Genomic DNA, 57671 nt, shown 5'->3' with positions numbered 1-57671 from the left:
ATTGAAATGGGATGACTTGCCAGCCGCCTTGAGCGACGCTGACCTTCAGGCCATGGGCGTGGACGCACAAGCTGTTGCTGCGGCGCCTGCTGCAGAAGCAGCACCTGCCCAAGCGGTCAATGCTTCGGGCGAAGCTGTGTTCAATTCAGCCGCCTTTGGCTCGACTTTGCCGCCCTGGTCGGCAGCCCATGCGTACACCAACTTGTATGGTCCTAAAACGCCCACACAAGCCACGGTGGTGGGTAACTTCAAAGTGAACGAAGCCGGTACGTCTAATGAAACTCATCACATCGTGATCGATTTCGGTAGCATGCCGTTCCCAGTTTTAGAAGGCCAGTCTGTGGCCATCGTGCCGCCTGGTGTGGATGCTTCTGGCAAGCCGCACCATGCACGCCAATACTCCATTGCCAGCCCGCGCAATGGTGAGCGCGCTGGTTACAACAATTTGTCTTTGACGGTGAAGCGCGTGGTGGAAGACCACGACGGCAAGCCCGTCCAAGGCGTGTGCTCCAACTATTTGTGCGATGTGAAAGTGGGCGACACGATTCAAGTGATTGGCCCGTTTGGCAGCAGCTTCTTGATGCCCAACCACCCCAAATCCAACATCGTGATGATTTGTACGGGCACGGGCAGTGCGCCCATGCGCGGCATGACCGAGTGGCGCCGTCGTTTGCGTCAAACTGGCAAGTTTGAGGGTGGCAAACTCATGTTGTTCTTCGGGGCTCGCACTCAAGAAGAGCTGCCTTATTTTGGTCCGCTGCAAAAGTTGCCCAAAGATTTCATCGACATCAACTTTGCTTTCTCACGCACGCCAGGCCAGCCCAAGCGCTATGTGCAAGATGCCATGCGCGAGCGCGCCGCCGATTTGGTGGCCTTGCTCCAAGATCCCAACACGTACTTTTATGTGTGTGGTTTGAAGAGCATGGAAGAGGGCGTGGTTTTGGCTTTGCACGACGTGGCCACCCATGCAGGACTCAACTGGGACCAGTTGGGCGCCACGCTCAAAAAAGAAGGCCGTTTGCACCTAGAAACTTATTGAGTTTCTGACCCAGACTTCTGAGACTTCACTGAATTTCAGAAGTTTCACGCCGTCTGAAAGGCGGACAAGCGCCAATGACTTTGAATCATTGGTACTATCCGCCCATGAGTTCCAGACCCTCCATTGATGTAGCCGTCGTCATGCGCCGTGAGCGCGTGCAGGGTGACATGGCCAAATGGCAGACTTGGCGCTGGGTTTTGGACGATGTCACGCCCCAAGAAGAAGGCTTTGGTTCCAGTCCCAAATGTTTGCGCGATGGCGATGACGGCGCGCTTTGGCTGTTCCCCAATTTCAACGTTGAGTTGTATCCAGACGATGCCGAAGGCTACTTGCTGAACGTGACCTCGCCCGATCCATGTTTCTTCGTGATGTGGCGCATGGAAGAAGAACCCGCAATCAGCACAGAGTTGGTGGCCAAGCCCGAACGCGTTTCTTTGAGCTACCACGATGCAGGTCGCTGGCTAGACGCCCAAGAAACCATTGAGCAAGTGCCGGCTTCCCCCGACATCGTGGAATGGGTTCGAGAGTTTGCCAAGCAGCACTACACCCCTGAGGTGAAGCGTCGGCAACGGCCCCAAAGTTTTCAAGCTCTTACAGATCGTTTTGGCCAACCCGCTAAAGTGACCACCAGCGATCGCTCTGGCCGAAAGGTGGACGGCACATGAGCGAGAACGAAGGTGGATTTTTCAGCCGATGGTCGCAGCGCAAGCAGGCTGTGAAGTTGGGCTTGGCTGAAGAAGAAAAGCCACAGCCAAAAAATCCAGAGCCTGTTCAGTCCAAGGCGGCACCGCTGGCTACCGCCCAACAAGATGCCGCTGACAACAAGGCGGAGCCTGTGAAGTTGCCTACCTTGGCCGATGTCGAACAACTCACACCACAATCCGATTTTTCTTCTTTCATGTCTCAAGGCGTCACGCCTGAAGTTCGCAATGCGGCCATGAAAAAACTCTTTACCGACCCTCACTACAACGTGATGGACGGCCTGGACATTTACATTGGCGACTACAACACGCCCGACCCCATGCCTGCAGGCATGTTGGCCAAAATGGTGGGTGCTCAATTCTTGGGTTTGGTCAAAGCCCCCGAAGATGTGGCACAGTCCAACCCACTTGAAAGCCAAATTCAACATTTACCAGAGACAAGCTTGACTGCACAAGCAGACAAGTTAGACAAATCAGAGCCCCTAGAAAATAACTCGGCACAACATGACCACACTCATTTGCGATTGCAACCAAACCATGCCCCTGCAGACCCAGAAGCTGGGCCAGGCGCTGGGTGAATCGCTGACACTGCACAGCACCCTTTGCCGCAGAGAAGCGGGCGCATTTCAAAAGGCCATTCAATCGGGCCAGGAAGTGGTGGTGGCTTGCACCCAAGAGAAAAAGCTTTTCTCTGAATTGGCATCTCAAACGGAAGGCGCTACTTCACCCATCAAATTTGTGAACATTCGGGAGGCTGGCGGATGGAGCAGCGAGGCGCAAAACGCTTCTCCCAAACTGGCGGCCTTGTTGGCCGCTGCACATTTGCCCGAACCCGATCCCGTGCCTGTCGTGCCCTTCAAGAGTGAAGGTCGTTTGCTCATCATTGGCCCGCTCGATCAAGCTGAAAAAGCAGCCGCCATGGTGGCCGATGTTTTGCAAGTGACTATTTTTGCGCAAGGTGCTGGCGAAGCCGGTGGTTCACAAGAGCGTCAATTTCCAATTGTTGCTGGGCAGTTGCAAAGTTTGAGTGGATGGTTGGGTGCATTTGATGTGTCTTGGACAGACAGCAATCCGATCAACTTGGATTTGTGCACCCGCTGCAATGCCTGCGTGCAAGCCTGCCCCGAAAACGCCATTGGTTTGGATTACCAAATTGACATGAACTTGTGCAATGCCAGCCGCGCTTGCGTCAAGGTGTGTCAATCGGCAGGGGCCATTGATTTCAACCGTGTACCCTCTGAAACCTCAGAAAAATTCGACCTGATCTTAGACCTTCGTCAAGCGGGAGCGACTGGCCCGCAGTTTTTGCAACACGCACCTCCACAAGGCTATTTCAAATGGGATGGCCGCGATCTGGCGACACTCATCAAATTGCGCGACATGGTGGGTGAGTTTGAAAAGCCCAAATTTTTTGCCTACAAACAAAAGCTGTGTGCGCACAGCCGCAACGAAACGGTGGGCTGCAATGCCTGCGTTGACATTTGCTCTGCAGAAGCCATTTCAAGCGACAAGTCGCGTCAACAAATCAAGGTGAATCCCAATTTGTGCGTGGGTTGCGGCGCGTGTACCACCGTGTGTCCTACGGGTGCTTTGACCTATGCCTACCCCAAGGCCCAAGAACAAGGCTCGAAAATCAAAACGCTGCTGTCTACCTACCATGCTGCGGGTGGCAAAGACGCTGTACTGATGTTGCACAGCCAAGAGTCCGGACTCAAAGTGGTGGAAGAGCTGGGCCGTGCAACGCAACTCAAATTGGCCAAGGGTATGCCTGCCAATGTGATTCCCATGTCCTTGTGGCACACCGCCAGTTTGGGTTTGGAAGTTTGGCTAACGGCCGTGGCCTATGGTGCGCACCAGGTCTTGGTGCTCTGCACAAACGAAGAAGCACCTCAATACTTGGAAGGGCTTGAGGCGCAAATGGCCGTGGCCCAGAGTTTGTTGGCGGGCCTAGGCTACGAAGGCGTTCATTTTCAAATTGTGCGTGCCAAAAACGGCATGGATTTAGACGCTAGTTTGCAAGCCAATGCCGCCGCAAAAGCACAAGCCAAATGGAAGAAGCAAGTGCCGGCCGTGTATGCCAAGTACGCAGTGGCGCCCGAAAAGCGCAGCACCCTGGAGCTAGCACTTGACCATTTGAGTGAGCATGCGCCCTCTGTTTTACAAGCCGACAACAGTGTCATTGCGTTGCCTGCTGCATCACCTTTGGGCGCTTTGAAAGTCAATGCAGACAAATGCACTTTGTGCCTCAGTTGTGTGAGCGCATGCCCTGCCAGCGCACTCCAAGACAACCCTGATTTGCCGCAACTTCGTTTTATTGAGAAGAACTGCGTGCAGTGCGGCTTGTGTGCCACTACATGCCCAGAAGACGCCATTGAGTTGATTCCCCGATTCTTGCGGACGCCTGAGCGCAAGCAAGCTCAGGTACTGAATCAATCTCAGCCTTATGGCTGTGTGAAATGTGGCAAACCTTTTGGCACCTTGAAAGCCATTGAAGCCATGTTGGGCAAATTAGCAGGCCACAGCATGTTCCAAGGTGCCGCTTTAGAGCGTCTCAAAATGTGTGGTGATTGCCGCGTCATTGACATTTATTCCAATTCGGATGAGGCCAAGATTGCCAACATCCCTCCTAAATCTTGAAGAAATCCAAATGACTTCTAACCTGTCATCGTCCTCAGCCCTAGATGAAGAAACGGCACGCGCTGAAATTTATGGTTTGTTGGCGCTGCTGTTTTACCAAGTTCCCAGTTCTGAGCTTTTGGCTCAACTGAGGGTTGCGGTGACCGATGCGCCAGTCGAAGGTAGTTTCTTGGAAGAACCATGGCGTCAACTGGTCGAGGCATCTAGAGTGTCAACTGATGATGACATTGCCGCGGAATTCAACCACTTGTTTGGGGGTGTTGGAAAGCCTGAGGTTTACCTTTACGCCTCGCATTACATGAGTGGATTTTTGAACGACAAGCCCGTGGCCAGGCTGCGTGAAGACTTGACGGCATTGGGCTTGGAACGCGACGACAGCATGTCAGAGACAGAAGATCACTTTGCGTGTTTGTGCGAAGTGATGCGCTATTTGATAGCGGGCGACGATGTGACTGTCTCCAATTTGACGCATCAAAGAGAGTTCTTTGCCAAGCACATTCAGCCATGGGCTCAAGAAATGACCGAGGTCATTGCCAAGCACCCACGAGCCAAATTCTTTGGGCAATTGGCAGAATTTACCCAAGCATTTTTGAACATTGAAACGCAAGGTTTTGATTTGCTGACCTAAAGCAAGCTTCTGTCAAGAAAGCGTACCCGTCTAAGGGTTTCCCCATTGTGCGAGTTTGACAAGCTGATACGATCGCGCACGTATGCAAAGTATTTCCTAAGCATCTTCAGAGGAAACATTGATGAGTACTCAAAATCCAAAAGTTTCACGTCGCACTTTGTTCGCAGGTGCAGGCACAGTTGGCGCCGTTGCGGTGGCCACCAGCATGTTGCCCCAAGTGCAAGATTTAGCGCCACAAGCTAGCAAAAAAGCCAAGCCCGAGCGCGGCGGTGGCTACGAGCTCTCCGAGCACGTCAAGCGTTACTACAAGACCACCCTGGTCTAAGTCCTTTCTCAAACACTCACCTCTTCTGGAGAGTTTCATGTTGTTGACCAAAAAGAATTCAGGCGCCACAAGCGCTTCATCGCCCTTCGTGCACAGCTTGCGCCGCGGCCTCACACAGGCATTGCCCACCTTAGACCGTCGCACCTTCTTGCGCCGTTCTGGTTTGGGTGTGGGTGTTGGCTTGGCCGCATCGCAACTCAGCCTTGTGAAAAAAGCACAAGCTGCTAACACTGCTGGCATTGTGGGCGCTGGCAAAGTTGAAGTGAAGCGCACCATTTGCACACACTGCTCTGTGGGCTGTGCTGTCGATGCGGTTGTTGAAAACGGCGTTTGGGTTCGACAAGAGCCTGTGTTTGATTCCCCAATCAACTTAGGCGCCCATTGCGCCAAGGGTGCGGCATTGCGCGAACATGGCCACGGCGAGTATCGCCTGCGCTACCCCATGAAACTGGTCAACGGCAAATACGAGCGCATCAGCTGGGACGTGGCCCTGAAAGAAATCAGCGAACGCATGATGGAGTTGCGCAAAGCCAGCGGCCCCGACAGCGTTTACTTCATTGGTTCTTCCAAGCACAACAACGAGCAAGCGTACTTGATGCGCAAGTTTGTCAGCTTCTGGGGCACCAACAACACCGACCACCAGGCGCGTATTTGCCACTCCACTACCGTTGCCGGTGTGGCCAATACATGGGGCTACGGCGCCATGACCAATTCGTACAACGACATGCAAAACAGCAAGTGCGCCATGTACATTGGTTCCAACGCTGCCGAAGCGCACCCCGTCAGCATGTTGCACATGCTGCATGCCAAAGAAAACGGCTGCAAGATGATCGTGGTCGATCCACGCTTTACACGCACGGCAGCCAAAGCCGACGAATACGTCCGCATTCGCTCTGGTACCGACATTCCATTCTTGTTCGGCATCCTGTACCACATCTTCAAAAATGGATGGGAAGACAAAAAGTACATCAACGATCGTGTGTATGGCATGGAGGCTGTCAAGGCCGAAATCATGGCCAAGTGGACACCCGACAAGGTGGAAGAGGCTTGCGGCGTCAAAGAAGAGCAAGTTTTCAAAGTGGCCAAGATGCTGCACGAAAACAACCCCAGCACCATTGTGTGGTGCATGGGCCAAACCCAGCACACCATTGGCAATGCCATTGTTCGTGCCTCTTGCATCTTGCAATTGGCGCTTGGTAACGTTGGCAAGTCTGGCGGCGGCACCAACATTTTCCGCGGCCACGACAACGTGCAAGGCGCCACCGACGTAGGTCCTAACCCCGATTCATTGCCAGGCTACTATGGCTTGGCTGAAGGCTCTTGGAAGCACTTTGCCAAAGCTTGGGACGTCGACTTTGAGTGGATCAAAGGTCGTTATGCCAGCCCCGCCATGATGGGCAAGAACGGCATCACCGTGTCGCGCTGGATTGATGGCGTACTCGAGAAGAACGAACTGATTGACCAAGACAGCAACCTGCGCGGTGTGTTCTATTGGGGCCATGCGCCTAACTCACAAACACGCGGTTTGGAAATGAAGCGCGCCATGGACAAGCTCGACTTGTTGGTGGTGGTCGATCCTTATCCTTCTGCCACAGCCGCCATGGCCGCTATGCCTGGCAAGCCAGAAGACCAGAACCCCAACCGTGCGGTTTACTTGTTGCCAGCTGCCACGCAGTTTGAAACCAGTGGCTCTTGCACCGCGTCCAATCGCTCCTTGCAGTGGCGCGAGAAGGTCATTGAACCCTTGTGGGAAAGCCGCTCCGATCACATGATCATGTACCAATTGGCCGACAAATTGGGCTTTGGCAAAGAGCTGGTCAAGAACTACAAAATGCAAAAAGTCAAAGGCATGGACGAACCCGTGCCAGAAGACATCTTGCGCGAAATCAACAAGTGCGTCTGGACCATTGGCTACACCGGACAAAGCCCAGAGCGCCTCAAAGCCCACATGCGCAACATGCATGTGTTCGATGTCAAAACGCTTAAGTCAAAAGGCGGTAAAGACAAAGAAACAGGTTACGACTTTGGTGACGATTACTTCGGTTTGCCATGGCCATGCTACGGCACGCCCGAACTCAAACACCCAGGTTCACCCAATTTGTACGACACCTCCAAGCACGTCATGGAAGGCGGCGGAAACTTCCGCGCCAACTTTGGTGTGGAGCGCGAAGGTAAGTCTTTGTTGGCTGAAGATGGTTCGCACTCCAAAGGTGCCGACATCACCACTGGCTACCCTGAACTCGATCACGTCTTGCTCAAGAAATTGGGCTGGTGGGGCGAGCTCACAGAGGCCGAAGCCAAAGCAGCCGAAGGCAAAAACTGGAAGACCGATTCTTCTGGTGGCATGATGCGCGTGTTCATGAAGAACCACGGTTGCCATCCCTTCGGCAATGCCAAGGCTCGTGCAGTGGTTTGGAACTTCCCCGATCCTATTCCTCAGCACCGCGAGCCACTGTATGGCACCCGTCCAGACATGATGGCCAAGTACCCCACGCACGACGACAAGAAAGCCTTCTGGCGTCTGCCCACGTTGTACAAAACCATTCAAGACAAGAACATTGCCGACAAGGTGCATGAGAAGTTCCCGCTCATCATGACATCGGGTCGTTTGGTCGAGTACGAAGGTGGTGGTGAAGAAACCCGTTCCAACCCATGGCTGGCCGAATTGCAACAAGAGATGTTTGTCGAAATCAATCCGCAAACAGCTTCTAAGCGCGGCATTCGCAATGGCGATCGGGCTTGGGTCAAGTCACCCACGGGTGCTCGCTTGAATGTGCAAGCCTTGGTCACCGAGCGCGTGGCGCCCGATACCGTGTTCTTGCCATTCCACTTCTCAGGTCGTTGGCAAGGTGCCGACATGTTGGCGCATTACCCCAATGGCGCAGCACCTATTGTGCGGGGTGAAGCTGTCAACACAGCCACCACTTACGGCTACGACAGCGTCACCATGATGCAAGAAACCAAAACAACCGTTTGCGATGTGGAGAAGGCGTAAAGCCTTTGCCACACACAGGAGTAAAACATGGCAAGAATGAAATTTATCTGTGATGCAGAGCGCTGCATTGAATGCAATGGTTGTGTCACGGCTTGTAAAAACGAACACGAAGTACCTTGGGGCGTCAACCGTCGCCGCGTGGTCACTTTGAATGACGGCGTGCCCGGCGAAAAATCCATTTCTGTGGCGTGTATGCACTGCTCAGATGCGCCTTGCATGGCAGTCTGCCCCGTCAACTGTTTCTATCGCACCGAAGAGGGTGTGGTGTTGCATGACAAAGACGTTTGCATTGGTTGCGGCTACTGCTCCTATGCATGCCCCTTTGGCGCACCTCAGTTCCCAAGCGCAGGCACCTTCGGTGTTCGCGGCAAGATGGACAAGTGCACCTTCTGCGCAGGTGGCCCCGAAGCCAACGGCAGCCAAGCCGAATTTGAAAAATATGGTCGCAACCGTTTGGCCGAAGGCAAGTTGCCTGCGTGCGCTGAAATGTGTTCCACCAAAGCCTTGCTCGCTGGCGATGGCGACGTGGTGGCCGACATCTTCCGCAACCGCGTGGTTCAACGCGGCAAAGGTGCAGAAGTTTGGGGTTGGGGTACTGCCTATGGCAGCAAAGCCGATGCGAAAGGTGCCAAGTCGTGAACAGCATCAAACGATTGACAGGCGTGGCCATCGCTGTGCTTTTGACGGCAGGCCTCACTGCTTGTGTCGACAAAGCCCAAGAATTGGCAGGCCAGCCTAAAGTGGACGCAGCGCCCTACACCGGCACTGGCGTGAAGGCATTTACCGAGTCTGACTGGAAAGCTGGCGACAAAAACAGCTGGGCCCAGCAACTTAAAACGCGCGCTCAATATGGGCAAAACGATCACACGCGATCCAACTGAACGTGGGAGAGCAAGCATGAACCGATCTTCGGTAACTAATTACATCCAGTCGGGCCTGCTGGCGGCTGGCTTGATGTTGGGTGGGGCCTTGAGTGTGTCCGCTCAAACACCAAGCGCAGCATCTGCGGCAGCACCAGCATCGGCGGCGGCACCTGCAGCTGCCGACAGTGGCAAGACAGGTGCACTTGGCGTTCAAAGCGCCAATATTTTTTCCATTGCACCCGACGCCAACACCGATCCCAAGTACGCAGATCAAAACAACGGCGATCGCAGCAAGGTTCAGCCTGGCAACAATGCGCCCATGTGGCGACAAGTCGGCGCAGGTGTAACGGGCTACAGCAGCCTTCCCGCGTCAGAGGCGCCTGAAGCTGGCAATCTCATTCAGCCTTTTGTTCAGTACCCAGGTTCTAAGCTCACCACAGCGGGCGAGGCATGGCGTCAAGTGCGCAACAACTGGATCATTCCTTACGGTGGTTCCTTGTTGCTCATCGTGGCATTGGCCATTGCCTTGTTCTACTACGGCAAAGGAACCATGAAGTTGCACGGTACCGAGACTGGCCGCAAGATTGAGCGATTCACTCCGCTAGAGCGTGCAGCCCACTGGACTAACGCCATTGCTTTTGTGTTGCTGGCTGTGTCTGGCGTGGTCATTGCCTTTGGAAAGTATTTCATCCTGCCCGTCATCGGTACAGCCTTGTTTGGTTGGTTGACCTATGCCTTGAAAAACATCCACAACTTTGCAGGCCCCTTGTTTGCGGTTTCCCTGATCATTGTGTTTGTCACTTTCTTGAAGGACAACTTCCCTAGCAAAGAAGACATCACTTGGTTGCTCAAGGGTGGCGGTATGTTCTCAGGTCATGAAGTGCCATCGCACCGCTTCAATGCTGGTGAGAAAGTCGTTTTCTGGTTTGGCGTTTTGGGTCTGGGTGTCATCGTGGTGGGCTCTGGCTTGGTATTGGACAAACTCATTCCAGGTCTCATTTATGAGCGCAGCACCATGCAAATTGCCAACATGATCCATGGTGTCGCCACGGTTCTCATGATGGCCATGTTCATGGGACACATCTACATGGGCACCATTGGCATGCAAGGCGCTTACAGCGCCATGCGCGAAGGCTATGTCGATGAAACTTGGGCCAAAGAACACCACGAACTTTGGTACAACGACATCAAAGCAGGCAAGATTCCTGCACAAAGATCTCCTGAAGCAGTTGCCCAAGGTGGTACCGTTTCCACATCGGCATCTGCCTAAAGTTTGAGGATACAAACCATGAAAAAAACTTTCATCAGCTTGGCCACCTTGGTACTGGCTTCCTTGTTCAGCGTTTCCGCCATGGCCAAGTTGCCAGCCCTCAGTGATGAGGCCAAAGCCAAGGCTGCTGAAGCGGCTGCCAAAACAGCTCACGGCAACAAAGTGGCTGACTTTCAATTGTGCAAGTCACGCGAAAAAGTAGCTGCCCACTATTACAAGACAGCCAAGTCAAGCGGCAAGCAAACCACACCCCCTGTGGCTACGCCGCCCTGTGCAGATCCGGGTCCCTTTGTGGCTGCACCGCCTGCTGCTGTAGCCTCGGCACCCGCCGCGGGTGCTAAACCAGCTGCGCCTGCTGCTGCACCCGCAGCCCCCGCCAAAAAATCCTAAGTTTTCCCTGATTTCTTCAGGCCAAAAGTCCCTCGCTGAATAAGCGTGGGACTTTTTGCGTTAGGCTCTCGTTTGCTTTATCCAAATCACCATGTCTTCTACTTCTTCTCTCAAACCCAGACTGACGAATGCGCGCGCTGAACTGACGCGACAAATTTCGGTGGTCAATGAATTTGGAGAACGCTCGCAAATCCACATTCCTGCGGAGCGAGCACTCACGGTGTATTTGGACAAGAAAGAATTGGTCACCCTCATGACCTTGGGGGCCAGCCCTGAATACTTGGTACTGGGTTTTTTGCTCAACCAGCGACTCATTCAATCGGTTGAAGAAATTGAATCCATCACAGTCGATTGGACTTTGGGCGAGGGCGAATTGGGCCAGCCAGGTGTAGCTGCCATCAAAACCCGCGAAGGCCTGAGTCAAGCCGGTCCTAAAACGGCTGCGCGCGTGGTCACCACCGGTTGTGGGCAAGGCAGTGTGTTTGGCGATTTGGTCAACGACATCGATCGCATTCAGTTGCCTGCAGATGCGCATATATCACAGGCCACTTTGTATGAGTTGGTCAATGCCATCCGCATTCAAGAAACAACCTACAAGTCCTCGGGCTCAGTCCATGGGTGTGCGTTGTTCCAAGGTGCCAACATGTTGATGTTTGTCGAAGATGTGGGTCGTCACAATGCCGTCGACACCATTGCGGGTTGGATGGCCATGAACGATGTCAGCGGTCAGGACAAAGTTTTTTACACCACAGGCCGTCTCACCAGCGAGATGGTCATCAAGTCGGCACAAATGGGCGTGCCGATTGCTGTGTCTCGCAGTGGCATTACCCAAATGGGTTTGGAGGTGGCCGAGCGCGTGCAGCTGTGTGCCATAGGCCGCGCCACCAACAAACGCTTCCTGTGCTTCAGCGCACTCCACAGAGTGAAGTGGCAGCCTGAGTTGGCTGAAGTTCATCACAAGCCTGCTTTGCATGACGCCTAAACTTGCAGGTTTAAATCCCATGACCTGGCAACGTGCAGTGCAATTGGGCTGGCGCAACCTTTGGCGTGACCTAAGGTCGGGTGAGCTCAATCTTTTGGTGGTCTCGGTGGTACTGGCGGTGGCTGCGCTCTCGGCCGTCGGGTTTTTTTCTGATCGGTTGCAAGCGGGTTTGTGGCGAGACGCACGCCAACTGATTGGCGGCGACGCGGTGGTGGTGAGTGACAAACCCACTGCAGAAAACTTTCTACAAAAAGCCAAAGAACTTGGACTTAAAACAAACGCTACGCTGAGCTTTCCCAGCATGGCCCGAGCGGACGACGCGCAAGGCGGAGAGACCAAACTGGTGGCACTCAAAGCGGTGTCTGAAGGTTATCCTCTCAGAGGCCAGTTGACCTTGTTAGGTGGTTCAAGTCCAGATACCTCCAACACAAAAACTTCGCAGGTGACGCGACAAGTTCCATCTGCTGGCCAGGCATGGGTTGATCCTGCCTTGTTAGATGTCTTGAACCTCAAGTTAGGCGACACATTGTGGCTGGGAGACAAGGCATTTCAAATCGGTGCCTTGATTGACAGAGAGCCAGACCGCGGCGCGGGCTTCATGAATTTCGCGCCTAGAGTCATGATCAATCAATCTGACATGCAAGCCACTGGCTTGATTCAACCTGCCAGCCGTCTTTCCTATCGCATGGCCGTTGCGGGTGATGCATCGCAGCGCAATGTACAAAACTTCATCACATGGGCCAGAGAAGAAGTAGCTAAGCCCGAAGTGCGCGGTGTTCAAGTGGAGTCGATGGAGAGTGGCCGTCCTGAAATGCGCCAAACTCTTGACCGTGCCGAAAAGTTCCTCAATTTGGTGGCCTTGTTGGCGGCGCTTTTGTGTGCTGTGGCTGTGGCGCTTGCGGCTAGAACTTTTGCAGCCAAGCATCTAGACGCTTGCGCGCTACTGCGTGTGTTGGGACAAAGCCAAAAAACATTGTCAATTGCGTATGCCTTTGAATTTATTACTGCGGGTTTGGTCGCCAGTTTGCTGGGCGTCATGGTGGGCTACGGCATTCACCACGCCTTTGTCTTTTTGTTGGCTGGGTTGGTTGATGCACAGTTGCCCGCCGCATCGGCTGCGCCCGCATTGCTGGGCATGGGCATGGGCTTGACCTTGTTGTTGGCGTTTGGATTGCCACCCGTTTTGCAGTTGGCCCAAGTGCCTGCGCTGCGTGTCATCCGCCGTGACATGGGCGGTTTGCAACCCGCCTCAGTGGGCGTTTTGCTTGCAGGTTTGTTAGGTTTTGCAGGCGCCTTGATGTGGGCCAGTCGCGATGTCAAATTGGGCTTGATGACGGTGGGTGGATTTGCCTTGGCCACACTCATGTTTGCTGGTGCCACTTGGTTGGCTTTGAAATTGTTGCGCAGGTGGGTGCCCAGCGATACAACACCGCGGTGGTTGTTGCTGGCCACTCGCCAAGTCATGGCCAGGCCGGTTTATGCCGTGGTGCAGGTCAGTGCTTTATCGGTTGGCTTGTTGGCGCTGGTGCTCTTGGTTTTGCTGCGTACTGACCTCATCAACAGCTGGCGTAAGGCCACGCCCGTCAATGCGCCCGATCGGTTTGTGATCAATGTTCAGCCCGATCAAACCGAGGCGTTTCAAAAGTCGCTTCAGCAAACGGGCGTTCAAAACTACGATTGGTACCCCATGATTCGGGGCCGTTTGGTGGCCATCAATGGCAAGACCGTCAGCCCGCAAGATTATTCAGAAGAACGTGCCAAGCGACTGGTCGATCGTGAATTTAACTTGTCTTCTAGGGCGGCCAAACCAGAGCACAACGCCGTAGTTCAAGGAACTTGGCAAGACAACGAAAAAGATGCGGTGAGTGTGGAGGTAGGCATTGCCCAAACCTTGGGTCTCAAAATGGGCGACCGCCTGCAATTTGACATTGGCGGCGTCTTGTCGGAGGGGCGCATCACTTCTCTGCGCAAAGTAGATTGGGGCTCGATGCGAGCCAACTTCTTTGTTATTTACCCTGTCGACAATTTGCCCAATGTGCCATTGAGTTACATGGCCGCCTTCAAAACGCCCGATGTGCCAGCGTTTGAGCGCAACTTGCTGCAACAGTTTCCCAACATCACTAGCGTCGACTTGCGCGCTTCCATCACGCAGATTCAAAAAGTTTTAGACCAAGTGATTCGAGCGGTAGAGTTTTTGTTTGCATTTACCTTGATGGCCGGTTTGTTGGTGCTCATGGCCGCTGTCACCTCAACCCGTGAAGAACGCAAACGCGAATTTGCCATCATGCGGGCTTTGGGTGCGACGGGTCGATTGCTGAGCCAAGTGCAAACCGCCGAGCTCATGGGTGTGGGTCTGTTGGCAGGATTTTTGGCCAGCTTGGTGGCCGAGCTGGTGGGCTGGGGCTTGGCCCGCTTTGTGTTTGAGTTTGAGTGGACGGCATCGCTGTGGGTGCCCGCAGCTGGCGCACTGACGGGTGCTGTGCTGGCGTGGCTAGCGGGCTGGTGGGGCTTGGCTGAAGTGCTCCGGCAACCTGTGTCGCAAACACTGCGTCAAGCTTCGGAATAATCAAGCGCCATGGCGTGGGTTTAGGACGGTGTGAGCAACACCACCAAAGCACCCGCGCCGCCCTCTGCGGGCTTAGCCTGAACAAAGGCCATGACTTGGTTCTTTTGCACCAGCCAGCTGTGAACTTTAGATTTGAGCACCGGCGTTTTGCCAGGCGAGCCCAAGCCTTTGCCATGCACCACACGAACACACCGAATGCCGTATTTGTGCGCCTCGCGAATGAAGGCGGTGAGTGCGAGTCTGGCTTCGTCGCTGCGCAGGCCATGCAAATCAATTTCTCTTTGAATGGCCCAATCGCCCTTGCGCAATTTGCGAGTCACTTCCGGGCCCACACTGGGCCTTCTAAAGCTGAGAGCATCGTCGGTATCTAGCAAGGTGCTGACATCAAATTCATCGCTTAGGGAATCTTGAACGACCTTGGCTTCATCTTTTTGCAACTGCGTGGCCACAGGGGCGCGAGGCACCTTGGGAATGTCTGCTTTGTTGCTGCTTGGTAGAACAGCCACTTGCCCCACGGCCCTGATAAACAGATTCTTTTCAGCTTCAATTCTTTTCAGTTCAGCCGCGCGCGCAGCCGCTTCAGCAGCTGCTTTGGCCTGCGCCTCGGCAATTTGCTTTTGAACGTGTTTGAGATCTTGAAGCGATTGAAATTTCACCCGCCAATGTTGCCACAAGGTCTGTGCAAAAAAGAGCTGGCTTACAAAACACCCTGTTCGGCCATGGAAAAGGCTTGTCCCGGCCCCACGATGACGTGGTCTAAGACCCGAACATCGACCATGTTCAAAGCCGTTTTCAGGCTTTGGGTGAGGTGCAAATCGGCAGGACTGGGGTGAACTGAACCACTGGGGTGGTTGTGGGCCAACACCACGGCCGCGCTGTGGTGGTGAAGCGCTCGGAGAACCACCTCGCGGGGGTAGACGCTGGTTTGGCTCAAGGTGCCTCTGAACAAGGTTTCCATACAGACCAAGCGGTGCTGTGAATCTAGAAACAGCATGGCAAATACCTCATGGGATTTGTGCGCCAAATGCAGTTGCAAGTAAAGCTGAACGCTGGCGGCGCTTTGCATCACTTCTCGGGTGCTGAGTCGCTGGGCCATGGCCCGTTTGGCCAATTCCATGACGGCTAACAACTCGGACTGTTTGGCGGGCCCTAAACCCTTGATGGCGCGCTGATTGGCGGGCGGCGTGAGCAGCAAGTTGGCCAGTCCGCCGCTGGCAAGCAGCATGTCTTGCGCCAATTGCAGCACATTGCGCCCAGCAATACCCGTTCTGAGGAGCAGGGCCAGAAGTTCTGTATCGCTTAAAGCGCTTGGGCCTCGGGTGAGTATTTTTTCGCGCGGGCGGGTGTCTGGGGGTAATTCTTGGAGATTCATGGGTTTTCTGACGAGATAAATGCCCCAGATGGCTGCTTTTTGGGGCGAAAGCCACAGAAGCTTTTTACAATGGCGCATTCGACTGATGGAGTCTGAACCCAATACCCTGCGCATGGGCTTGATTGGACTTTCATTGGCCTTCTTTGAATTGCGCCAGATGCGCGTTCAAAGTCCATTTTTCAAACTGAAGTTTTATGACCACTGTTCAAGCGGGCTCTTTTTTAACCTTGCACTACCGATTGGCTGGCCCTCAAGGCACGCTGATCAACACCTTTGAAGACAAGCCCGCCACCTTGTCTTTGGGCTCGGGTGAGTTGTCGCCCGGCATGGAAGAAGCTTTGATGGGTTTGGAAGAGGGCGTGCGCACCACCTTTGAATTGGCGCCTGGCGTGGCATTTGGAGAGCGCAACCCTGATATGCAGCAATGGGTGGCGCGCAAGCTGTTGGCGCAGTTGGGTGCTTCACAAGAGCACTATGTGCCAGGCGATGTGGTTCAGTTTCCAACGCCAGATGGTCATGGCACCTACGCTGGTGCGGTGATGCAAGTGGCTGAAGATGGCGCGGTGTTGTTTGACTTCAATCATCCGCTGGCAGGCCACCCTGTGACGTTTGAAGTGCATGTGATTGGTATTTTGTAAATCCTTTTTTGGCAAACAAAGGCAATTGATCAAGGCAATTGATCAAGGCAATTTAAAAAGGCAACTTTAAAAGGCAACTTATGGGCGTACAAGAAATTCTGTTGGCTGAACCTCGCGGTTTTTGCGCAGGCGTAGATCGTGCGATCGACATCGTGGAAGCGGCCATTGCCAAATTTGGCCGGCCCATCTATGTGCGACATGAGATTGTGCACAACACCTATGTAGTAAACGACCTTAAAACCAAGGGTGCCATCTTCATAGAAGAACTGAGCGATGTACCGCCCGGCGCCACTTTGGTGTTCAGTGCACACGGTGTGAGCAAAGCCGTTCAAGCCGAGGCAGAGGCACGTGGTTTCAATATTTTTGATGCCACCTGCCCCCTGGTCACCAAGGTCCATGTGGAAGTGGCCAAGCTTCACAAAGAGGGTTACGAGTTCATCATGATTGGCCACAAGGGTCACCCTGAAGTAGAAGGCACCATGGGTCAATTGCCCGATGGCATTCACCTGGTGGAAGACGTCCATGATGTGGTCAAGGTTCAACCTAAACAAACAGACCTGTTAGCGGTTGTGACTCAAACCACTTTGAGCGTGGACGATGCTGCAGAAATTTTGTTGGCGGTGAAGCAACGCTTTCCAAAAGTGCGCGAACCCAAGCAACAAGACATTTGCTACGCCACCCAAAACCGTCAAGATGCTGTCAAGCTCATGGCCCCCGAAGTGGATGTGTTGGTGGTGGTGGGTAGCCCCACCAGTTCCAACAGCAACCGACTGCGCGAATTGGGTTCGCGCATGGGCGCTGACAGTTACATGATTGACAGCGCCGACGAACTTCGAAATGAATGGTTTGAAGGAAAGCACCGTGTCGGTTTGACTGCGGGAGCCTCAGCCCCCGAAGTGCTGGTGCAAGATGTCATTGCGCGTCTTCGCGCATTGGGCGCCACCTCCATTCGCAAGTTGGACGGTGTGACCGAGACCATCAAATTTCCCTTGCCCAAGGGCCTAAAATTAAACGATGGCCAATGAGTTTTTGGCCACTTAAATCTTTTTCAAAATGTTAGACATCCTTTTGCTTCGTAAAGACCTAGATGCCGCCGTAGCGCGTTTAGAAACCCGTAAAAATCCCCAAGCGTTTTTGAATGTAGAAAAGTTTCGTGCTTTGGAAACAGAGCGCAAAACTTTGCAAACACGCACTGAAGAATTGCAAAGCCAACGCAACAATTTGTCCAAGCAAATTGGCATGCTGAAGTCCAAAGGCGAAAGCACAGACCAAGTGATGGCCGATGTGGCCAGCATCAAAACTGAACTGGATGCTTCTGCAATCCGTTTGGAAGCACTGCAAGCCGAACTCCAAGACATGTTGTTGGCTGTTCCCAACTTGCCCCACGAAAGTGTGCCTGTAGGTGCTGACGAACATGGCAACGTTGAAGTTCGCAAGTGGAGTGTCGACGGCAAAGGCCCCAAGAGCTTCGACTTTGAAGTCCGTGACCACGTGGATATTGGCGAAAAACTCGGCCTCGACTTTGATACCGGCATTAAGTTGTCGGGCTCACGCTTTACTTTCATGCGCGGCCAAATTGCCCGCATGCATCGTGCGCTGGCGCAGTTCATGTTGGACACGCAAACACAACAACACGGCTACACAGAGTGCTACACCCCTTACGTGGTGAATGCAGAAACTCTGCGCGGCACCGGCCAGTTGCCTAAGTTTGAAGGCGATTTATTTGCGGCCAAAAAAGGCGGTCAAGACGGCGAAGATGCGGCTGACAACCAGGCGCTGTATTTGATTCCCACCTCAGAAGTGACATTGACCAACGTGGTGCGCGATGAAATTTTGGCAGAGTCCGATTTGCCCATGAAGCTCACAGCGCACACACCGTGCTTCCGATCAGAAGCGGGCAGTGCAGGGCGTGATACACGCGGCTTGATTCGTCAGCACCAGTTCGACAAAGTCGAGATGGTGCAAATTGTTCATCCAGAAAAAAGCTACGAAGCGCTGGAAGAAATGACCGGCCATGCAGAAGCCATCTTGCAAAAGCTCGGCTTGCCTTACCGCGTCATGTTGCTGTGCTCTGGCGACATGGGTTTTGGTGTAACCAAAACTTATGACTTGGAAGTGTGGGTGCCAGCGCAAGGCACCTATCGCGAAATCAGTTCTTGCTCTAACTGCGAAGCATTTCAAGCGCGTCGTTTGCAAGCGCGCTTTAAAAATGCGCAAGGTAAGAACGAGTTGGTGCACACCTTGAATGGCTCTGGTTTGGCAGTGGGCCGTGCGCTGGTGGCGGTGCTTGAGAATTATCAGAATGCAGATGGTTCTGTGACAGTCCCTGAAGTGTTGCGGCCTTATATGAGCGGCGTAACAGAGCTGCGTGCTTAAAGGCTACTGATAGAATTTGCGGCAGTGACCAGCCGCAATGTGGAACGCAGGAGAAGTGGCAGAGTGGTCGAATGTACCTGACTCGAAATCAGCCAACTTCGTTCTCTATAGCGCATAAACACTAGCTTTTATCGGTTTTGTGCAGCTACACACGGACTACACAATTATCAGTTTTGGGAGTATCATTTTTCAATGATGCCTCAAATGTGTAGTCCAAATGACTGATAACAAACTCCCCCAATCTGTAACGATTCTTGAAGACAAAGTGCATGTCTTCATGCGTAGTGGTTCGCCTTTTTGGTGGTGTGGATTTCACTTCAAGGGCAAGTACATACGAGCATCAACAAAGCAGAAGCACCTTGAAGCTGCAAAAGCATTCGCTAAGGATTGGTACTTCAGCAAACAGACAGAGATTGCAAGTGGCGAGATTTCGTCTCCAAAGCATGAGTTTGGGAAGTTAGCAGACGAAGCACTTGCTAACTATAAAAGTATGTTTGTGGACAGAGGACAGCGTAGTCTGAAGACATACGAGGGCATTGAAGGCATCTTGAACTCTAGAGTCAAAGACTATTTCAAGAAAGTAGCTGTTCAGAACATCGACAACACAGCTTGGCACAAGTACAAAGAAGACATGGTCGCTACGTACCCAAGCATCAAGCGTGGCACTTTGCATCAGTACAAGAACGCTATCAGAATGGTCTTGAACTATGCGTTCAGACAAGGCATCTTGAAGCAGTTGCCACAGTTCAAAGATGAATACGACACAAAGAAGAACAACTCAACTAGAGCGTGGTTTACTGCACACGAGTACTCAAAGTTACATCGAACAATTGCTGCACATGCTGAGTATTTGAGTACAAGAGACAAGCTGCTGCATCAACATGCACTTGAACTCTACGACTATGTGATTTTTGGAACAAATACAGGAATGCGTGTTGGAGAGATGAATGCATGTCGTTTCTGCGATGTAAAAATCGTCAAAGAAAAGACAACTGACAAGCGAATCTTAGTCATCTCGAACATCAAAGGTAAACGAGGAATTGGGAACTGTCAGAGTTTTTATGGTGCTGTTGCTGCTTACGAGCGCATCTTGAAGCGTAGAGGAATGACTCACGCAAAAGCAAAAGACTCAACTGAGAAGTTGTTCTTGGTTCATCACAGAACAATGTTCAACAAGATTCTTGAGAAAACGAAGCTGAAGCACACGAAGACAACACCATCTACAAAGCGTGACTTTGTGTCGTTGCGTTCTACTTACATTTGTTTCAGACTGTTGAGAGGTGCACCAATCTACGAAATTGCGAACAACTGTCGAACATCAGTAGCGATGATTCAAGAGCATTACGCAAAGCAGCTTGGAGGGCAGTTAATGAGAAACATCAACAGACTTGGTTACGAAGATTGGGAAAGTGAACCTAATAAGTAACCAAAAAGAATTATGGCGGAGAGAGAGGGATTCGAACCCTCGGTAGGGGAAAACCCTACGCCTGATTTCGAGTCAGGTACATTCGACCACTCTGCCATCTCTCCACAAAAATGATTCTACTCGCAAACGCTTGTAGAGCGTTGTCGACAGACCTTCGCAGTGCAAGTGTGCATTGAGTGTGAAGGAAAAAATAAATAGTATGAAGCTGCAATTTCACTGCACACGCAACTTCACAGCACTTATATTGTCAGAATCAATAAACGTTTTGATTGTGATGAATAGGGGCGATGCATGGCAACTAAACAAGAACTTCGCAAGCGATTAGATGAACTCGCAAGTGAAGCAGACAAGCAGACACGATTGCACGATTCAGCAACACGAATGCTGTATCGAGGATTGGCAGAGCTATATGTGTGGTGGAAAGAAGCAAACGCATACGAAGGCTTTTTAGATGAACTCTATGACGAGTTCAACATCAGAACAAGAAATCAAGGCGAAGAAAACTTTGTTCGAGTCATCAGACTCATGTGGCGAATTGATTGGAGTGGAAGACGTTCACCTTCACTTCAAAAATGGAGTCAAGCACTGAGAAAAGTGCATCACGAAGTTGAAACAAACAAAAACAAATACAAAGCCAATACGATTGAAAACATCATCTTGTTTATTCAAGCAAGTGGTGGTGTCAATGGATTGATTGGCATCACTCAAGACTTGGCAAGTAAACAAGACATTGAAGTAGGTGCTAAGAGCAAAAGCAAAGCAAAACAGACACGAGAGCAAGAGAATGCATTGCTTCTAAATGCAAAGCATTTGGAACTCGCTGAAAAATACTTTGCAAACGATGCAAAACCAATCATCAGATTGGACTTGGGTGACCAACCAATCGTTACAAATGACAAAAGCTATGCACTTGCACTTGTGCGAAGAACAGCAGAATCAAAATATCAAATTCTCAGCATTACAGAGAACGATACGCTGATTACAGAAGCGATGATTAAGACGTACAAGCGTCAACAAGACTCAGCGCCTAAGACGCTTAGATTGATTTCAGAAGTGATACAGACGCAAGCCTTACCAATTGCATTTGAAAAACACAGACAAAGTCTTGCACCAAAGTCAAAAGTTCTCAACGAACAGAAGAAACCAATGAAGCAAATCAAACGATTGCTTTATAGGGCAAAAACTAAAGACTTCTTGCTCAGTGAAAACAGAACTGATTGCTCAGTCGTCACGATTGCAAAACCATTCGACTTTCCATTCAAAACTCAATCAGATACGTTCTTGAATGCAAACGACAGAACTTTCGTAGAGCAGCAGATTGTTCAAGCAAAAAATCTTTCATTCTTCGACATCGCTAGTGGGAAAGAAATTCTTGAAAACGAAGACGATGAAGTCAAAGCAACACACTTCATCATGTCAAAGTACAAGATTGATGGATATGTACGAAATCTATACTTTTATAGCTTGGACACATTAGCTGAGCAGAGTAAACAACAAGCAGACTTCAATCCAACTGCATCAGAACCTCTATGGGAAGCTGAAGTAGATGCAGCTTGGATCGCTTCATTTAATGCAAACTTTCTAAATCATTGGTTGCGAACATTTGGAGCAAGTGTTAACCAAAGAAGAAATCAGCTTTTAAGAGTTGACTTAACAAAATCATCTCTTGTGATTCATTACGATGGTGTTGGTGCTCATTTCGACAAGCAGTCGAAGGGATTGTTAGACCCAAGCGTTAAGAAGTCGAAAAAGAATTTGAAACTTACATTCTTATCAAAAGACTTGATACCAACTTTGAATGCATTAACTGAACAATCAATTGTTGGGCGAGTGAAGCTAATTGCAAACGAAGATGCACTTGGCTTCATTTATAAAACAGAGATTGCACAGTACTACATTGCAGTGCCAACAAGCAACTCAACAGGCAGACGAAAGAATGCTGCATTCGTTGGATACGGAGTTCCAAGTGGAAGATAAAGAAAACATTGAAAAACGTCTAAGGTCGATGACGAGCTACCTTCATGAAAAAACAGAATTGTTTACAGATTTGCAGTGGATGGAATTCATTCGCAGAAAAAAAACGTACGTTTCATCTAGTCATGCAATAAGGCAAATCAATGGTGATTTGAGTGAAATGAAAAAAACAGAAAAAGAGGCTAGTGAGTTAGTTGAAAAGAACTTAAAGAAAATTGGCATTTTTTTACTTGTTGCAATTGTTGGAAATTCAATTTTTAGTTTTTGGGAGCAGCAGACAACGATGAGTCTCATCATCATCTCAATGATGTATGTGATGTTCGTAGGGCTGATGAGAAAGATTGACCATCAAAGTTACTGCTTAAAAGAGTTGTCGATGAAAGCAGAGGAGAAGCAATACTCATTAATGAATCACGCTAATGGCATTGGGCATGTGAGATATCAACGTGAGTACGAGGAAATGCTGTTGAAGCAATGGACTGAAGATGCGTATGAAGAGGACTATGCAGAGTTGCTTGATAAAGCGCACGAATGTTCGATTGACATTGCTGTATTAAATTCAATGAATAGTCGTGAGTACTATGAAAAGGAAAATCAATGAGCATTGATTTATCTCCACGATGGGACGAGTTTGCAGTCTATTTGCCTGCAATTCAAGAGTGGTACTCGAAGAACGTTCATGCAAGTAAGAAGCTAGAGAAGTCAAGACCATTTCCAAATGGACTCAAGTTATCAGACCTTGATTACATGAATCCAAAGAGCAAACTGTGGCACTACAAGTATGGGTTGTACTCTGCAGGACAGTTCAAAAAACACGACACAAAAGAATGCTCTGTTTCGTTGAGAGACAGAACGCTAGATGCAAATGGGGAAAGTAAAACAATCATTCTTGGTGATAGTGGAGGTTTCCAAATAGGCATGGGGTCATTTAGTGGCACTGAGCACTTAAAGAAAATTAAAGATGCAAATGAAATGTGCGAAGCATGGAGGCAGTGTGGAGATGTACGTGACAACGTTGTAGATTGGCTTTGTGCAACGAGTGACTATGCGATGACGATTGACATGCCACTGTGGGTGCTTGTTTCTAAAACGTCTAAAAGTCCATTCAAGATTTGTAGCAGAGAGCAGTTGACTCAACTTACTATTGAGAATCTTGAACATATCAAGCAGAACAAACATGGCAAAACTAAGTGGCTTAACGTAATACAAGGCACTAATGAAGAGGATACAGAGTATTGGTGGAGTCGTGTTAAGAAGTACAAGTTCGATGGATGGGCACTTGCAGGTTCAGTAGGTTGGCGAGGTGGTCTTGACTCTGTTATGTACAACGTCTTGCGAATGCGAGACGATGGTGCATTTGAAGATGGACAAGATTGGATGCACGTACTTGGTGTTTCTCAGCCTACATGGGCTGTAATGTTGACAGCGATTCAGTTGAGTCTTAGAGAAAAATGCAACCCTAAACTTCGCATCAGCTATGACAGTGCAAGTCCATTTCAGACTGTAGGAATGGCGAGAAAACTGATTCGTTATCCCAAATTCACAAAAGATTTGAAGTCATGGGTGATGACAAGTCAGCCAAGTCCATTAAGTTCAAGTTATGCAGATGGTGGAAAGCAATTTCACTTTCCATTTCAGTCACCACTTGGCGACATGATGAACTTAGAGCACTTGAATGTTAAAAGTGGATTGTTTGAAAATAAACCAACAGACATATTTTCTGATTTGCTTTTGATGAATCACACTCTTTACGTTTACGTAAGAGCGTTTCTTGAAGCAAACGAAATGGTCTTCATGCGTCCATCAGAGGCAAGTTTATATACGCCACCTGAAATCATGGATGCTGTTGAAATAATTCACGACTTAATTACATCTGATAGTTGGATGGCTAAGTACAAGAAGCACAAAGACTACTTGAACAGAATCTCTAAAAAAATCAAGAAAGAATCAGAAGCTCCTTCAGCAGCAGTTGAAGATGAAGTTCGTTGAAGAAAAAAATGGGACGTTCACAAGAGCATAACGAGTTAGATCCATATGTAAAGTATGGCGTCTTTAGGAAAGCCTTTTCAAATGTCAACATGTTCAAGAGTCAAGGGAACTATCTAGCTGCACATATGCTGATATTTTCAATTCTTGAAGATAGAGTTACAGCAGCTTATGTGACTTGCTATCGTGCATTGAATGATAAGAATCCACCACAGTTTGAAGACCTAAAAAAGATTGCATTCAGAAACATGGTTGGCAATCTTCTTGCGATGGGAGTTTTTGATGAAACAATTGCAGAGAAAATCAATTCTGTAGCTATGAAAAGAAATCAATTAACACATGAAATGATGTGGCGATTAGATTGCTTCAAAGAGGAGAATGTTGACGAGGTTCGAGCACTCATCAACGAAGTTAACAAAATGAGTAGACGTTTCGCAAAGAACCATGAAAAAACTGATTCAGTTTAGCGATGGACAGAGAAGAAATAAATGACACATAAATTCACACATCCAACTCTTGAGAAGCTCTACATACAGTCACTTACTGAATCTGAACTGTTAGTTTATTTTGATGAAAAAAGTAAAGAAACATCGAAGTTTTTATCTTGGAGGTTGGCGTTTGAGTTAGATGAAGAAGTCTTCTCAACGCTGTTCTCTCGAAAAAGTGAAATTGTTGATGTTGCTCTTTCTAAGATTGCAAATCGCACACAGACAAAACATTTGTTTGAGCGTTACAAGAAGCTAGTCAACGTTAACGGAGTTGATAGTTTTTCTTTGCCACTTACGATTGCAATCGCACTTCTTGGCAATCCCAATACTTTTTGTTGGTCACACTCGCAGTCTGAAGAGTTCTATTTGATGCGCCAATGGCTTTATCACGAAGCAGAATTGGATGTTCTCGATGCAGTGATAAAAAATTTGAACGCTCCACAAGAGATGTTTAAGTCAATTCTTCGAAGAGATGAATTGTTAACTCAAATAAGTGAAGAACGTTACCTAGCTATTCTCCACAGAGTTCTTATTTCATCAAAGATTGGTAAGTCTGCTGAGGATAATTTCGACTATGACATGTCACAACATGACTTGATTCAACTTGCTTGGGAAAGCCTCTTGAAAGTTAGTCAAAGCAAACAATCAGCTTTCTATGTGAGGGATGCAATTCAGAATATCGCACCATTCGAAGTAAGTTGGACATTTGCAAAAGAACGTGGTCTTGATGAGGATCAATCATGGTCAGCAAAATCACAGGAATGCTATCTTGAAGAGTTCCTAAAGAATTGGACTCCTAAAGAAGAGGCTAGTGAGGACAACAAATACTTTCAAGATGACTGCTATCAAATCAGAGTTTCTTTGATAGAGAGAATACCTAACTACTTAATGAAGAGCCATAAGAAAAAGATTTTTTCTCTTAAAGATGTTGCTTATAGAGTTGGTTTTTATAAATCCATCGAGTCGTACGCAGTAACAATTGATGAGCTTGAGTACTACTTGAAGACTGATGGAAGAGTTTTTTTGGCAGCAGTCTTAGATAACGATTCATTCTTCTTACGAGCATCAGCACAAAAACTTCTTTGGTTACAGCAACAGATTAATGACTTTGTTGAAGAAGAGGACCTAGAAGTATGGGAGACACTAACATCAATATTTCTTAGACGTTTTGAAGCGCTTGGGAAAAGTAACTCACATCTGTACTTTGATGGTAGCGTCTACGACATACAAGTTCAAGTTGAAAGAAAAGCCAAAGCGAGTGAGAAAACTGAAGACGAGCTTCGACTCACTACATCGTTTGAACATCTTCAGAAGATTAAAGGAGATATTTCTGAGATGAGTGATGCACTCAGCGATTCGACTCATAAAAAACTCGTAAAGAAGTATGCTGAGATGTTCGAAATACTTTCGAAAAGAATTGGAGAAAGTGATTCGAAGAGAGCTAATGATGAGCAAGTAATCTTTTCAAAGATTGAAGATGTGAATTCTCAAATGAAGAAGTACTTCCTAATCATGTGTGTTGTAGTCGTTGCTGCGAGTATGATTTTTTAAGAATTCTCAAGAAAGTAACTCAACAGCGTTTCTCATGCTCTTAGGAGAGACCTCGTAATAGAGCATGGTCGTCTGCAACTGACGATGACCCAAAATCTTCTGAATGATTTTTGGGTTCACTGACTGTTCACAAAGTTGCGTAGCTCCCCAACGCCTTCCACTGTGGCTCGAGGCTCCATTTATTTGGCAGTCAGAAAAAAGTTTTGTGAACCATTGGCATAAAGTATTTGGGGAGAAACCTCGCTGAGTGTTCTTCTGCGAGCCAAACAGTGCTTTGCTTGTGTCAGTCAAGTTCAGCACTTTCAAGTCCTTGTCTTTAAGTCCAAATCTGACACTCAGATAGCTCTTGATTTCGTCTTGCAGTTTCGTTGGGAAGTAGACAGTGCGACCTCGTGAACCTTTCGTCTGAAATGGTTTCAGATAGACCTCTTCTTTGATTGAGCCATCTTCAGCGAGTACATCTTTGATTGTGAGACTTGCAATCTCACCAACTCTCATGCATCCAAAGAAACTGCAATAGACGATTGCTTTGTTTCGTGCGTGATGTTTCTTCTTTGCGATGTGCAGAAGAATTTTGCGAAATTCAGAGGGGGTGAGAATCTTTGCTTGTGACATGTTGTTCCTTACTAATCTAACTATTTATGAGCTAGACGTTATTCCCAAACATTTGGTTCAGCAACCGAACTCCAATTCCCATGCCTTTTCGTTGGGAATCAACAAGCTGTTTTGGTTATCTTTACTTATCTGTATTTCGTTTGATTTTTTTGCTCACGAGCGATTTGAGACACGCACAAGTCCACTGTAACTCTGAGTCATCTCAGTCAGAAGAATCGCTTGTAGTTGGATTTGAAGCGTCTGTGAGTGCGTGTGAGTCGTCACAGAAATCTGTTGCTATAAAAATATAGTAACAAAGACAATCATAAAGTTTCACCTTTCGTGCGTGACTCGTTAAATCCAAGCTAGAACGCTCCCACGCAGCTCTGCCGTATATGGTCCGTATACGAATGAAATAGCTCGTGTGTGGCGTCTTGTATTGAGTCCTATCTATGGTTGCTGAAATACACAACAACACGATTTCGCCATTCCTACCATTTCACTCTGCAAGATGAATGAGTGTCTACCTCGTACAACGGAAATCTTGAACGAGGCTAGGAATGATTTGGAGATGGGTTCAAAGTTGAGTACATGAACTCAACACAAAACCTTCAATCTGAACTCAGTCAATTCATTGGAACTGAAAAGTACTATCGCATCACTCAGCGTCACTTGCTAACTGATGGAACTAAGTATCTTGCTGAACAAGCAAAGTGTTTTTGGTTTTTTGATGCGATTGCGTCACATCTGCCCAAGTACTTCAACGACTACTTCTGCGTAGCTCGTCTTACAGTCCAAGACTCAAGTGCTGAACTTGTGATTGATGATGGAAATGACAATGTGTACGCTCGTCAGAAGATTGAGTACACAGACTTTCCATTAAGTGAAATCAAGCTGTACTGTCAGTTTGATGGTGAGTATTGGGTCATCATGCTCACTAGCGAGTACTGAATTTACTTTGCCCTTGTTCTTTTACCCAAAACGACAACTGCAAGAACACACAAAGCAAATCCAATGTTCATAGCTGTGATTTGCTCGTCTAGTAAGAAGTACGCTCCAACAAGCGTCAAAAAGGGTTGAAGTAGCTGAACTTGACCAACCCTTGCAACGCCCCCAAGTGCGATTCCTCTGTACCAAAAGAAGAATGCAATGTACATAGAAATCAAGCCAACATAGACGAATGAAATGATTGCTGATGTAGACACAGCACTGATTTCAAAATCTATGTACTGATAAGTCAAGAAGATGTTTATGGGTAGTGTCAGAACAAGTGCCCAACTTATCACATCAACAGAACTCATTTCCTCACTGAGTTTTCCCCCTTCGCTGTAACCAATTGATGCACTAGCGATTGCAACGAACAAAAGCCAATCTTCACTAGCAAGACCACCACTTCCATTTAGTGATGCATAAGTGATGACTAGCAAACTGCCCATCACTGCTGTTATCCAAAACGCTAGTGATGGACGCTCGTTAAAGCGTAGTGCTCCAACAACTGCTGTTGCTAGTGGAAGCACACCAAGAACAATTCCTCCATGCGCTGATGGAAGCGTTTTCATAGCGAGAGATACAAATAGTGGAAATCCATAAACAACGCCAAGTGCCATTACGCTCAAGCGTATTAACTGACTTTTTGTGGGAAGTTTTGGCTTTGTGAATGCAAACAGCAGTAGCGCACAAATTCCACCAAGTGATGACCTACCAAATGTCACGAAGTATGGACTTAATTCTGCAACAGCAATTCGTGTGAATGGGAGTGTCAGACTGAACATCAAGACTCCAATGAAGCCAAGTAACATTCCTTTTGTCTCGTTAGTCTGCATTTAGTCTCCAATTCGTTCTTGATTTTGACTGTTTACCTAGATTGTATCAATCATTCCTTTGTCTTCAACAGCTCTTTGTTTGTTTTGGTGTTCTAAAAGAAAAAGACAAAGGAATACTAATAAAGAGTCTACAGACTCTTTCTGACCCAATCTAAGCGAGATTCACCCAAGAATAGACTGAGACGAAGTAGGCACAAGAACACTTTCCCAATCAATCACTTCTTTTTTGGGAAACATGCATCGTTTCGTGTTGTAACCAAGCCATCCTTCATCTCTAAACAGCTTGACCTCATTGTGGTATCCACAGAATCGTGTCTGTAGCCAACAATCCAAAATTTTGGTTGCTGCCACTTCCATTCTGTTGTCGTCAACTCCAATCGTGCAGTGAAAGTGTGGAATCTTTCCTTCTTCAATTCCTTCCAAACAAGGAATTAAAAGTAATCTTTCACCAAAACGCTCTGCTGACTTACCAAAAAGACTTCTACTCAAAAGACGCCCAAAGTACTTCATTTCTTTCTTGTACATCTTTAACAAATATGGATTGTTTAACTTCATTTCCATTTTGTTTTTTTCCAAAAATGATTGAATTTTGGTTGGATCAAATGTCAGTGTTACTGCATGTGTTGCTAAGTCCTTGTGAGTCAACATCCATTGATAGTGTTGTTCTTTGTACTTGGCAACATTTGTCCAAAAATCACTGTTAATTTGGTCGCTTAGAGTAGTCATAAGACTATTTATGCCTAACCAAATAATTCCATAAAAAAACCAAATACTAGATGTTGTAAATGGATAGGAATAAATGGTAAATGGGCGAAAAATCACTCTGTCTTTAACAATACATGGAGTGATTTATGTCTTCAATCTTGTCTTCCTTGAAGTTGACTTCTGCAAAGCGTCAACAAGTGTCCAACCCAATTGAGTTTCGTCGTCAAAAGTTGAGCAACAAACTGAAAGAGCAAGTAGCTCTTGCGATTGCGCTGAAAAATGGTGTGACATACACAGCAAAGCGTCTGCGTACTGTCACTGACTCAGATGGAATTCGTCAGACTGTAGAAGTGTCTAAACGAGTCAAGCCACTTTGGTTCACACAGAACAATAAAGTGTTTGTGCAAGTGAAGTACGGTTCTAAAGTTGTTCCACTCACAGCGAAGGGTGACAAGAACTCAGTTGAAGTGTCTAACGCTGATGAACTGATTCAAGTTTTAGAGAAGCTAGACCAAGCTGTTCTTGGTGGCGAACTTGATACAGCCATTGAAATTGCTAGTGAGTCTGTACGAGCAAGATTCACTAAGTAAAAAAGAGCGTCTTAGACGCTCTTTTTTCTGATTTGATTTCTTCATAAATACATATATGAGACTTCACGAATTTACATCACCCCTCAAGACTTTCATAGCGAAAGTCAAGCTGAAGAATGGCTCAACTGTCACAGCTTCAGAGCGCACAGATTCACTCAATTCTGCGAGGATGCTCTTTCAACACAAGTTTGGTGACAAGAATGTGTTCTCAGTCACTCAAGTCAGTGACAGTGTGATTGACGAGGGAACCAAAACGCTCAGTTCGCAAGAACTTCAAGTCAAATCACTTGCTGACCAAGAAGCCAAGCTGAAACAACAGAAGAAACAGCTTGTCGCTAGACAAGCATTGACCAAAGCACAAGCGAAGATGCGAGACGCAAGCGCACCTTTATCAGTTCAAAGCTAGACATCTATTTGTGCCCATAGCGTTTCTGAAGTGCTTTGACATGCTCAACATCAGTCATTTCACTGATTTCCAAACGAGCTGTCTCAATGCGCCCAACTGAGAACTGAACTCTGTTCAGTGACAATAGTTCTTCAGTACAGCTATTCAAGTAATCAATCAGCATTGGTAAAGTGAAGACATTACTTGGCATGTCTGTTTTGAACTCAGCATCACCACTGAAAACAACAACTGACTTGATAGCTTCTTGAGGCAAGAAGTCTAAGAGTTCTCTGACTGCAACAACATGACGATGGTTTTGATAAATTGGGTTCTGAAATTTGAACTTTGCTTTGAATAAAACTTGTGTCCAAGTCTCATGCTTGGGATTCGCAAATATCCATCCCTTGTAGTTCTTAGTCTCAATCACGAATACGCCATAGCTTGAAACCAAGATATGGTCTATCTGTGTCGTGCTCTTGCCATGCTTCAGCGTAATGTGATTTAGAAGGTGATAGTTGGGTGAATGGAAGTGCTTCTTTATCGCTTTTCTCACGAGCAATTCGCCACGATTTTGTGATGAATAGACTCTGTGTGCGCTGTAGCCTAAAGTAAAGCCAATTGATAGCGAAAGTAATGTGAGGTAGATTGGATTCACGATTCTTGTTCGTTAGCTGTTTCTTGACTGCTCATTGCTTGCTTACGTTTCGCCCATGCACTTACGAGCATGTAAGTGCAAGCAATAAATGGAATTAAGTGTCCAATTGATGCGATGTAATGATTTGGGAACATCCAATATGCAACGCCTTGCAAAGTCATTAGTGCACCAAGCCCAATGAACGCAATGGACACAAAACCAAAGTACTTTGTCTTTGGAATTAACAAACCAACAGCACATAGAAATCCAACAACTACGCCTAAGAACAAGTTCTCCATCATTGGGATTCCAATTGAGTCACTCTCCATTGGATAAATCTCTTTTTCTAAGTTGTCAAACAAGACTCTAGAAAGTACTTCATTGCAAATCAGCCATGCAACTACAAGTAGAAGTAGCTGATAGCGATGTTTGATTGGCTTGAAATTAGAAAGCCAAGATGAAATTGACATGATTCTGCTAGTGATTAATTTGATGACTGTTGAGTAAGTCTAAGCGTCATTTCTCTAACTATATTTTTATAGTTAGCAACATAGATTGTGTAGCCCAACCCCAATGCTCAAGTGAGTTAAAATTCGATGGAATTCTTTAACAACGACTGACACCGAATTGATGCTAAGTTGGCGATGGGATTGATTCCTAAGTACAAGGAAAAAGTTTAATAAACTGCACATTGACTACACAAAAAAGACCATGTCTCTCGCGAGCCAATGTTCATGCAGTCTGCAACGCTTCTCCCTGTACTCGAAATCAGGCGTGGTGGCAACATCACCGTGGGTTCGAATCCCACCTTCTCCGCCAGTACAAAGACCTCAAACCTGCTCAGCAGGCCTTGAGGCAGCCTCAGGCCCCGCACCATGCGGGGCTTTTTGCTTTGGGCTCCTGACTGTAGCCTGCACCATTGGCCCGGGAAAGGCGTCTCAAACTCCGTTTGTCTCAAAACCTCATGACTTTTTCGGACTTGGTTCCGAGCCGTGAATTTGCAGGTTTCTGCAAAACGGGCTTTGAACCAAGTTGAATGAAATTTCGTTGTTGAGGGTTTTTTGGATTTGCTTACCTTAAGCAGACCAACTAAATGAAGCTTTTTTATGGCGGCCGCTATGAGTAGTGCCCCGTGGCTGGATGAGCTCAGATAGCAACTCGCCACCTGCTCAAGCGCGTAAGCAAAGTGCTCACATTGATCAGGGGTCAACTTCTCAATGATTTCTGACATCCGAGCCTTCATGACTTCCTTGCCGAACATGATTTCAGTTGGGTGTGAGGACACAGTAATAGGCAACACAACCGTGGGCAGCGATGGCTCAGTCTTTATACAGATGGGTAGTTTCAGCTCGGACGGAAGCACCAAATTGGGAACCACGGCGACCGGGTTGGGGGCTGTATTTAATCAAGACGAAGAAGATCGCTTCTGAGGAGATAGCTGTCAACTGAGAATTATTTATTTGCTTGTTGCAAATTTAACTGCGACCTAAGCCAATTGGCGCAGGTGCGCGCATAACAATTTTTGTAAATAATCGGTCATAAACTGGAATTCTTTGAATTCTTTCAGACAACGGATCAGTATTACTTTGAAACGCTGAATCTAGCTTTTCCCAATCTTCATCAGTCAATAATTTCAGAGCTTCTGGGATGATGAGTGTATCCTCACGATTCATATGATCCATGTAAAAGTCGATGTAATTCAATGCTTCTTTTTCAAACTCTTGACGGCGTGATTCACCTAACATTTCCCATGCGGCAAGTAAATGTTGCAACTCGCGAACGGCTGGTTCACCTGTCTCGTGATCTTTTTCGAGTTTTTCAATGACAGCAGCACACTGAGCCGAACGAGCTGCTAGAGGCGGGAACAAAAGAGTTGACTCTTTGATGTGATGTTGTTTTTCAGGGATTTCATCAATATAAAAAAGCATGGCCCTCATGACATCAAAAAAAGCTTCGGGACTATTTTGAGGGCCGCGTTTTATCATCATCCTTATAGATTGCAATACTGAAGACAATGACGCGTGTTCTTCATTGATGATTCGTATGCTGATGTGCTGCATGTTTAACTCCTCGGTTATATAGATTGAATTGAAGTGTTTGTCATAACAGGTGTGAGTAAAAAATTTATCAGATCGGAAACCTTTTTAATTTTTTCGCCAAATGGGAGTGTCCCTGCACCTCTGAAGAAAAGCCCTTTTTTCATATCTCCTTCCAATGCGTGACTCAATTGCTGATCAATGCAAAACTGACCGATGTTTGAATCGCCATCACGCAAGCCACAATGCTGTAAGCAGTCAAACGACATATTGCACTTGTTTTTTTGATGAGCTCTTTCTTGAAGAATTGGCAATATGCGCAAATACTTATCTAACCACGGCGTTCGAACCGCTCGAGCGGGTAGTCCTGCAACACTTAAAAATTCAACTATGTCCTGCGGTCTAGCTTGAGCCAAAATTTCCTTAAAACCCTGTGAAGCATCGCACTCTTGAGTTACTGCAAACGCTGTTCCTAGTTGGACGCCGCTTGCGCCCATGCTTTGAAGACGCAAAATCTCAGCGTGACTATTGATACCGCCAGCAGCGATAAGTGGTATCTGCTGTTCAATGCCTGAAGCTTTGAAAAATTCAAGAATTTGAGGAATCGCAACGTCGAACTCAAAACGTGAATCGCGAAGATCAGCTACCTTTGCTGCCCCTAAATGACCGCCTGCTAATCTGGGATTTTCAATGATGATGGCATCTGGTAATCGTCCTTTCTTTTCCCACTTCCGAACAAGAAGTTGAACACCACGCGCATCTGAAAGAATCGGGATCAATGCAAGCTCTGGATGATCTTTTGTTAGCTCAGGGAGATCTAGTGGCAGACCTGCTCCAACAACCAGTGCATTTGCCCCACTTTCGATAGATTGTTTGATGTAGCCCTCATAGGCACTTAGCGCTTTCATGATATTGACGGCTATCCAGCCTTGACCATTCGAATTAAACTTGGCAGTTTTAATTTCGCGGTCAAGCCCTTCAAGGTTTGCAGCATCAATTTGAGCCCGCGCATCGGGCTCTTTATCCAAATGACCTGTTCTCATCATCAAATCGGCATGGCGGCGCCGTAAATCAACTGAGGAAATAGTTCCCATACCACCTAATTTGGCAACTGCAGATGAAAGGCCGGAGGCTGAAACACCAACGCCCATGCCCCCTTGAACTATTGGTAATAGTGTTTTACCCTTAATAATTAGTGGCTTCAAACCTGCAGCTTCAGTCTGGTTTAACCAATAAGTTGTGTCTGAGGTCATAAGAAGTCTCCTTGAGATGCTGAGTCTTCTTAATGGCTTTGCGATGCTATGGGTTCAAACATTGGAAACAGGAGATTGTTTTCAGTATGAATGTGTTCTATGAGATCTTCAGTCAAGCGCGCAGTTCCAGCATAGAGGGCTTGCCATGTATTGCATGCGCCGACTGGTGGTTGGTGGTTAGACGTTAAATTAGCTAGTTTTTCGAGCTGCGTTCCGTGGTTCACATGTTCGTGCCTCATCATGCTGATCGGGTGCACCACCATAGGGTTGACTTCTTGTTTGAGCATAGGGAACAGGATCTGCTCCTCTTTTGCCATGTGGTCCAGCAGTTCTTGTTCCATGGCTTCTAGGTGGACGGCTAGGCCTTGAGGTACTTGGGGATGATCCCGGTGCACGGCCTCGACGCGGCGCGCCATTCGGATTAGCTCGGTAAGTTGTTGCCGATGCACCTCGTGGTAGCGCTGCAGGATGTGGTCTATCAGTTCCCCGGGCGTGGGGGCCTTTGTTAGTTCGGCCTTGTGCTCCAGCGCCTGGATGGCTTGTATCACCAGCTCGGTGTCTAGCCCTTTGTCGGCACAAGCTTTGGCAAGGGGCTGTTGTCCGCCGCAGCAAAAGTCGAGCTTGAGCTTTCGAAAAATGGCGGTCGCACCAGGAATCTGGACGGCGATCGAGCCAATGCTTTGTTGGGACTGGATGGGTAAGGTCATGGTATTTCCTTTAAAGATTCTTTTGAAATGAATCTATTATGCATTAAGATTCATCTGGTCTGAATGTTTGCCATGATGATCTTCAGGTTTTTGCCGTGCCCTGCGCTGGTATTTGGACGCCAAATGAAGTCAGCTGTTGGATTTGTCTGGAGAATTGATATGGATTTTTTGCCATCGCCTCAAGCACGCCAGTGGCACGCACGCCTACAGGCCTTTATGGACCGCTATTTGTTGCCATACAACGCAGCGTGGCATCAGTGCGTGAAAGACGACGTGTTCCCACCGCCCTTTGTTGACGACCTGAAAGTGCTGGCAAAGGAAGAAGGCTTGTGGAATATGTTTCTGCCGAACCTTAAGGCAAGCGAGCCCGGCACGGGGCTGAGCCACCTGGACTATGCCCCGCTGGCGGAAACGATGGGTCGTTTGCCTTGGGCTGCCGAGGTCTTCAATTGCAACGCGCCCGACAGCGGCAATATGGAACTGCTGCACCGCTTTGCCAGCGATGCCCAAAAGCAAACCTGGCTCGCGCCCTTGTTGCGCGGCGAGATCCGTTCGGCCTTTGCCATGTCCGAACCCGATGTAGCTTCGTCTGATCCGACCAACCTGCAAACCACACTGCACTCTGATGGCAACGACTGGGTTGTAAGTGGCCGCAAATGGTTTATCACCGGTGCCGCACATCCTCGCTGCCAATTACTGATCGTGATGTGCCGAAATGAAAATGCATCCGACCAGCCCGCACACCTGCAACACAGCATGGTGCTCGTGCCACTGAACACCCCGGGTGTCGAGGTGGTGCGCAACATCCCGGTGGTGCACCACCGGGCTCCTGAAGGTCATTGCGAAATCGTGTTCCGCCAAGTGCGTGTGCCCAAAGATCATTTGCTGGGCGCATGGGGGCAGGGCTTTGCTATGGCGCAAGCGCGGCTAGGTCCCGGGCGGGTGCACCACTGCATGCGGACTATCGGTCAGTGCGAGCTAGCGCTGGAGATGGCCACCGAACGAGCTCTAGAGCGCAGCACTTTTGGCAAGCATTTGTCTGACCAGTCCAATGTGCAGGACTGGTTGGCCGAGTCCAGGCTGGAGATTGATCAGGCACGGCTATTGGTGCTCAAGGCCGCATGGATGCTGGATTTCGGTCAGGCACCTGTAGCCGACCTGCGAGCCCAAGTGTCGGCGATCAAGGTCGTGGCGGCACGGCTGCAAACTCGCGTGGTCGACCGCGCCATGCAGGTCTTTGGGGCTATGGGCCTGTCGCCCGACACGCCTCTGGCGTATTTCTGGACCTGGGGCCGCGCCATGCATCTGATGGACGGCCCCGATGAAGTCCATTTGCGCACCGTGGCTCGGCACGAGCTGCAAAAAGCGCGTGAGCGCATGGGACAAACCGCAGCCTACTTCACCACCCCCGAACAAATGTCCGCACAGCCTCACCTATCCGCTTGATGCATGGCTACATCCATTTTTTGAAGGAAAACCCAAATGAATCAACTCGCTGAATTCTCTCAATTGACAGACGCATTTCCGTTTTTGTCTCCTCAACCTATCAGCACCGATGTGCTGCGCGAAAAGTACCTCAAGCATGGTGAAACGACCATCAACGAGATCTATGACCGCGTGGCCCGTGCCCTGGCCAGCGTTGAAAAACCTGAGCTGCAGGCCGAATACGAAGCCCGATTCCGTCGCAACCTGGACGCTGGCGCCATCGGTGCGGGTCGCATCATGAGCGCGGCGGGCGCAGGTATCCAGGCCACTTTGATCAACTGCTTTGTTCAGCCGGTGGGCGACTGTATCCAGGGTGTGGACGAAGACGGCTACCCTGGCATTTACGAAGCACTGCGCGAAGCCGCCGAAACCATGCGACGTGGCGGCGGCGTGGGCTACGACTTCTCGCGTATCCGCCCCAAGGGTGCGTACGTCAAAGGCACGGCATCCATCGCATCCGGTCCCTGTAGCTACATCAATGTGTTTGACCAGTCTTGTGCCACGGTCGAAAGCGCCGGTGCGCGGCGTGGTGCGCAAATGGGTGTGCTGCGCATCGACCACCCCGATGTACTCGAATTCATCACCGCCAAGCGCACGCCGGGCCGTTGGAACAACTTCAATGTCTCTGTGGGCGTGACCGATGCTTTCATCAGCGCTGTCCAACGAGGCGCCGACTGGGAGCTCGTGCACTCGTCTGAGCCGGGGGCCGAGCAGATCCAGCAAGGCGCACACGCCCGAGCCGATGGCCAATGGGTTTACCGTACGGTGCCTGCCCGTGAACTGTGGGACACCATCATGACATCGGCCTACGACTTTGCCGAACCTGGTATCCTGTTTCTAGATCGCATCCAGACTGACAACAACCTGCGTTCGGTCGAGTCGATCAACGCAACCAATCCCTGCGGCGAGCAACCCCTGCCGCCTTACGGCTGTTGCGATCTGGGCCCAATCATCCTTCCGAAGTTTGTGCACCATGCCTTCAACCATGGTGGAGCGGCTAGCTTTGACTTTGAAGGGTTTGCACAAAGTGTGGTGCTGCAAGTGCGTGCACTCGACAACGTGCTCGATCTGACACACTGGCCGCTTGCCCAACAACAGCAAGAGGCACAAGCCAAGCGCCGCATTGGCGTGGGCTTTACGGGGCTGGGAGATGCGCTCGTCATGCTGGGTCTACCTTACAACTTAATCGAAGGCCGAAATATGGCTCAGCGCATTGCCGAGTGCATGCGCGATGCGGCTTACACCGCATCAATTGACATTGCGAAAGAGAAAGGTGCCTTTCCTCTGTTGGATGTTCATACTTTCTTAGCTGAGGGTACCTTTGCTAGCCGCTTACCCGACGCCATCAAGGCCCAAATTAGACTGCACGGCTTGCGCAACAGCCACCTGCTCTCGATCGCGCCTACTGGCACCGTGAGCTTGGCTTTTGCCGACAACGCATCCAATGGCATCGAACCAGCCTTCAGTTGGACCTACACCCGGAAAAAGCGAGAAGCCGACGGTACTCGTAGCGAATACGAAGTGCAGGACCACGCTTTTCGGCTGTACAAAGCGCTAGGTGGTGACACATCTAAGCTGCCACCAGCCTTTGTAGGTGCGCTAGAAATGAGTGCGCAAGACCACATTGCAATGATGCAGGCAGTGCAGCCGTACATCGACACCTCAATTTCCAAAACGGTTAACGTTGCCGCTGACTACCCCTACGAGGACTTCAAAAACTTGTACATGCAGGCTTGGGGGGCGCGCCTTAAGGGCCTAGCCACCTACCGACCCAACAGCATTCTGGGAGCAGTGTTAGAAGTCAAAACTGAAAAATCCGCTGTAGCAGCTCACCACAGCACTGCTACGTTCGCCCCCTCCGCCACCATGGTGGACCCGATGCGCGTTGTCATCGAAAGCCGTCCGCTGGGAGCGCTCGACGCCGTGGCCGAAAAAATTGAATACTGGACCAGCGAAGGCGCAAAGTCGCTTTACTTGATCGTGTCTTTCCTCCCAATGGCGCGCTGCGAAGACGGGGGCACAGTGGAACGAGCCATTGAATTTTTCATGCCTGTGGGTCAAAGTGGCGAATCGCAGCAGTGGATCACGTCAAGCATGCGACTGCTGTCACTAGCGGCACGAGGAGGCTTTCTGGAGCGCGCCCTATCAGATATGAGAAAAGTAGCTTGGGATCGCGGACCAGTGCGTTGCGGCTCCAAAGTGCGCGAAGACGGATCCAGCGTGCCGCTATGGCACGACTCCGAAGTTGCCGCCATAGCATGGTCCATTCAGAACATTCTGGACCTGCGATCCCAGCGTCAGCTCAACGCCAAACAGCAGACGCTTCCACTGGGTGAAATTAAAAACCCTACAACTGCCGCTTCAGCCAGCGCAGTGTTGGCCGGAAAAAAGTGCGCCGACTGCGGTGCGCATGCTGTGATCAAGAAAGACGGTTGCAACTACTGCACAGCATGCGGGTTTGTTGGGGCCTGTGGTTGAGGCTGAGCGTTGCCAGCAGGCGCAAATTCATGCATAGGCGCGGTTCGTTGCTTATAAAATGCATCTTTCATGCACATTTAAGGCCGACGCCTCTAAAACCAAGACTTCACAACCATGCGACTGACCCAATGGACCGATTACAGTTTGCGCGTACTGATGTATTGCGCGCAATGTGAGTCGCTGCAAACTGTGGCGACCATACAAGCCATTGCTGATCAGCACGGCATCTCCAAAAGCCACCTTACTAAGATTGTGATGACGCTGGCGGCTGATGGTTATTTGCTGACAAGCCGGGGTCGGGGCGGAGGCATTCGGCTAGGGCGACCTGCAACGCAGATCGTGCTGGGTGATGTGGTGCGCAAGACCGAAACCGATTTTCAGATGGTCGAGTGCTTTCGTGATGCGCCCAGCAGTTGCGCATTGATGCCAGCCTGCTATTTGAAGCAAATCTTGGCTGAAGCCCTAGATGCGTTTTTAGCCAAACTAGACGGGGTCACTTTGGCTGATTTGATGAACATCACTCAAGAGCGATTGCCGGGCTTTCAAGCACTTACGTTTCAGCCTAAAGCGTTAAAAGTGAAAGCATGAAACACACAGCATCTCTGTCAGCCAAGCTGGTGCGCGTAGGGGCGGGCTTGTTGGTTGTCGTGCTGATCTCGATTGGCCTGACCTTATGGGTGACTTGGAAGCTTAGCGGAGGAGCTGCTGCTTTGAACGAGGCTGGGCGCATGCGCATGCAGACATGGCGTCTGACCAGTGGGGTACAGGCGCAGTTATCTGTTTCTGAAATTGAGAAATTGACTCGTGAATTTGACCGCAGCATGCAGGTTCTCAAAGATGGTGATGCAACGCGGCCACTTTTTGTGCCTTGGAATGATGTCGTTCACGAGCAATACAGCAAGGTCGAAGACTTGTGGCGTGAACAGAAAAGTCTCTTCATGTCTCAACCTGCGCTTGACCATGCCAGTCTGGTGCTGCGCGCCAACACTTTTTTGGTGGCGATTGACAGTTTCGTCTTGTCCATCGAAGACCAGATGACGGGATTGACGGCAATACTCAACCTCTTTCAGTTCGTGATGATGGCGCTAGCGGTTGGTGGCGCGGTCATCATGCTGTACACGGGTTATATGTTTGTGATCAACCCGTTGAGCCAATTGCGCGATGGATTACACAAGATTGAGTCGGCCAAGTTTTCGGTTCGAGTCGATGTATCCTCGAACGACGAATTTGGTCAAGTGTCATCAAGTTTTAATCGCATGGCGGCAACTTTGCAGTCTTTGTACGGTAATTTGGAAAGTCAGGTTGCTACCAAGACTCAGCGTATTGCGGCGCAAAAGGAGCGACTTGAAGCGCTGTATGGCGTGAGCGTCTTTCTGGCGCAGACCAATGATTTGACCGCATTGACTCACGGGTTTGTGCAAAGGGTGCGACTGATGATGCGAGCCGATGCGATGGCTCTGCGTTGGTCGGGCGAAGATCCTAGCAAATCGCTGTTGCTGGCGACGGACGAATTCCCAGAATTCATGCAGGAAGAAGAGAAATGCCTGATGGCGGGGGTTTGCGCCTGCGGCCAACCCCAGTCTGATGCCCGCATACGCGTGATCCCGATCATGAACAGTGATGTGGCTCCATTGCAGCACTGCTCGCGCATGGGCTATGTTGGCATGATTTCTGTGCCTGTGCGCATGCACCACAAAGTGCTAGGAGAGATTAATCTGTTCTACAAAAACCAGATCAGCCTTCCAGCGGAAGAGTTGGAGCTGATGGACACTCTTGCCAGTCACCTCGCCACAGCGGTTGAGGGTTTGCGCGCGGTGGTGTTAGAACGGGAGGCGGCCATATCGGGTGAGCGTGCTTTATTGGCCCGCGAGTTACATGACTCGATTGCTCAGTCTCTGGCATTTCTCAAAATTCAAGTGCAGCTTTTGCGCACCGCCATGGCTAAAAACGATGTCGAAAAAACAGCATTGGTCTTGGGGGAACTCGACAGCGGACTCAAGGACAGCATTGCCGATGTGCGAGAGTTGTTGGTGCATTTTCGCACCCGAGCTCAGGCTGATGACATTGATCTGGCCGTGCGGGAGACTTTACAAAAATTCCAACACCAGACAGGACTGAAGGTTAGCCGCAAGGTGATCGGAGAGAGCTTGCCTCTACCGCAGGATGTGCAGATCCATGTGCTGCATGTTTTACAAGAGGCGCTGTCCAATGTTCGCAAACATGCTGGGGCGCGAAGCGTCGAGATTGAAATCCACAAAGGCGAAATCTGGCGCTTTGTGGTCCGCGACGACGGCGCAGGTTTTGACGAAGGCGGCCAGCGCACTGAACTGCAGGTGGGGCTGAAAATCATGCGCGAGCGCGCCCAGCAGATTGGCGCAACGGTGACCGTGGACTCAGTCATTGAGCAAGGCACTGTGATGACCTTGCGAGTGCCCACGCTCCAAACGCCCCCGTCTAAAACCAAACCGGCAGCGATCCTGTCCTCTTTCAAATGATCGAACCCATTGAACTTTTGGTGGTCGATGACCACACCTTGTTTCGCCGAGGTCTGATGGCCCTGCTATCGCAGGACGAGCGCTTTCGCATCGTGGGCGAGGCCGGTGATGTGGGTGAGGCATTGCGCGTGCTGGCCACAACTCGGCCACATATGTTGCTGCTGGACAACCACCTACCAGGTGTTAAGGGGGTGGATGCCATTGGATCGCTTAAAGAGGCAGCCCCTGATTTACGCATTCTGATGCTCACCGTAAGTGAGGACGAGGACGATTTGTCCCGAGCCCTGCACAACGGGGCCGATGGTTATTTGCTCAAAACCGCTGAATCGGACCAACTGTGCGAGGCACTTGTAAAGGTGAACGAAGGTCATTCGGTCATCAGTCCTACCATGCTGAACAAATTAGTGTCTGGATTGCGCCACCCTGCTGTTGCGCCCACGACACCTGAAAATCCTTGCATCGCGAAATCACCATTGCAACTGCTAGACATGCTCTCGCCCCGCGAAAAAGATATCTTTATCCTGGTAGCCCAAAGCCTGAGCAACAAGCAAATTGCACGTGATCTGGACATCGCCGAGACCACTGTGAAGATCCACATTCAGCATATCTTCAAAAAGATGACGCTGAATTCCCGAGTTCAGATCGCGATTTTTGCGGCAACAAACGGAATCGTTTGATATTCATCAATTTTGATAGTTCCAAAGGAGGATGAAGATCAATCTTCATCCTCCTTTTGCTTGGGGGTAGATAAGCTTCAGATGGATACCCAAGGCTTGCCAAAAAAACCACACTCAATGCATGAGTTTGGAGAATACAAATGGCAAGTGATCTGGTTCAACAGCGAAAAGCATGGTCGGTGCTGATTGTCAGCACCCTGGCATTCACGGTTTGCTTCATGGTTTGGATGATGTTTGGTGTGATCGGGGTACCCATCAGGAAAACCCTGGACCTCAACGCCACGCAATTCGGTCTGTTGATGGCCATGCCGGTACTGACCGGCTCGCTGGTGCGGGTGCCGCTGGGCATCTGGACTGACCGCTATGGCGGTCGCATCGTGATGACGGTGCTAATGGCGCTGACAGTACCGGCCATCTGGCTCATGTCCTACGCCACAGCGTATTGGCATTTTCTGGTCATCGGCCTGTTTGTGGGCCTGGCAGGTGGCTCGTTTTCGGTGGGCACGCCGTATGTGGCGCGCTGGTTTCCAAAACACAAGCAGGGCATGGCCATGGGCGTGTACGGCGCGGGCAACTCGGGCTCGGCCGTCAATAAATTTGTGGCCCCAGTCATACTGGTGGCCTTTGGCTGGACGGCGGTGCCGCAGGCTTATGCAGCCATCATGGCGGCCACGGTGGTGCTCTTCTGGTTGTTCAGCCACAGCGACCCGGCACACCTGGTGCCCAGTCAGGTCTCGTTCACCGACCAGCTAAAGGCGCTCAAAGACCCCCGCGTGCTCAAGTACTGTCAGTATTACAGCATCGTGTTTGGTGGTTATGTCGCCCTGGCATTGTGGATGGTGCAATATTACATCGGCGAATACGGCCTAGACATCCGTTTAGCCGCTTTGCTGGCGGCTTGCTTCTCGCTGCCCGGTGGCGTGTTGCGCGCGGTGGGCGGCGTGCTAAGCGATAAATACGGCGCGCACAACGTCACCTGGTGGGTGCTGTGGGTCAGTTGGATCTGCCTGTTCCTTCTGTCTTACCCCCAAACCGAATTCACCATCGCAACCGTGACTGGTCCCAAAACTTTTGTGATCGGACTGAACGTATACGCCTTCACTGGTTTGATGTTCATCTTGGGCATCGCTTGGGCCTTTGGCAAAGCAAGTGTCTTCAAGTACATCGCCAACGACTACCCCGGCAACATCGGTGCCATCAGCGGCATCGTGGGGCTGGCCGGTGGTCTGGGCGGTTTTGTCTTACCCATCCTGTTTGGTGCGTTGGTGGACCTGACCGGCGTACGCAGCAGCGCCTTCATGCTGATGTACGGCGTGGTTTGGGTCTCGCTCATCTGGATGTACTGGACCGAAGTGCGCCAGACCGACGTCATGGGGTCAAGCGCAGTGATTGCTGCACCAGCCGATCAGCGCACCTGAACCATTCTGAAGGAATCAAAATGAACAATTCTTCCAAACAAACTGAAGGCAGCTCGACCGACATTGGCGACTGGCGTCCCGAAGACGAAAAATTCTGGGAAACAACCGGCAAGCGCATCGCTTACCGCAACCTTTGGATCTCGGTACCTGCGCTTTTGTGCGGCTTCGCCATCTGGGGCATGTGGGGCATCATCACCGTGCAGATGCTCAACCTGGGCTTCCCGTTCAGCCAGGCCGAACTGTTCAGCCTGACAGCCATCTCGGGCCTAGCGGGCGCGACCATGCGCATTCCCGCTTCGTTTTTGATTCGCTTGTCCGGTGGGCGCAACACCATTTTCTTGACGACCGCCATGTTGCTGGCCCCGGCCATAGGCACGGGGATCGCCTTGCAACACCCTGAGTGGCCCTTGTGGGTGTTCCAGCTCATGGCCTTGTGGTCGGGCGTAGGCGGCGGCAACTTCGCCAGCTCCATGTCCAATATTGGCACCTTTTTCCCAAAGCGCTTGCAAGGCACGGCGCTGGGCCTTAATGCAGGGTTGGGCAACTTTGGCGTGACGACCATGCAGATCGTCATTCCGCTGGTCATGACCGTGAGCCTGTTTGGCGGCTTGGGAGGAGAGCCCACGACGCTGGTCAAAGACAGCGGGTGGATTTTCGGCAAGATCGCCGCAGGAACGCCCACCTGGATACAAAACGCGGGCTTTGCCTGGGTACTGTCGCTGGCGCCTTTGTCAGTGATCTGCTTTTTTGGCATGAACAACCTGACCACCGTCTCTCCTAACATCGGCGGCACCATCCCCGCCTTTTTGAAAATCATCTGGCTGTACACCTTGTCATTTGTGCCCGCAGGTCTTGGCTTGTATTTGTACCTGCCTGCACCCAGCGGCCTGGGCGTGCTCAACATGTGGCTGGCCATGCCGCTCATCATCGTGAGCACTTTGATGGTGATGAAGCTCACCGCCTTTGGCACCATGAAGGACAACATCGCTGCCCAGTTCTCGATCTTCAAGAACAAGCACACCTGGGCCATGACGATGCTCTACATCGTCACTTTCGGGAGTTTCATTGGCTTTTCGATGGCCTTGCCTTTGTCAATCACGGTGATCTTTGGCATCAGCCATGTACCTGATGCCAGCGGCGTGTTGCAGCACACGCTCAAAAACCCCAACGCGCCTTCGGCCCTGACCTACGCCTGGATCGGACCCTTTGTGGGCGCGTTGGTGCGACCTATTGGTGGCTGGCTGTCGGACAAAACCGGCGGCTCTATCGTCACGCAATGCATTTCGGCGGTGATGGTGTTTGCTTCAGGTGCGGTGGGTTATGTCATGTGGCTTGCCTACCAGTCAGCTACGCCCGAGCAGTACTTTTTGATGTTCATGCTGCTGTTTGTTTTGCTGTTCACAGCAAGCGGCATTGGCAACGGCTCGACCTTCCGCAGCATTGCTGTGATCTTTGACCGCCAACAAGCCGGCCCCGTGCTGGGCTGGACATCGGCTGTGGCTGCGTACGGCGCTTTCATTGCGCCCGTGGTGATTGGCCAGCAGATCAAGGCAGGCTCGCCCGAGGTGGCGATGTACGGCTTTGCAGTGTTTTACGCACTGTGTCTCTTACTTAACTGGTGGTTTTACCTGCGCGCCGGTGCAGAGATCCGTAACCCCTGACACCACCTGAATACTGTTTACAAACGGGGCTGATCCAGTCCCGCTGAATTGGAGAAAAAGATGAGCCATTTTCTAGACCGACTGAATTACTTCACAAACCCTAAGGAGCCCTTCTCGGGCAGGCACGGTGTCACCACCGGCGAAGACCGCACTTGGGAGGATGCCTACCGCGACCGCTGGGCCCACGACAAAATCGTACGCAGCACGCACGGCGTAAACTGCACCGGCTCGTGCTCGTGGAAAATCTATGTCAAGGGCGGCATTGTCACCTGGGAAACCCAGCAGACCGATTACCCGCGCACTCGCGCAGATTTGCCCAACCACGAGCCGCGTGGCTGTGCGCGAGGCGCTTCTTATTCTTGGTATTTGTACAGCGCCAACCGCGTCAAGTACCCGATGATCCGCGCCCGTTTACTTCAGCACTGGCGCGCTGCGCTGGCCGTGGCCAAGAGCCCGGTAGACGCCTGGACCAGCATCGTGCAAAACGAAGACGCCCGTCGCGAGTGGCAGCAGCAGCGCGGGCTGGGCGGCTTTGTGCGCAGCACCTGGGACGAGGTCAACCAGCTCATTGCCAGCGCTAACGTCTACACCGCCAAGCAATACGGACCGGACCGTATCATCGGTTTCTCGCCCATTCCTGCCATGTCAATGGTCAGTTACGCCGCAGGCAGCCGTTACCTGTCACTCATTGGCGGCGTTTGCATGAGCTTTTACGACTGGTATTGCGACCTGCCACCCGCCAGCCCACAAGTCTGGGGTGAGCAGACCGATGTGCCTGAATCGGCCGACTGGTACAACTCGAACTTCATCATTGCCTGGGGATCCAACGTGCCGCAAACGCGCACACCCGATGCCCACTTCTTCACCGAGGTGCGCTACAAGGGTGCCAAGACCGTGGCCATCACGCCCGACTATGCCGAGATCAGCAAGCTGGCCGATTTGTGGATGCACCCCAAGCAGGGCACCGATGCGGCCATCGCCATGGCCATGGGCCATGTGATCCTGAAAGAGTTTTACTTCGACAAGCGCAGCGCCTACTTTGACGACTATGTGCGACGCTACACAGACATGCCCAACTTGGTGCAGCTAGAAGAACGAAACTTGCCTGATGGCCGTAAGGTCATGGTGCCTGGTCGCTACCTGCGTGCCAGCGACTTCAATGGCAAGCTGGGCCAGGACAACAACCCCGAGTGGAAAACCGTGGCACTGGATCAGAACGACCGTGTGGTTTTGCCCAATGGTTCAATCGGTTTCCGCTGGGGTGCTGAAGGACGCAGCGACGCAGGTAAATGGAATCTGGAAAACAAAGAGGCGCGAGGCGACAACGAAGTTAAGCTCAAACTGAGCCTGATGGAAGGTGAAGGCAGTGACTACGAGGTTGGCGAGGTGGCTTTTCCGTATTTCGGCGGCATTGATACCCCCAACTTCAGTGCCAACAAGCAGGCCAGCGCTGTGGACGATGTACTGGTTCGCCATGTTCCCGTGCGCCGCGTCAAGCTGGGCAAGGCCGGTGAAGAGCGCTACGCATTGGTGGCTACGGTCTTTGACCTGACTGCTGCAAATTATGGCGTGGCCCGTGGTCTGCCCGGCGAAAACGCCGCCACCAGCTACGATCACGACACCCCGTATACACCTGCTTGGCAGGAAAAAATCACAGGCGTGAAGCAGGACCAGGTGATCGCCGTGGCCCGCCAGTTTGCCGACAACGCGGACAAAACCCGTGGCAAGTCCATGGTCATCATCGGCGCAGCCATGAACCACTGGTACCACAGCGACATGAACTACCGAGGCATCATCAATATGCTGATGATGTGTGGCTGCATTGGTCAAAGCGGCGGCGGCTGGGCCCACTATGTGGGCCAGGAAAAGCTGCGCCCTCAGACCGGTTGGACCCCGCTGGCTTTTGCCTTGGACTGGGTTCGCCCACCGCGCCAGATGAACAGCACCAGCTTCTTTTATGCGCACACCGACCAGTGGCGCTACGAACGTTTGGGTGTGGAAGAGATCCTCTCTCCGCTGGCCGACAAATCCAAGTTCGGTGGCAGCATGATCGACTACAACGTGCGTGCCGAACGCATGGGCTGGCTGCCCAGCGCACCGCAGTTGCAGACCAACCCGATGAAAGTAGTCAAGGATGCGCTAGCCCAAGGCATGGACCCCAAAGACTATGCGGTCAAGTCCCTAAAGGACGGCAGTCTCAAGATGAGCTGCGAAGACCCGGACCACCCGCTCAACTGGCCGCGCAACATGTTTGTCTGGCGCTCTAACATTCTGGGATCTTCAGGGAAGGGACACGAGTATTTTCTCAAGCACCTGCTGGGTACTTCACACGGTGTGCAAGGCAAAGACTTGGGTATCGAAGATGCCAAACCAACCGAAGTGCACTGGCACGACCAAGCCCCTGAGGGCAAGTTGGACCTTTTGGTGACGCTGGACTTTCGCATGAGCACGACCTGCCTGTATTCGGACATCGTGCTGCCCACCGCCACCTGGTATGAGAAGAACGATCTCAATACCAGCGACATGCACCCTTTCATCCATCCGCTGTCCACCGCTGTGGATCCAGCTTGGCAAAGCAAGAGCGACTGGGAGATTTACAAAGGGTTTGCTAAAGCCTTTAGTGAAGTGTGTGTGGGCCATCTAGGCGTCGAAAAAGAATTGATGCTCACACCACTCATGCATGACACGCCTGCCGAGCTGGCACAAGCCTTTGATGTGAAAGAGTGGAAAAAAGGCGAGTGCGAACTGATTCCAGGCAAAACCGCACCACAAATCTCAGTGGTTGAGCGCGATTACCCTAACACCTACAAACGCTTCACCGCGCTTGGCCCTTTGATGGAAAAAGCGGGCAACGGAGGCAAGGGTATTGGTTGGAATACCGCCGACGAGGTGCACCAACTCGGGGAGCTCAATGGCAAGGTGCGTGCCGAAGGCGTGACCAAGGGCATGCCCAACATCAGCACCGACATCGATGCTTGCGAGGTGGTGCTGCAGCTGGCCCCCGAGACCAACGGCCATGTAGCCGTCAAGGCTTGGGAGGCACTCTCCAAAATCACCGGACGCGACCACACGCACCTGGCCTTGCACCGCGAAGATGAAAAAATTCGTTTTCGCGACATCCAGGCCCAGCCGCGCAAGATCATCAGTTCTCCCACCTGGTCGGGCCTGGAGAGCGAAAAGGTCTCGTATAACGCGGGCTACACGAATGTGCATGAGTACATTCCGTGGCGCACGCTCACTGGGCGCCAGCAGTTCTATCTGGACCACCCTTGGATGCTGGCTTTTGGCGAAGGCATGACCAGCTACCGGCCACCCGTGGACCTGAAAACGGTGGACGAGATGATCGACCGCAAGCCTAACGGTCACAAAGAGATTTCGCTCAACTTCATTACGCCGCACCAGAAGTGGGGCATCCACAGCACCTACAGTGACAACCTGCACATGCTCACGCTCAACCGGGGCGGCCCGGTGATCTGGCTGAGCGAAGACGACGCCAAGAGTGCAGGCATCGTGGACAACGACTGGGTCGAGCTGTTCAACAGCAATGGCGCGATCGCTGCCCGCGCCGTGGTCAGCCAGCGGGTCAATCCTGGCATGGTCATGATGTACCACGCTCAGGAAAAAACCATCAACACGCCCGGCTCGGAAATCACCGGCATCCGCGGCGGCATCCACAACTCAGTCACGCGCATCGTGACCAAGCCGACCCACATGATTGGCGGCTACGCCCAGTTCAGCTACGGCTTCAACTACTACGGAACCATTGGCACCAACCGCGATGAATTTGTTGTGGTGCGCAAGATGCGCAAGATCGATTGGCTCGATGGTGAAGCCCCTGCCACCGTGCAGGCTTGAAGGAGAAATAACATGAAAATTCGTGCGCAAATTGCGATGGTGCTGAACCTGGACAAATGCATCGGCTGCCACACTTGCTCGGTCACGTGCAAAAACGTCTGGACCAGTCGACCTGGCGTGGAATACGCCTGGTTCAACAACGTGGAAACCAAGCCTGGCATTGGCTACCCTAAAGATTGGGAAAACCAGGACCGCTGGAACGGTGGCTGGACCCGCAAGACCGATGGTTCGATTGAGCCAAAGCAAGGTGGCAAATGGAAACTGTTGATGCAAATTTTCTCCAATCCCAACATGCCGCAGATCGACGATTACTATGAGCCATTCACCTACGACTACGAGCACCTACAGGGCGCACCAGAGTCCAAGGCGACACCAACAGCACGCCCGCGCAGCCTGATCACGGGTCAGCGTATGCAAAAGATCGAGTGGGGCCCCAACTGGGAGGAAATTCTTGGCGGCGAGTTCAGTAAGCGCAGCAAAGACGCCAACCTGGCCAGCTTCGATCAGGTACAAAAAGACATGGTCGGCCAGTTTGAAAACACCTTCATGATGTATCTGCCCCGTCTGTGCGAGCACTGCTTGAACCCGGCTTGCGTGGCGTCATGCCCTTCGGGCTCGATCTACAAGCGCGAGGACGACGGCATCGTGCTGATCGACCAGGACAAGTGCCGTGGCTGGCGCATGTGCGTGAGCGGTTGCCCCTACAAAAAGATTTACTACAACTGGCAAAGCGGCAAGGCCGAGAAATGTATTTTCTGCTACCCACGCATTGAAGCGGGCCAGCCCACTGTGTGCTCGGAAACCTGTGTCGGCCGCATCCGTTATCTGGGTGTTGTGCTGTACGACGCCGACCGCATCGCCGAAGCTGCTAGCACCGAAAACGAGAAAGACCTGTACCAGGCGCAGCTCGACATCTTTCTGAACCCACACGACCCCAAAGTGATCGAGCAGGCCCGGCTGGACGGCATCCCCGAGGCCTGGCTGGAAGGCGCACGCAACAGCCCTGTCTACAAAATGGCCATCGACTGGAAAGTGGCACTGCCGCTGCACCCCGAGTACCGCACACTGCCCATGGTCTGGTACGTTCCGCCACTTTCGCCTATCACGGCCGCTGCCAACGCGGGCCATGTGGGCATGAACGGCGAGTTGCCCGATGTGTCGCAGATGCGTATTCCAGTGCAGTACCTGGCCAACCTGCTAACTGCCGGTGACACAACACCCGTGACCCGCGCTCTGGAGCGCATGCTGGCCATGCGCACTTACCAGCGTAGCAAACACGTGGACGGCGTGGACAACCTGGCGGTGCTGGAGCAAACCGGCCTGACAGTAGCCCAAGTCGAAGAGATGTACCACATCATGGCGATTGCCAATTACGAAGACCGCTTCGTGATCCCCAGCTCGCACCGCGAATACGCAGAGAACACTTTTGACATGCGCGGCGGCTGCGGCTTCTCGTTTGGCAACGGTTGCTCGGATGGCCAGTCAGAGGCCAGCCTGTTCGGTGGCGACAAGCGCCGCACCATCCCCATACAGCCCGTGGTTTGAAGAGAGCTTATTTATGAAAAACAACCGATACACCTTGCGCGTTCTGTCGCAACTCTTGTCTTACCCTGACGCTACACAGCGTGCACAGCTGCCCCAGCTAATTTCAGTGATGCAGAAAGAGGATGCTTTGAGCTCCGGCCGCCAGGCTGAACTGCAAACTTTGGCCACGCACTTGCGGCGCCTAGACAGCATGGACGCCGAGTCGCGCTATGTGGAGACCTTTGACAGAGGCCGTGCCACCTGCCTGCACCTGTTTGAGCATGTGCACGGCGATTCGCGTGACCGGGGTCCGGCCATGATCGACCTGACCAAGACCTATGAACAGTCGGGCCTGTTCCTGTCGCCCGACGAGCTGCCCGACCATTTGTGTGTGGTGCTGGAGTTTGCATCGACTCAGACGCCCGAGGTGGCCAAGGCCTTTCTAGGCGAGATGGTACACATCCTGAATGCTATTTTCAGCGCCCTGCTCAAACGCGAAAGCCCTTATGCGGTGGTGCTGGCGGCGGTGCTGGAGCTGGCCGGGCACAAGGCGCAGGCCGTGCCGATCGTGGCCGACGAACCGCTGGACGAAAGCTGGAGCGAGCCCGAGGCATTTGATGGCTGCAGCACACGCGGGCAGGCCCGGCCGGGTGAGGCGCAGCCCATTCACATCGTCAGAAAAACATCCACCCAGACCCGGGGAGTTGCAGCATGAGCTACTTGGACCATTTCATCTTTGGCGTTTATCCCTACATCGCGCTGAGCGTGTTTTTACTCGGCAGCCTGATCCGTTTTGACCGCGACCAGTACAGCTGGAAGAGCGATTCCTCGCAGTTGCTGCGCAAAGGCCAGTTGCGCTTGGGCAGCAACCTGTTCCATGTGGGCGTGCTGTTCTTGTTTGGCGGGCACAGCGTGGGCATGCTCACGCCGCATTTTGTGTACGAGTCTTTCATGAGCGCAGGCGACAAGCAGTTTCTGGCCATGGTCTCGGGCGGTGTGTTTGGGGTATTGGGCTTTGTGGGCGTCACGCTGCTCTTGCACCGCCGTCTGTCGGATGAGCGCATTCGGTTGAACAGTAAAACCAGCGACATCGTGCTGCTGGTCTTGTTGTGGGCGCAGTTTGCGTTGGGCCTGGCCACCATACCGCTGTCGGCTCAGCACCTGGATGGCAGCATGATGCTCAAGCTGGCCGAATGGGCTCAGCGCATCGTCACTTTCCGCGGCGGTGGAGTGGAGTTGCTGGCTGAAGCCAGCTGGATTTTCAAGGCCCACATGTTCCTGGGCATGAGCATCTTCTTCATCTTCCCGTTCACCCGGCTGGTGCATGTCTGGAGCGGCTTTGGCACACTGGCCTATGTGGTGCGCCCCTACCAGGTGGTGCGCAGCCGCCGCGTGGGCATGATGTCACGTCCCCCGTTTGGCCGTGGCTGATCGGACGTCTACATTTTTGAAACCATGCATTGGGGCTTGACATGACTTTTGAAACTTTGGCAGACCAGTTGTCGGGCGCTGTGGGCGCATCTGGTTCGTGCGGCAGCGGTTCTTGCGGTTGCGGCAGCTCGTCTGTATCTTCGGCTTCATCTACAGCTTATGAGCGCATAGCAACATCTACGTCAATGGCGGTGCCTGCCGCGCAGTATGAAGCGACCAACGATGTTTTGATGGCTGAGATGTCTTCCACGCCACCTTCCATTAACGGCATCGCCTTGCTCGCCCCTGGCGAGAGCTTGTTGGCAGAAAATCTGATGGAGCGGGCGTATGCTGAACTGTTGCGGCAAGAGGCTGTGCGGTTGGGCCTGTTGCCTGCCTATGCTGGTTCGAGCGCACCCGAGCTTTGTGCCAAAGAGCAGGCCGTGATCGACCGCATGCTGGACAAGGAAGTGGTATCGCCCCAACCCACACCAGAAGAAGCGCAGCGCTATTACGATGCGCACAAGGCACAGTTCACGGTGGGGCAAGCCCGCCGTGTGCGCCATATTCTGTTTGCCGTGACGCCGGGTGTGAACGTGCCCGCTCTGGCGCAACGCGCCGAAGCGGCGTTGCTGGAGCTGAGCAACACATCAGTCTCACCCGAGCGCTTTGCGCAGCTTGCGGCCGAGTTGTCCAATTGTCCCTCGGGCGCACATGGAGGCGATTTGGGCTGGCTCACGCCGAATGACTGCGCCCCTGAACTCGCAAAAGAGTTGTTCTTCCTAGTCGAGTCCAGCCTAGTAGTGGGCTTGCGTCCGCGCTTGGTGCACACTCGCTTTGGCTTTCACATTGTCGATGTACTAGAAGTGAATCCAGGGCACCTGCCTGAATTTGCAAAGTTGCAAAACCAGATTGCCACCCGTCTGCATTGGCAGTCACGCGCCACCGCCTTAGGGCAATACATGCGCCGACTGGTCGGATTGGCGCAGGTGCAAGGCTTGGCGCTGGATGGAGACGCCTCGACCCTGGTGCAGTGAAGCGACGACCATGAGTGAGCATTTGATGCCGGATTCGGCCGACGAACTGTTGCTGCGTTTGCAGCGTTTTCATGCGAATTATTTTCCGCTGCACCAGCAGCGTTTTCAGGATCTGGTGGCGCAGGGGCAGCATCCCAAAACCTTGTTCATCGGTTGTTCAGACTCGCGTCTTGTGCCTTATCTTTTGACAGGCACTGGACCAGGCGAGTTGTTCATTGTGCGCAATGTGGGCGCACTGGTGCCGCCCTACGATGGTTCGCACGGGCTGCACGGCACCATGGCGGGCATTGAGTTTGCGGTGCTTCAGTTGCATGTGCAGCGCATCATCGTGTGCGGACACAGCCATTGCGGCGCCATCCGCACCGCCTATGAAGGCGCACCAGCAGAAGCGAAGGCGCTGCAAAGCTGGCTCAAACTGGCCGACGAGGCGTTGCTGCCAGTGCGACCCAGTCCCGAGGCTTTGATGCGCACTGAGCAGCGTTCGGTAGTCTTACAACTTGAACGCCTGATGGACTACCCCATGGTGCGTCGTGAAGTGGAAACGGGTCACCTGACCCTGCATGGCTGGCACTATGTGATTGAAGATGGCGAAGTGCATGTGTTTGATGTGCAGCAAGGCGATTTTGTGCCCGCTTCGAAGTCCTCGCACAGCGGCACCGGACCGTTTGCGCCGTATGTGGAGCATGATGGTCAGATCATGGCGAATTGAAAGCAATAGGTGAGGCCATGGAGAAATACATATATGAGCGATAACGACAAACGCACCGCCATCCGTCTGGCCAGCCATCTGATGGCTTCGCGCCAGACGGTGCTGCCCAAGCGCCTGGTGGCACCCGGGCCAGACGCGGCGGAACTGGCGCAATTGTTTCAGGCTGCTGCGGCTGCGCCTGACCATGATTTGATCAACCCTTGGCGGTTTTTGATCATCCCCGAGCACAAACGAGCCGATTTGGGTGATCTCTTTGCGGCCGCCTTGCTGGAGCGTGACCCGAGCGCATCGACCGAGCAACTTGAACAAGCCCGCGACAAGGCCCTGAGGGCCCCTTTGCTGATGCTGCTGATCGTGGACGGGGTCAAGGGCTCTATCGAAATTGACCTGAACGAGCGCGTGTTGAGCGCGGGCTGCGCCGTGCAAAACCTCATGCTACTGGCCAATGCCATGGGCTACGGCTCGGCCCTGACGAGTGGCAAGGCGCTCAAAGCCACCTGTTTTCGGGCTGGCTTGGGGCTGGGGGCTTCTGAACATGTTATTTGCTGTTTGAGTGTGGGCTCCGTGAGTTTGCGCAAACCCTTTAAACCACGCCCTGAGGTGAAGCAGTTCACTCGTATTTGGGGAGACAGCGCATGAGCCGCCTGACCAAATCGGGGGTTGCCATTGGTGTCAGTTTGCCAGGCGTGCGTTCTCCTGGCGTGGGTTTTGAAGCACCGTTTGAAATGCTTGAGGCCTGCCATGAGCGAGTTCAGCGCATGCTGGATCTGTTGACCCGGCTCAGGAATCATGTAGCAAAAAACGGATGCGACGTCCAAGCAAATGACGCTGCGGTGGACGTGATGCGCTACTTTGATCTGGCTGCACCTTTGCACCATCAGGACGAAGAGCTACATGTATTTCCGGCAGTACTGGCGATGCGCAACGACCAGCTAGATCTGCTGGTTTTGCGTCTTAGGCAAGAGCATCTTGAAATGGAAAACCTCTGGTGTCAGGTGCGTCTGGCGCTAGCGCGTGTGGAGCAAGAAAATGCCAACACCAAGGTCCCCTTCAGTCAAGCAGAACTGGCCTGCATGGACGCATTTGTTGCTATCTACATCAATCACATCCGGTCCGAAGAAGGTCTGGTGTTTCCAGAGGCCAGACGAGAATTGAACCCCGAACAGATGAGTGTAATTTCGAGGGAAATGACGCGTCGACGGGGTGGAAAGTAAGTATGTGAGTAGGTTGGTGTTGTCTGATTCATTAACAGGAAATGGGTTTTCACCTTCTAAAATTTCTCACATGAGTCGCCAACCCACAGAAACAAAAATTGACAAGACCGGCCTGAGGTACAAAGCCAAAGTTGGCGGCTCACCGTTCGGTGGATCAAGCCCCACAAGCACGATGAGCTGCTACAAGTGTGGATTGCACAAGCCTCGAGGGCTTGGCAGTTTCAAACGCCTGCTCAATCAGAGTATGTTTATCTGCGAAGAGTGTCGTCCCACAAAGGTCGCTGCGCAGATTTGAACGCAGAGGATGTTATGCGGTCATCGGCACTTTGAATTTCTTGAATTGATCCTCCCAAAGAACTGGGATATTTCGATAAATTTCGCTAAAAGAAAAATCAGAATCAAGATCATCGTCCAGTATGCGTCTGACAAGCTCTGGGCAAAGCAGGTTCATGTTCATCATTCGACTGACATAGCCTGGATCCACCTTTTCGTCAGCAGCAATTTCACGCAGATTTTTGAATTTCCCTGACTCCAGCATCATTTGCCATTGACGTCCGCGAGCAAGCGAAGTTTGCAAGACGGTCAAATCTTGCTTCTCTTTAAAGTCATTAAAGACGATGTTCTGTGGCAAGAAAACTTGTTGCCTGCCGCTGTATTTGCGAATTCGAATCGGGATCGAGATGGTGATCGTTCCATCCTCTTCTCGACGCATTGTGGAGGCGTCTTTTTGTTCAAGGGTAGTTAGTTTCATGGTTCTTGTAACTCCAGATTTTTATGTGCAACTTCAATGACCAAGTTCGCAATTCCTGAGGGGTGCAGCGATACCTCGATGCGTTCTGGGTAGACCACTACCTTCTTGACCAGTAGGTGCACGATTCGGTGTTGCTCTAATGGATAAAGAGAATCCCAAATTTTCTCGACACCAGCCATCAGATTGCTTGTTTTGTATTGGTCTAAGTCTCTCGTGTATGGGTTGTCCAAAATCTTTATGGCTTTGTAGACCTCAGCGGTTATGTCTGTGGATTTCAAGATTTTTCGAACGTTATCCATGACAGCTTTTTCTACTTCATGCGCAGGCATCATTGGCAAGCCGGATGTGCCAACCTTGACCTTTTGATCGATAACAGCACGGTAGTACCGGTAATTCTTTGTCGTGCCCGGTATCGCTTTTCCTACAGGCGACATGGCGCTTCCGTCAGAGGAGAAAATCAAACCCTTGAGTAATGCGGCGTGCTTGCCCTTGCGTTGACCTTTCTTGGAGCCCCGAGTTGAGGATGCAAGCTTGGCCTGAGTTGTTTCCCACATTTCTTGGGTGATGATTGGTGAGTGTTCACCACGGTATTTTTCACCTTTGAACTGAATCATCCCGTAGTAGAGCGGGTTGTTCAAAATCTTATAGACATAGATGGGCTTTCCTGGACACTTTGCCTCGGTGGCCGTAGCGAGTGCTGATGATCCTTTTGATCCCGGTGCTAAAAGCAATGGAAATTACGTTCCCCTTTTCAGGGGTGTTGGCATGCGCATTCGTTATGAAGGTCTGAGATCTTTTTAAGCGACGTGGTTGCTTTCAATTCCAAAATGCCTGGCCTGCGCATCCCACTCCATTGGAAACGGCTCCATCAGATCTTTCATCGTTAGTTGCGCCGGGTACTTCCCGTCTAGGATGGCTTCAATGACTGTGGGTGACAGATAGTGTTGAATGGCATCCAAAACTGAGCCACTTTGAAGAGAATTTGCATCCAAATTTGAGCCACCCCAATCGCCTATCCTGCTTAATTTTTGAGCAAGGATGGGCAAGGAGTGATCAACGTGGGAACTTTGAGCAAATTACGCAGACTTGTCCTTCGCGACAAGGTCTCCATCCGGCAAGCTAGCCGTCAACTTGGCATCTCTCGCAACACCGCAACTCGGTGGCTTCAAGAGGCAGAGGTTACGGTGCCCAGATACCCTAAGCGTCAGCCGACCTTTGGTGTTCTGGATCCTTTCAAAGATCAATTGAGCAATTGGCTCAAAGCCGACAGCTATCGAAATAAGCGAGAGCGCCGCGGCGTCAAAGCTTTGTACGAAGCGCTGCAGGCCATGGGGTACTCGGGCAGCAGCACAACCGTCTACCGCTTTGCAAAAGATTGGCGCGAGGAGCAAAGCCAGCCTCGGGGTGCTGGCTTTGTGCCCATGCACTTTGAGCTTGGCGAAGCGTTCCAGTTTGACTGGAGCTGTGAGTACCTGGTCATTGGCGGTTTGAGAAGGCGCCTTGATGTGGCCCACATCAAACTGGCGGCAAGCCGAGCGTATTTGCTGGTGGCCTACTTCACCCAAACTCACGAGATGCTATTTGATTCTCATGCAAGGGGCTTTGCTGTCTTTGAAGGTGTAGCAAAGCGCGGTATTTACGACAACATGAGAACGGCTGTCGACAAAGTTGGCCATGGCAAAGAGCGCACCGTCAACGCCCGCTTTGAAGCGATGACGGGTCACTACCTGTTTGAGCACGAGTTCTGCAACAGAGCCGCCGGTTGGGAGAAAGGCATCGTGGAGAAGAACGTACAAGACAGGCGCCGGGGCGTTCTGAGAGAAGCGGCAGAGCGCCACTGGACCAGCTTGGCAGAGCTCAATGATTGGCTTCAGACTGCATGCAAAACCTCGTGGAGCGAGTTAGCCCATCCCCAGTGGCCTGAGCTGACTATTGCCGATGTATGGCAAGACGAGGTCGCCCGGCTAATGCCATGCCCCAGACCCTTTGATGGCTATGTGGAGCAACCTGTGCGGGTGAGCTC

At 51.2% G+C, this 57671-nt stretch carries 53 protein-coding genes and 1 tRNA gene (1 of these 54 running past the window's edge); 40 read left to right on the top strand and 14 right to left on the bottom strand.

Translation table 11 applies throughout. From position 1 onward, the window contains the following. The 13 genes from boxA to AMM03_RS04905 form a co-directional block, all read left to right on the top strand. Positions 1 to 1039, top strand: partial view of a benzoyl-CoA 2,3-epoxidase subunit BoxA gene (gene boxA / locus AMM03_RS04965; RefSeq protein ID WP_090129396.1) — the 3' portion only. The gene continues 236 nt to the left of window position 1, outside the view; the window shows 1039 of its 1275 coding nt (coding positions 237-1275); its start codon lies off the left edge, out of view; its stop codon occupies positions 1037 to 1039. Positions 1040 to 1143: 104 nt separating this feature from the next. After that, on the top strand, positions 1144 to 1704 hold the full coding sequence (locus tag AMM03_RS04960) for a DUF3305 domain-containing protein (RefSeq protein WP_090129395.1): 561 nt from the start codon (positions 1144 to 1146) through the stop codon (positions 1702 to 1704). After that, a complete protein-coding gene (locus AMM03_RS04955) occupies positions 1701 to 2318 on the top strand; it encodes a DUF3306 domain-containing protein (protein WP_090129394.1) in 618 nt (205 codons plus the stop codon). The genes AMM03_RS04960 and AMM03_RS04955 overlap by 4 nt, the downstream gene beginning before the upstream one ends. Further along, positions 2278 to 4377, top strand: a complete 2100-nt coding sequence (locus tag AMM03_RS04950; RefSeq protein ID WP_090129393.1) for a 4Fe-4S binding protein — start codon at positions 2278 to 2280, stop codon at positions 4375 to 4377. The genes AMM03_RS04955 and AMM03_RS04950 overlap by 41 nt, the downstream gene beginning before the upstream one ends. A gap of 10 nt (positions 4378 to 4387) precedes the next feature. Beyond that, entirely contained in the window at positions 4388 to 5005 is a 618-nt protein-coding gene (locus tag AMM03_RS04945) for a TorD/DmsD family molecular chaperone (protein ID WP_090129392.1), read from the top strand. A gap of 121 nt (positions 5006 to 5126) precedes the next feature. Beyond that, entirely contained in the window at positions 5127 to 5330 is a 204-nt protein-coding gene (locus AMM03_RS04940) for a formate dehydrogenase (protein ID WP_090129391.1), read from the top strand. A gap of 37 nt (positions 5331 to 5367) precedes the next feature. Then, complete coding sequence (locus AMM03_RS04935; RefSeq protein WP_090129390.1) at positions 5368 to 8325, top strand: formate dehydrogenase subunit alpha; 2958 nt, start codon at positions 5368 to 5370, stop codon at positions 8323 to 8325. A 27-nt stretch (positions 8326 to 8352) separates the two neighbouring features. Further along, on the top strand, positions 8353 to 8964 hold the full coding sequence (fdh3B, locus tag AMM03_RS04930; RefSeq protein ID WP_090129389.1) for a formate dehydrogenase FDH3 subunit beta: 612 nt from the start codon (positions 8353 to 8355) through the stop codon (positions 8962 to 8964). Further along, positions 8961 to 9206, top strand: coding sequence for a hypothetical protein (locus tag AMM03_RS04925; RefSeq protein ID WP_228764570.1), 246 nt, complete (start codon positions 8961 to 8963; stop codon positions 9204 to 9206). The genes fdh3B and AMM03_RS04925 overlap by 4 nt, the downstream gene beginning before the upstream one ends. Before the next feature lie 16 nt (positions 9207 to 9222). After that, positions 9223 to 10458 (top strand): formate dehydrogenase subunit gamma, encoded by a 1236-nt coding sequence (locus AMM03_RS04920; RefSeq protein WP_369793665.1) that lies wholly within the window; start codon positions 9223 to 9225, stop codon positions 10456 to 10458. Positions 10459 to 10476: 18 nt separating this feature from the next. Further along, the gene (locus tag AMM03_RS04915; RefSeq protein ID WP_090129388.1) at positions 10477 to 10848 is read left to right on the top strand and encodes a hypothetical protein; all 372 of its coding nucleotides are present in this window, start codon (positions 10477 to 10479) and stop codon (positions 10846 to 10848) included. A gap of 91 nt (positions 10849 to 10939) precedes the next feature. Beyond that, complete coding sequence (locus AMM03_RS04910; RefSeq protein WP_090129387.1) at positions 10940 to 11830, top strand: formate dehydrogenase accessory sulfurtransferase FdhD; 891 nt, start codon at positions 10940 to 10942, stop codon at positions 11828 to 11830. A 19-nt stretch (positions 11831 to 11849) separates the two neighbouring features. Continuing rightward, positions 11850 to 14396: an ABC transporter permease gene (locus tag AMM03_RS04905; RefSeq protein WP_090129386.1), complete on the top strand. Its 2547-nt coding sequence runs from the start codon at positions 11850 to 11852 to the stop codon at positions 14394 to 14396. 20 nt (positions 14397 to 14416) lie between these two features. Here AMM03_RS04905 and AMM03_RS04900 read toward each other — a convergent pair whose 3' ends face one another. Together AMM03_RS04900 and radC are read right to left on the bottom strand one after the other, a co-directional pair. Continuing rightward, complete coding sequence (locus AMM03_RS04900; protein ID WP_090130578.1) at positions 14417 to 15052, bottom strand: Smr/MutS family protein; 636 nt, start codon at positions 15050 to 15052, stop codon at positions 14417 to 14419. Between the two features lie 41 nt (positions 15053 to 15093). Beyond that, positions 15094 to 15768 (bottom strand): RadC family protein, encoded by a 675-nt coding sequence (gene radC, locus AMM03_RS04895; RefSeq protein ID WP_090130577.1) that lies wholly within the window; start codon positions 15766 to 15768, stop codon positions 15094 to 15096. 194 nt (positions 15769 to 15962) lie between these two features. On the opposite strand from radC, the gene AMM03_RS04890 reads away from it, so the two are divergent. From AMM03_RS04890 to AMM03_RS04875, 4 genes are all read left to right on the top strand, one after another. Beyond that, entirely contained in the window at positions 15963 to 16406 is a 444-nt protein-coding gene (locus AMM03_RS04890) for an FKBP-type peptidyl-prolyl cis-trans isomerase (protein ID WP_090129385.1), read from the top strand. A gap of 80 nt (positions 16407 to 16486) precedes the next feature. Beyond that, on the top strand, positions 16487 to 17431 hold the full coding sequence (gene ispH / locus AMM03_RS04885; RefSeq protein WP_090129384.1) for a 4-hydroxy-3-methylbut-2-enyl diphosphate reductase: 945 nt from the start codon (positions 16487 to 16489) through the stop codon (positions 17429 to 17431). A gap of 28 nt (positions 17432 to 17459) precedes the next feature. Then, a complete protein-coding gene (gene serS, locus AMM03_RS04880; RefSeq protein WP_090129383.1) occupies positions 17460 to 18782 on the top strand; it encodes a serine--tRNA ligase in 1323 nt (440 codons plus the stop codon). Between the two features lie 217 nt (positions 18783 to 18999). Next, positions 19000 to 20208 (top strand): hypothetical protein, encoded by a 1209-nt coding sequence (locus AMM03_RS04875; RefSeq protein ID WP_090129382.1) that lies wholly within the window; start codon positions 19000 to 19002, stop codon positions 20206 to 20208. Between the two features lie 13 nt (positions 20209 to 20221). On the opposite strand, the gene AMM03_RS04870 is transcribed toward AMM03_RS04875, so the two are convergent. Continuing rightward, a tRNA-Ser gene (locus AMM03_RS04870) sits at positions 20222 to 20312 on the bottom strand. A 187-nt stretch (positions 20313 to 20499) separates the two neighbouring features. Between AMM03_RS04870 and AMM03_RS04865 the strand changes: the two genes are divergently transcribed. Genes AMM03_RS04865 through AMM03_RS04845 form a run of 5 tightly spaced genes read left to right on the top strand, consistent with a single transcriptional unit; the run spans position 20500 to position 26207 of the window. Then, the gene (locus AMM03_RS04865) at positions 20500 to 22185 is read left to right on the top strand and encodes a hypothetical protein (protein WP_090129381.1); all 1686 of its coding nucleotides are present in this window, start codon (positions 20500 to 20502) and stop codon (positions 22183 to 22185) included. Further along, positions 22175 to 22783, top strand: a complete 609-nt coding sequence (locus AMM03_RS04860) for a hypothetical protein (RefSeq protein WP_194942783.1) — start codon at positions 22175 to 22177, stop codon at positions 22781 to 22783. The genes AMM03_RS04865 and AMM03_RS04860 overlap by 11 nt, the downstream gene beginning before the upstream one ends. Beyond that, positions 22780 to 24171, top strand: a complete 1392-nt coding sequence (locus AMM03_RS04855) for a hypothetical protein (RefSeq protein ID WP_090129379.1) — start codon at positions 22780 to 22782, stop codon at positions 24169 to 24171. The genes AMM03_RS04860 and AMM03_RS04855 overlap by 4 nt, the downstream gene beginning before the upstream one ends. A gap of 8 nt (positions 24172 to 24179) precedes the next feature. Further along, positions 24180 to 24635, top strand: a complete 456-nt coding sequence (locus tag AMM03_RS04850; protein WP_194942782.1) for a hypothetical protein — start codon at positions 24180 to 24182, stop codon at positions 24633 to 24635. Positions 24636 to 24656: 21 nt separating this feature from the next. Continuing rightward, positions 24657 to 26207 carry a hypothetical protein gene (locus AMM03_RS04845; RefSeq protein ID WP_090129377.1) on the top strand — a complete coding sequence of 517 codons (1551 nt, stop codon included), beginning with the start codon at positions 24657 to 24659 and terminating at the stop codon, positions 26205 to 26207. 6 nt (positions 26208 to 26213) lie between these two features. On the opposite strand, the gene AMM03_RS04840 is transcribed toward AMM03_RS04845, so the two are convergent. Next, positions 26214 to 26822, bottom strand: coding sequence for a tyrosine-type recombinase/integrase (locus tag AMM03_RS04840; protein ID WP_090129376.1), 609 nt, complete (start codon positions 26820 to 26822; stop codon positions 26214 to 26216). A 570-nt stretch (positions 26823 to 27392) separates the two neighbouring features. On the opposite strand from AMM03_RS04840, the gene AMM03_RS04835 reads away from it, so the two are divergent. Next, positions 27393 to 27752, top strand: coding sequence for a DUF6876 family protein (locus tag AMM03_RS04835; protein WP_090129375.1), 360 nt, complete (start codon positions 27393 to 27395; stop codon positions 27750 to 27752). A gap of 2 nt (positions 27753 to 27754) precedes the next feature. Here AMM03_RS04835 and AMM03_RS04830 read toward each other — a convergent pair whose 3' ends face one another. Continuing rightward, entirely contained in the window at positions 27755 to 28624 is an 870-nt protein-coding gene (locus tag AMM03_RS04830) for a DMT family transporter (RefSeq protein ID WP_228764568.1), read from the bottom strand. 162 nt (positions 28625 to 28786) lie between these two features. Beyond that, entirely contained in the window at positions 28787 to 29350 is a 564-nt protein-coding gene (locus AMM03_RS04825) for a hypothetical protein (RefSeq protein WP_090129374.1), read from the bottom strand. 125 nt (positions 29351 to 29475) lie between these two features. Here AMM03_RS04825 and AMM03_RS04820 point away from each other — a divergent pair, with 125 nt between their 5' ends. Continuing rightward, on the top strand, positions 29476 to 29919 hold the full coding sequence (locus AMM03_RS04820; protein WP_090129373.1) for a hypothetical protein: 444 nt from the start codon (positions 29476 to 29478) through the stop codon (positions 29917 to 29919). 410 nt (positions 29920 to 30329) lie between these two features. On the opposite strand, the gene AMM03_RS04810 is transcribed toward AMM03_RS04820, so the two are convergent. The 5 genes from AMM03_RS04810 to ytfE form a co-directional block, all read right to left on the bottom strand. Continuing rightward, the gene (locus AMM03_RS04810; protein ID WP_228764567.1) at positions 30330 to 30959 is read right to left on the bottom strand and encodes a nuclease-related domain-containing protein; all 630 of its coding nucleotides are present in this window, start codon (positions 30957 to 30959) and stop codon (positions 30330 to 30332) included. Then, positions 30956 to 31408 carry a hypothetical protein gene (locus AMM03_RS04805; protein ID WP_194942781.1) on the bottom strand — a complete coding sequence of 151 codons (453 nt, stop codon included), beginning with the start codon at positions 31406 to 31408 and terminating at the stop codon, positions 30956 to 30958. The genes AMM03_RS04810 and AMM03_RS04805 overlap by 4 nt, the downstream gene beginning before the upstream one ends. 1005 nt (positions 31409 to 32413) lie before the next feature. Continuing rightward, positions 32414 to 32998 (bottom strand): hemerythrin domain-containing protein, encoded by a 585-nt coding sequence (locus AMM03_RS04795; RefSeq protein ID WP_090129368.1) that lies wholly within the window; start codon positions 32996 to 32998, stop codon positions 32414 to 32416. A gap of 14 nt (positions 32999 to 33012) precedes the next feature. Next, complete coding sequence (locus AMM03_RS04790) at positions 33013 to 34227, bottom strand: NAD(P)H-dependent flavin oxidoreductase (RefSeq protein ID WP_090129367.1); 1215 nt, start codon at positions 34225 to 34227, stop codon at positions 33013 to 33015. A 29-nt stretch (positions 34228 to 34256) separates the two neighbouring features. Further along, positions 34257 to 34934, bottom strand: a complete 678-nt coding sequence (ytfE, locus tag AMM03_RS04785) for an iron-sulfur cluster repair protein YtfE (protein ID WP_090129366.1) — start codon at positions 34932 to 34934, stop codon at positions 34257 to 34259. A gap of 159 nt (positions 34935 to 35093) precedes the next feature. Here ytfE and AMM03_RS04780 point away from each other — a divergent pair, with 159 nt between their 5' ends. The 15 genes from AMM03_RS04780 (at position 35094) to AMM03_RS04710 (ending at position 54897) form a co-directional block, all read left to right on the top strand. After that, positions 35094 to 36380 (top strand): acyl-CoA dehydrogenase family protein, encoded by a 1287-nt coding sequence (locus tag AMM03_RS04780; protein ID WP_090130573.1) that lies wholly within the window; start codon positions 35094 to 35096, stop codon positions 36378 to 36380. A gap of 36 nt (positions 36381 to 36416) precedes the next feature. Continuing rightward, a complete protein-coding gene (locus AMM03_RS04775; RefSeq protein WP_090129365.1) occupies positions 36417 to 38897 on the top strand; it encodes an adenosylcobalamin-dependent ribonucleoside-diphosphate reductase in 2481 nt (826 codons plus the stop codon). Positions 38898 to 39011: 114 nt separating this feature from the next. Beyond that, on the top strand, positions 39012 to 39485 hold the full coding sequence (locus tag AMM03_RS04770) for an RrF2 family transcriptional regulator (protein ID WP_090129364.1): 474 nt from the start codon (positions 39012 to 39014) through the stop codon (positions 39483 to 39485). Next, complete coding sequence (locus AMM03_RS04765; RefSeq protein ID WP_090129363.1) at positions 39482 to 41392, top strand: type IV pili methyl-accepting chemotaxis transducer N-terminal domain-containing protein; 1911 nt, start codon at positions 39482 to 39484, stop codon at positions 41390 to 41392. The genes AMM03_RS04770 and AMM03_RS04765 overlap by 4 nt, the downstream gene beginning before the upstream one ends. Continuing rightward, the gene (locus AMM03_RS04760; protein WP_090129362.1) at positions 41389 to 42069 is read left to right on the top strand and encodes a response regulator; all 681 of its coding nucleotides are present in this window, start codon (positions 41389 to 41391) and stop codon (positions 42067 to 42069) included. Before AMM03_RS04765 ends, AMM03_RS04760 begins: the two co-directional genes overlap by 4 nt. Before the next feature lie 140 nt (positions 42070 to 42209). Beyond that, entirely contained in the window at positions 42210 to 43487 is a 1278-nt protein-coding gene (locus tag AMM03_RS04755) for an MFS transporter (protein ID WP_194942780.1), read from the top strand. 20 nt (positions 43488 to 43507) lie between these two features. Next, positions 43508 to 45148 carry an MFS transporter gene (locus tag AMM03_RS04750; protein WP_090129361.1) on the top strand — a complete coding sequence of 547 codons (1641 nt, stop codon included), beginning with the start codon at positions 43508 to 43510 and terminating at the stop codon, positions 45146 to 45148. A 60-nt stretch (positions 45149 to 45208) separates the two neighbouring features. After that, positions 45209 to 49003 (top strand): nitrate reductase subunit alpha, encoded by a 3795-nt coding sequence (locus AMM03_RS04745; protein WP_090129360.1) that lies wholly within the window; start codon positions 45209 to 45211, stop codon positions 49001 to 49003. A 12-nt stretch (positions 49004 to 49015) separates the two neighbouring features. After that, on the top strand, positions 49016 to 50548 hold the full coding sequence (gene narH / locus AMM03_RS04740; protein ID WP_090129359.1) for a nitrate reductase subunit beta: 1533 nt from the start codon (positions 49016 to 49018) through the stop codon (positions 50546 to 50548). 13 nt (positions 50549 to 50561) lie between these two features. Further along, positions 50562 to 51242 (top strand): nitrate reductase molybdenum cofactor assembly chaperone, encoded by a 681-nt coding sequence (gene narJ, locus AMM03_RS04735; RefSeq protein ID WP_090129358.1) that lies wholly within the window; start codon positions 50562 to 50564, stop codon positions 51240 to 51242. Further along, positions 51239 to 51958 (top strand): respiratory nitrate reductase subunit gamma, encoded by a 720-nt coding sequence (narI, locus tag AMM03_RS04730; protein ID WP_090129357.1) that lies wholly within the window; start codon positions 51239 to 51241, stop codon positions 51956 to 51958. Before narJ ends, narI begins: the two co-directional genes overlap by 4 nt. 41 nt (positions 51959 to 51999) lie before the next feature. Then, the gene (locus AMM03_RS04725) at positions 52000 to 52974 is read left to right on the top strand and encodes a peptidylprolyl isomerase (protein ID WP_090129356.1); all 975 of its coding nucleotides are present in this window, start codon (positions 52000 to 52002) and stop codon (positions 52972 to 52974) included. A gap of 25 nt (positions 52975 to 52999) precedes the next feature. After that, positions 53000 to 53683: a carbonic anhydrase gene (locus AMM03_RS04720; RefSeq protein WP_090130569.1), complete on the top strand. Its 684-nt coding sequence runs from the start codon at positions 53000 to 53002 to the stop codon at positions 53681 to 53683. Positions 53684 to 53716: 33 nt separating this feature from the next. Beyond that, positions 53717 to 54322, top strand: coding sequence for a nitroreductase family protein (locus tag AMM03_RS04715; RefSeq protein ID WP_090129355.1), 606 nt, complete (start codon positions 53717 to 53719; stop codon positions 54320 to 54322). Beyond that, a complete protein-coding gene (locus AMM03_RS04710) occupies positions 54319 to 54897 on the top strand; it encodes a hemerythrin domain-containing protein (RefSeq protein ID WP_090129354.1) in 579 nt (192 codons plus the stop codon). Before AMM03_RS04715 ends, AMM03_RS04710 begins: the two co-directional genes overlap by 4 nt. A 307-nt stretch (positions 54898 to 55204) precedes the next feature. On the opposite strand, the gene AMM03_RS04705 is transcribed toward AMM03_RS04710, so the two are convergent. The 3 genes from AMM03_RS04705 to AMM03_RS14130 all read right to left on the bottom strand — a co-directional run bounded on the left by AMM03_RS04705 (position 55205) and on the right by AMM03_RS14130 (position 56640). Then, a complete protein-coding gene (locus AMM03_RS04705; RefSeq protein WP_090129353.1) occupies positions 55205 to 55648 on the bottom strand; it encodes a hypothetical protein in 444 nt (147 codons plus the stop codon). Next, the gene (locus AMM03_RS04700; RefSeq protein ID WP_255349619.1) at positions 55645 to 56286 is read right to left on the bottom strand and encodes a recombinase family protein; all 642 of its coding nucleotides are present in this window, start codon (positions 56284 to 56286) and stop codon (positions 55645 to 55647) included. The genes AMM03_RS04705 and AMM03_RS04700 overlap by 4 nt, the downstream gene beginning before the upstream one ends. 159 nt (positions 56287 to 56445) lie before the next feature. Next, the gene (locus tag AMM03_RS14130; protein WP_194942779.1) at positions 56446 to 56640 is read right to left on the bottom strand and encodes a hypothetical protein; all 195 of its coding nucleotides are present in this window, start codon (positions 56638 to 56640) and stop codon (positions 56446 to 56448) included. A gap of 66 nt (positions 56641 to 56706) precedes the next feature. Here AMM03_RS14130 and istA point away from each other — a divergent pair. Further along, positions 56707 to 57671 (top strand): IS21 family transposase (istA, locus tag AMM03_RS04695; RefSeq protein WP_194942778.1); only part of this gene is annotated, 965 nt, incomplete at its 3' end.

This window comes from Limnohabitans sp. Rim11, assembly GCF_001269365.1.
Taxonomy (GTDB): domain Bacteria; phylum Pseudomonadota; class Gammaproteobacteria; order Burkholderiales; family Burkholderiaceae_C; genus Limnohabitans_A.
Note: the sequence above shows the minus strand (reverse complement) of the source record. Positions and strands in the feature narration are given on the sequence as shown.

Coding starts and splice junctions, on each gene's coding strand:
- AMM03_RS04960 (WP_090129395.1), top strand. CDS start 1,144: ATGAGTTCCAGACCCTCCATTGATGTAGCCGTCGTCATGCGCCGTGAG.
- AMM03_RS04955 (WP_090129394.1), top strand. CDS start 1,701: ATGAGCGAGAACGAAGGTGGATTTTTCAGCCGATGGTCGCAGCGCAAG.
- AMM03_RS04950 (WP_090129393.1), top strand. CDS start 2,278: ATGCCCCTGCAGACCCAGAAGCTGGGCCAGGCGCTGGGTGAATCGCTG.
- AMM03_RS04945 (WP_090129392.1), top strand. CDS start 4,388: ATGACTTCTAACCTGTCATCGTCCTCAGCCCTAGATGAAGAAACGGCA.
- AMM03_RS04940 (WP_090129391.1), top strand. CDS start 5,127: ATGAGTACTCAAAATCCAAAAGTTTCACGTCGCACTTTGTTCGCAGGT.
- AMM03_RS04935 (WP_090129390.1), top strand. CDS start 5,368: ATGTTGTTGACCAAAAAGAATTCAGGCGCCACAAGCGCTTCATCGCCC.
- fdh3B (WP_090129389.1), top strand. CDS start 8,353: ATGGCAAGAATGAAATTTATCTGTGATGCAGAGCGCTGCATTGAATGC.
- AMM03_RS04920 (WP_369793665.1), top strand. CDS start 9,223: ATGAACCGATCTTCGGTAACTAATTACATCCAGTCGGGCCTGCTGGCG.
- AMM03_RS04915 (WP_090129388.1), top strand. CDS start 10,477: ATGAAAAAAACTTTCATCAGCTTGGCCACCTTGGTACTGGCTTCCTTG.
- AMM03_RS04910 (WP_090129387.1), top strand. CDS start 10,940: ATGTCTTCTACTTCTTCTCTCAAACCCAGACTGACGAATGCGCGCGCT.
- AMM03_RS04905 (WP_090129386.1), top strand. CDS start 11,850: ATGACCTGGCAACGTGCAGTGCAATTGGGCTGGCGCAACCTTTGGCGT.
- radC (WP_090130577.1), bottom strand. CDS start 15,768: ATGAATCTCCAAGAATTACCCCCAGACACCCGCCCGCGCGAAAAAATA.
- AMM03_RS04890 (WP_090129385.1), top strand. CDS start 15,963: ATGACCACTGTTCAAGCGGGCTCTTTTTTAACCTTGCACTACCGATTG.
- ispH (WP_090129384.1), top strand. CDS start 16,487: ATGGGCGTACAAGAAATTCTGTTGGCTGAACCTCGCGGTTTTTGCGCA.
- serS (WP_090129383.1), top strand. CDS start 17,460: ATGTTAGACATCCTTTTGCTTCGTAAAGACCTAGATGCCGCCGTAGCG.
- AMM03_RS04875 (WP_090129382.1), top strand. CDS start 19,000: ATGACTGATAACAAACTCCCCCAATCTGTAACGATTCTTGAAGACAAA.
- AMM03_RS04865 (WP_090129381.1), top strand. CDS start 20,500: ATGGCAACTAAACAAGAACTTCGCAAGCGATTAGATGAACTCGCAAGT.
- AMM03_RS04855 (WP_090129379.1), top strand. CDS start 22,780: ATGAGCATTGATTTATCTCCACGATGGGACGAGTTTGCAGTCTATTTG.
- AMM03_RS04850 (WP_194942782.1), top strand. CDS start 24,180: ATGGGACGTTCACAAGAGCATAACGAGTTAGATCCATATGTAAAGTAT.
- AMM03_RS04845 (WP_090129377.1), top strand. CDS start 24,657: ATGACACATAAATTCACACATCCAACTCTTGAGAAGCTCTACATACAG.
- AMM03_RS04840 (WP_090129376.1), bottom strand. CDS start 26,822: ATGTCACAAGCAAAGATTCTCACCCCCTCTGAATTTCGCAAAATTCTT.
- AMM03_RS04835 (WP_090129375.1), top strand. CDS start 27,393: ATGAACTCAACACAAAACCTTCAATCTGAACTCAGTCAATTCATTGGA.
- AMM03_RS04830 (WP_228764568.1), bottom strand. CDS start 28,624: ATGCAGACTAACGAGACAAAAGGAATGTTACTTGGCTTCATTGGAGTC.
- AMM03_RS04825 (WP_090129374.1), bottom strand. CDS start 29,350: ATGACTACTCTAAGCGACCAAATTAACAGTGATTTTTGGACAAATGTT.
- AMM03_RS04820 (WP_090129373.1), top strand. CDS start 29,476: ATGTCTTCAATCTTGTCTTCCTTGAAGTTGACTTCTGCAAAGCGTCAA.
- AMM03_RS04805 (WP_194942781.1), bottom strand. CDS start 31,408: ATGTCAATTTCATCTTGGCTTTCTAATTTCAAGCCAATCAAACATCGC.
- AMM03_RS04795 (WP_090129368.1), bottom strand. CDS start 32,998: ATGCAGCACATCAGCATACGAATCATCAATGAAGAACACGCGTCATTG.
- AMM03_RS04790 (WP_090129367.1), bottom strand. CDS start 34,227: ATGACCTCAGACACAACTTATTGGTTAAACCAGACTGAAGCTGCAGGT.
- ytfE (WP_090129366.1), bottom strand. CDS start 34,934: ATGACCTTACCCATCCAGTCCCAACAAAGCATTGGCTCGATCGCCGTC.
- AMM03_RS04780 (WP_090130573.1), top strand. CDS start 35,094: ATGGATTTTTTGCCATCGCCTCAAGCACGCCAGTGGCACGCACGCCTA.
- AMM03_RS04775 (WP_090129365.1), top strand. CDS start 36,417: ATGAATCAACTCGCTGAATTCTCTCAATTGACAGACGCATTTCCGTTT.
- AMM03_RS04770 (WP_090129364.1), top strand. CDS start 39,012: ATGCGACTGACCCAATGGACCGATTACAGTTTGCGCGTACTGATGTAT.
- AMM03_RS04765 (WP_090129363.1), top strand. CDS start 39,482: ATGAAACACACAGCATCTCTGTCAGCCAAGCTGGTGCGCGTAGGGGCG.
- AMM03_RS04760 (WP_090129362.1), top strand. CDS start 41,389: ATGATCGAACCCATTGAACTTTTGGTGGTCGATGACCACACCTTGTTT.
- AMM03_RS04755 (WP_194942780.1), top strand. CDS start 42,210: ATGGCAAGTGATCTGGTTCAACAGCGAAAAGCATGGTCGGTGCTGATT.
- AMM03_RS04750 (WP_090129361.1), top strand. CDS start 43,508: ATGAACAATTCTTCCAAACAAACTGAAGGCAGCTCGACCGACATTGGC.
- AMM03_RS04745 (WP_090129360.1), top strand. CDS start 45,209: ATGAGCCATTTTCTAGACCGACTGAATTACTTCACAAACCCTAAGGAG.
- narH (WP_090129359.1), top strand. CDS start 49,016: ATGAAAATTCGTGCGCAAATTGCGATGGTGCTGAACCTGGACAAATGC.
- narJ (WP_090129358.1), top strand. CDS start 50,562: ATGAAAAACAACCGATACACCTTGCGCGTTCTGTCGCAACTCTTGTCT.
- narI (WP_090129357.1), top strand. CDS start 51,239: ATGAGCTACTTGGACCATTTCATCTTTGGCGTTTATCCCTACATCGCG.
- AMM03_RS04725 (WP_090129356.1), top strand. CDS start 52,000: ATGACTTTTGAAACTTTGGCAGACCAGTTGTCGGGCGCTGTGGGCGCA.
- AMM03_RS04720 (WP_090130569.1), top strand. CDS start 53,000: ATGCCGGATTCGGCCGACGAACTGTTGCTGCGTTTGCAGCGTTTTCAT.
- AMM03_RS04715 (WP_090129355.1), top strand. CDS start 53,717: ATGAGCGATAACGACAAACGCACCGCCATCCGTCTGGCCAGCCATCTG.
- AMM03_RS04710 (WP_090129354.1), top strand. CDS start 54,319: ATGAGCCGCCTGACCAAATCGGGGGTTGCCATTGGTGTCAGTTTGCCA.
- AMM03_RS04705 (WP_090129353.1), bottom strand. CDS start 55,648: ATGAAACTAACTACCCTTGAACAAAAAGACGCCTCCACAATGCGTCGA.